Below are 55,332 nucleotides of genomic sequence, written 5' to 3'. Positions count from 1 at the left end.
CTTGACCGTCGCCGAGGTCGTGGTTGAGCAGCCGCCCGCCGACCCGGTCACGGGCCTCCAGGACGGCCACGGACCTGCCCGCGGCGACGAGTTCACGCGCCGCGGTGAGTCCGGCCAGTCCGGCGCCGATCACGACGACGTCGACTCGTGTGCTGTGCGTGCGGGGAATGGGCGCTCCTCGGTTCATGGCGCTGAAGGGGATGTCGGACAAGTTACATATGACATTGTCGGTCGACAAGGTCGAATGTTTTTGTCGTGTGAACATGGCTCGTGAGCTGGCCTTATGTCGGGCGGGGTGTGCGCCACGGTTGGACGACTCTGTCGAGCGACTTGAGCAGGTGATAAAGTCGGGCTCGTCGATCGACATCCCCCCTTCCTCCGCCCCCCTTCCAGGGAGTTAGTCATGGCTGTCCTGCTTCACCGGCTGGGCCACAGCGCCTACCGGCACCGCAAACTCGTCCTGGGTATATGGCTCTTCGTCCTGGCCGCGCTCATCACGTGCGTCGGCGTCTTCGACGGCAAGCTCGACGACCGCTTCTCGGTGCCGGGCACCGAGTCGCAGCGGGCGTTGGACAGCCTGAGCAAGACCCTTCCGGAGGCGGCGGGCGCGAGCGCGCAGATCGTCTTCACGGCGCCCGAGGGGCACCGGATCACCGAATCCCCGTACAGCGCGGTCATCGCCAAGGCCGTGGCGGAGACCCGACGGGCGCCCCAGGTCAGCGGGGTCGTCGATCCCGGTACCGCCGGTGCCGTCTCCGCCGACCGGACGACGGCGATCGTCCAGGTCCAGTACCGCGTGCAGACGGCGGAGGTCGGGACCTCGTCCGTGGACGCGATCAAGAGCGCGGCCCACGCGGCGGAGCGGGACGGGCTACGGGCCTCGGTGGGCGGATCCGTCTTCAACAGCAAGGGAGTTCACATCGGGCCGTCGGAGATCATCGGCGTGGCCGTGGCGCTGCTCGTGCTCGTCGTCACGTTCGGTTCGCTGCTCGCCGCCGGCATGGCGCTGCTGCCCGCGCTGATCGGGGTGGCGGCCGGGCTCACCGGACTGCTCGCTCTCGCGCCCGCCGTCAGCATCTCCTCCACGGCCGTCACGCTCGCCCTGATGCTGGGCCTGGCCGTCGGCATCGACTACGTCCTGTTCATCCTCTCCCGCCACCGACAGCAACTCGCCCGCGGCACCGACCCGAAGGAATCCGTCGCGATGGCCGTCGGCACGGCGGGCAGTGCCGTGGTCTTCGCCGGGGCCACCGTGATCATCGCGCTCGCCGCACTGAGCGTCATCGGCATCCCGTTCCTGACCACGATGGGTCTCGGCGCGGCCGGCGCCGTCCTCGTCGCGGTGCTGGCCGCGATCACTCTCGTCCCCGCGATCGCCGGTTTCGCCGGTACGCGGCTCGCCCCCGAGCCCGGAAGCCGTGCCGCCCGCCGGGCCGCCGACGCCGAAGGGGCCACGGGCCGCACCACACTGGGCACCCGGTGGACGAAGCGGGTCGTCGCGAAGCCGCTCCTGACCGTGCTCGCCGTCACGGGCATCCTGGTCACCCTCATGCTCCCCGCCGCCGACCTGCGCCTGGCGCTCCCCGACAACGGCTCCGCCCCGCACGCCTCCACCCAGCGCACGGCCTACGACACGATCGACGCGAAGTTCGGGCCCGGATTCAACGGCCCGCTGCTCGTCCTGGCCGAGACCAACGACCGTACGGCTGCGGCGAGTTCACAGGTCGGCGCCCAAGTGGCCGCGAAACTGCGGACCTTGGAGAACGTCAAGGCCGTGCTGCCGCCCGAGCCCACCAGCGACTCGACGCAGCGTGTGATCACCGTGCTGCCCGACTCCGGTCCCGACAGCGTCCGTACGGACCGGCTCGTCCGCGACATCCGCGCGGCCGCGTCCGACCTCCGGGCCACCACCGGCGCCTCGATCGCGGTCACCGGCACCACCGCGGTCAACATCGACGTCTCCAACCGCCTCAGCGATTCCCTGCTGCCCTTCGTCGCCATCGTCGTGGGCCTGAGCCTGCTCCTGCTGATGATGGTCTTCCGGTCGCTGGTCATACCCGTGAAGGCGGCCGTCGGCTTCCTGCTCTCGGTGGGCGCCTCGCTCGGCCTGGTCGTGGCCGTCTTCCAGTGGGGCTGGCTGGCCGACGTCCTCGACGTGCCGCACAGCGGCCCTGTCGTCAGCTTCCTGCCGATCATCCTGATCGGCGTGCTGTTCGGACTGGCCATGGACTACGAGGTGTTCCTCGTCTCCGGGATGCGCGAGGAGTGGGCCCGCGCCGGCCGGGCCCGCCAGGCGGTCGTCGACGGCGCCCGGCACAGCGTGCGGGTCGTCACCGCCGCCGCGCTGATCATGTTCACCGTCTTCGCCGGGTTCTTCCCGCTGGACGACTCCCTCATCAAGCCGATCGCGTTCGCGCTGGCGGTCGGCGTGGCGATCGACGCCTTCGCCGTCCGCATGACGCTCGTACCGGCGGTGCTCGCCCTCGCGGGGCGGGGCGCCTGGTGGCTGCCGGCCTGGCTGGACCGGCTCCTGCCCGACCTGGACGTCGAAGGGAGCAGCCTCCAGAAGGCCGTACCGGGGGAGCGTGAGGAGTCCGAGTTCGCGAGTGCGGGATCGGGATCGGGTGCGGGTGGTGCGCGTGGGAACTCCGGGGAGTGATGGGCCGTTACGTACATACCGGGCCTTGGGGTGGAGTTGAAGAAGATTTCACCCGAGCCCCGGGGTACACCAGAGTCACCGAGTTGTCCCAACCACCGTTCCACCAGCCCCCGTTCACCCCCACTCGTCCCCGGAGGCCCGAACGATGACCCGGATCCACCCCCACCCCACCACGCGGCGCGCCGTGCTCGGCGGCGCGGCCCTGACCGCCCTCGCCGCGACGGTCGGCACGAGCACGGCAAGCGCCAACACCTCCACCGGACAGGCGAGTTGGCCGACGGAGTTCGCCCTGCCCAACGGCTTCCTCCCCGAGGGCATAGCCATCGGCAGCAGGCCGTACGCCTACGTGGGCTCCCGTGCCGACGGCGCCGTCCACCGCTTCGACCTGCGCACCGGCGAGGGCGAGATCCTGTCCGAGGGCGCCACCGGCCTGGTGTCGGTCGGCCTGAAGCTGGACCACGACGGCCTGTTGTACGTCGCCGGCAGCAACGGGATCGCGCGAGTCGTCGACGCCCGCACCGGGGACGTACTGACGACCTATCAACTCACCCCCTCCACCGGCCACTTCATCAACGACGTCACGCTCCTCGCCGACCGCGCCTGGTTCACCGACTCGCTCGACGCCATGCTCTACGGCGTACCGCGCGGCCGTACGGGCCAGGTCACCGCCCTGCCGCTCACCGGCGACTGGGTACAGACGCCCGGCGTGAACAACGCGAACGGCATCGTCGGCACCCCGGACGGGCACGGCCTCATCGTGGTGAGCAGCACCCCCGGCAAGCTCTACAACGTGTCCCTCAAGTCCGGCCGCGCCACCGAGATCACCCTGAGCGGCGCGGCCGATGTGGCCAACGGGGACGGGCTGTTCAGGATCGGCCGGACGCTGTACGTCGTCCAGAACCGGCTGAACCGGATCAGCGTGTTCGACCTCGACGCCAAGGCCACCACCGCGACCCTGCGCCGCACGATCACCGACCCGCGCTTCGACGTCCCGACGACCGCCGCCCGCTTCGGCAACCGGCTCTATCTCGTCAACGCACGCTTCACCAGCCCCCAGACGCCGGACACGACGTTCACCGCTGTCGCCGTGTCGATCTGAGGTGACGGCGGGAGGGGCCCCGGAGTCGTGCAACCGGGGCCCCGCCCATGGGTACTTCGTGCGTCAGTGGTTCGGCGCCGGGTCAACTACCGCTGCCACGGCTGCCTTTGGCGTACCGGCGGAGGCGGTGTTGGCGCTCGCCACCGGAGCCGAAGGAGCCTGTCGCGGGCGGCGCAGCAACAGCACGCACACCAGGGCCGCGAGGAGGGTCAGCGACCCGGCGACCACCAGGCACAGCCGCATGCCGTCCAGGAAGGAGTCGCTCAGCGCGCCCAGGGCCCGGCCGGTGTCCGCGCCGAGGTTCAGGTGGGCGACGGCGCCGAGGCCGTCCGCGTCGGCGGTCGCGACGATGTTCCGCTGCGTCGCGCCCGTCACCCCGGCGTCGGTGAGGTGGCCGGGCAGGGTGTCGAGCGCCTTGGTGGAGAGCAGCGCGCCCAGGACGGCCGGGCCGAGCGCGCCGCCGACCTGGCGGAACGCGTTGTTGCCGGCCGCGGCCATCCCCGCCTGCTGATACGGCACGGAGGCCACGGCGGTCGCGGTCATCGGCGTCAGGACCGTGCCGATGCCCAGACCCAGCAGCGCCAGCCGCCAGGCGATCGACGCGAACGAGGTGCCGGAGTCGACGCCGGTCAGCGAGAACAGCGCGCCGGAGATCACGAGCAGACCCCCGGTGATCAGGACGCGCGGGGCGACCCGGTGCATCAGCCGCCCGACCGGCTGGCCGACCACGATCGCCGCCGCGGTGACCATGAGCAGCCGCAACGCCGCCTGGAGCGTGTCGAGTTGCTGCACCAGGCCGAAGTAGAGGCTGAGCAGGAAGAAGAAGCCGATCAGCGCCAGGAAGGTGATCATCGCGACCAGCGTGGTGGCGGTGAACGCCGGGCTGCGGAACAGCGTCAGGTCCAGCATCGGGCTGTCGCTGCGCCGCTCGGCGAGCACGAACGCGACCCCGCCGACCACCGCGGTGAACAGCGCCACCATGACCTTGACGTCCGTGAAGGAACCGGCGCCGCCCTCGATCACGCCGTAGACGAGTGCGGTGATGGAGAGGGCGGCGGTCAACTGACCGGGCCAGTCCAGCTTGCGGCCGTGCGGGGCCCGGGAGTCGGGCAGCAGACGGGCGGCGACGCCCAGCGCGATGAGCGGGACGGGGACGGAGATCAGGTAGATCCAGCGCCAGGCGGCGTGGTCGAGGATGACTCCGGCGATCAGCGGGCCGACGGCCAGCGCCGCCATCAACGCGGTCGCCCACAGGCCGATGAACTTGCCGCGTTCCCGGTGGTCGGGCACCGCGTGGCTGATCAGCGCCAGTGTGGTCGGCAGCAGGGTCGCCGCGCCGAGACCGGCGAACGCCTGGCCGATCCACAGCACGTGCACCGACTGCGCGGACAGGGCCACGGCGGCCCCGACGGCGGAGAACAACAGGCCCGCCAGGAACACCTTCTTGCGTCCGTGCACATCGCCGAAGACACCGGCGGTGAGGATGAACGCGGCCATGGGCAGGACGAACGCGTCCTGGACCCACGACAGTTGGGCGGTCGACGCGTTCAGCGCCGACTGGATGGCGGGCAGGCTCACGGCGACCGTGGTCACCGGCAAGTAGGCGACGAAGACGCCGAGGCAGGCCATGACGAGGGTGGCCGCCCGCCGCTCGGGCCGCCCGCTCGCCGGGGTTGTGACGTTCACGGGGAACTCTCCTTCTGGAACTTCCGGAATGCGCCGCCCTCGAACTCGAACAGGCACGCGCCTCAGGATCAGCTCCGCCATGGACAATCACCAACGTGCGACCGAGAAGCGAGCTGAAACCTCTAACCTGAGCCCCGGTGATGTCACACTTTCCTCATGATTGACGAAGTCGACGGGAAAATCCTCCGCGCGCTGCAGTGCGCGCCGCGCGCCTCGTTCCGGCTGATCGGCGAGGTGGCCGGGGTCTCGGAGCAGACCGCGGCCCGCCGCTTCCACGCCCTGCGCCGTTCCGGGGTGATGCGGGTGGTCGGCCTGGTCGACCCCGCCGTCCACGGTGACGCGCGCTGGGTGGCGCGGATCCGCTGCCGCCCCGACCGGGTCGGCCCGCTCGCCGACGCGCTCGCCCGCCGGCCCGACATCGCCTACGCGGGCCTCGCGTCCGGCGGTTCGGAGATCATCTGCGTCATGAGCGCGCCGGTGCACGTGTCGCGCGACGACGTCCTGCTGCGGCAACTGCCCCGGTCCGCATCGGTCCTCGACGTGAGCATCGACTTGCTCATCCACCCCTTCGGCACATCAGGACAGAGCGACTGGACGGGCTACGGCGGCTGGCTGACGCCTGATCAGATCCGTCAACTCGTGGGCGAACGGCCCGACTTCCCCGCCGGACCACCCGTACGCCTCACCGACGAGGACACCCCGCTGCTCGACGCCCTCGCGGAGGACGGCCGCGCCACCCACACCCAGCTCGCCGACGTCACCGGCTGGTCGACGGCCCGCGTGGCCCGCCGGCTGGACGCCCTGGAACACTCAGGAGCCCTCGCCTACGACGTCGAACTGCTCTCCGCGCGCCTCGGGTTCGCGCTCAACGCCACTCTGTGGCTGCGCGTCGCCCCGGCCCGCCTCGAACGCGTCGGCGAAGAACTCGCGGACCACGACGAGGTCGCCTTCGCCGCCGCCATCAGCGGCGACTCGAATGTCATGGTCGTCGTCATCTGCCGCGACACGGAGGACCTCTACCGGTATCTGACCACCAAGGTCGCCGCCGTCGCGGGCATCGACGGCTACGGCGTGAGCGTCCACGTCCACCGCCTGAAGCAGGCCACGTCGCTCATCTCACGCGGGCGGCTGGTGCCCCCGGCGTTCGCGTAGGCCGACCGGAACGCACCGAGCCGGACCACCCGCGACGACGGATGATCCGGCTCACAACTGCCCTGCGGTGCTTGCTACTTCATGACTACGGCTGCGGGTCAGCGCTTGGTGTAGATGAAGCCGACCTTGTCGACCTCGTCGCCGGAGCGCCCGTGGAAGCCGGCGATCTGCCAGCCGGACGGGGCGGTGCGGGTCACGCAGTCCGAGGTGGTGGTGCCACCGGCCAGGGTGTTGCCCAGGTTGGTGGTGAACTTGGCGTAGAAGATCCGCGTGGTGTCGTTGTACTTGCTCTCGCACAGGTACGCCGACGTCACGTACTCACCGCTGCCCAGCGTCAGCGAGGACGCGGTGCCGCCCGTGCCGCCGTGGGTGAGGGTGGTGCCGTTGGCGAGGGTGATGCCGACCTGGTCGACGCGGGAGCCGGAGCGCAGCGAGATCGTGGTGGCGCGGGCGGCGGCCGGGACGCTGTTGATGTCCTGGTAGTAGTCGCCGTGCGGGCCGCCGAACTGGTCGCTGAGCTGGTAGTCCGCGTTCTGCGACCAGGTGAAGCCGACCGTGATCGGGTCGTGGTCGGAGAGCATCAGCCCGTCCGAGGTCAGGAACTTGGCGTGCTCGTTGTTGTACGACGTCGCGTTCAGCGTGACCAGCTTGCTGCTGCGGTAGAGGACCTTGTCCACGACCTCGCAGGTGTTGGGGACGGTGGCCCCGGTCTGGTCGCACACCAGCGCGTCGCTGCCCTTGACCGGCGCGACGCCGCCGCGGATCAACTTGACCCAGGCGTCGGTGAGTCCGTTGGCCGCGCCGAACTCCGCGATGGTGTCGGCGGATCGGGTGTAACGGGTGTTGGTGTCACCCATGACGACGACCGCGTTGCCCGCGGAGTGGGTGCTGATGAACGAGGTCAGCTGGCTGAGGTTGTCCGCGCGGGAGGCCTCGTCGCCGTCGTTCGTACCGGCGTTGGTGTGCAGGTTGTAGAAGTCGACGTACACCCCCTCGGAGAGGCGCTCGCGCATGAACGAGAAGCCCTTGGGGGTGAGGCAGTCGCCCGAGTCGATCTGGCAGGAGTTCCAGTGGACGCGCTCGAAGTCGTCGCCGTCCCAGGCGTAGTTGGAGACGGTGTTGAGCCCGCTGCCGATACCGGCGCCGCCGCTGGTCGCGGTGCGGTAGGGGTGGGTGTCGGTGGAGTACAGGTAGGCGTGGTAGTTGAAGTCCTCCTGCACGTTCACGATGTCGTACGGGGCGATGCGCGTGCCAATCGCGGTGGTGCTCGTGTCCCGCGGCGTCGAGGCGCTGGACAACGACTCCGGGAGCCCGGCGACGTTGTAGGTGAGCACGCTGAAGCTGCCCGACGTTGCGGCGGCGGCCGGGGTCGCGGCGGCCACCGTGATCCCGCCCAGGGCCGCGGCTGCGGCCGCCAGACAGGCGAGAAGTCTGCGCATGGGGAAGTGCCTCCTGCGGAGTGACAGAGGGGGAGGGTGTTGCGGCGCTCATGTCAAAATGTAGCGACAAGCGCTTGCTATGACTCCCCTTCAGCGGCACCGAATCAGGAATTCCGGGTGGCGCGCAGATGGCCAAGTCCCGTTGCGTGCCCGTTTGTTGTCAGTGCGGGGGGATACGGTCCACAGGTATTGCATACGGCATTCACATCACCCGGTGCGGGGGTTGCGAGGTCTGCGGGGACGGGCAGGGACCGCGTTGCACTGGAGCGAGGGTGGGATCAGCGCCAGGAGTCCGAGCGGGCTTCTCATCGCCAAGATGTGCGAGGTGGCGCGAGTGCTCGGCGCGCGAGTTCGGGGTGACGACGGGGAGTTTTACGGCGGGGAGTTCTACGACGGGGACGGCGAGGTGGGGGAGGGCGGGACCTCGGCCCCCTCCGGCCGCCGCCGTCGCTGACCGCCGCTACGGTCGCGCCAAGTGCCGCATGGTCAGGGCGAGTTGGAGCCGTAGTCGCCCCTGCGGAGTTCGTACGGGCCAGCCCAGGAGGGACTCCGCGTGGGTCAACCGGTCCTGGAGTGTGGAGTGGTGGACGTTGATCTCGGTGGCCGCCGCGCGCAGGCTGGTCGTGGTGGCGATGGCGTTCAAAGTAGCTAGCAACCAGGGCGCGTTGATCGCCGCGGCTTCCACATCCCGGACGTCGGGCGGCGGTTCGGCACCCGGTGCGACCAGTTCGGCGAGGAGGGCGACACCGCCGAGCTCGTCGGCGTACACGATGCGCTGGCCCGGGTCCTGAGCGGTGCCGTCGGCGGTGAAGCGGAGGGCGGTGCGGGCGGCGGCCCAGGAGCGAGGGAGGTCCAGGACGGGGACGGCGGGGCCGATGCCGAGTCGGCCGACGGGCAACTCGGCGTCCGCGTGCGGTGATTGAGGGCCGAAGCCGTCCGGGGTCACGTGCGTGTCACTGTCCGAGGCGGTTCGCGGACCGGACGTACCTGTGGCCTCCCGGGGCGCGGCGACGACCCGGGGCGGTCCGTCGAGCGGGGCGACGACCCTGGCGCGGGTCGCGGGATCGGCGGGGTCGAGGCCAAGACGTCGGGCAGCGTGCAGCCGGGCCGCCTCGGGAGCGGTCGCGTCGAGAAGGGTCTCGATCAGCTCCGGGTCGTCGGCGGGAACCCGGCCCCGGGTGCGATCGAGGACGAGCCGTACGGCACCGGCGGCCCGCTCCAGGATCACCGCGTCGACGACACTGGGCGCCGCCTGGGCCGTACGCTCCAGCCAGAGCGCGGAGACCCCGCCCGGCGTCAGCGTGGCGGACGGCCAGGCGGGATCCGGCGCCGTCGCGCTGTCCCTGCGCGTACCGTCCGCCTCGACCCGCACCCGGACCCGCCGCTCGGCGTCGACCAGCCGCGCGGCACACCCGGCCAGCACCGCCGCGCCCCGCACCAGCGCCTCGAGCCCGGCCCGCGACTCGGCAAGCCGATCGAAGTACCCGATGACCCGCACGGCGGCACCGGCGTCCGGATCCAGCGCGGTCAGGCGCCCGGCCAGCTCTTTCATATACCCATGGTGCGGCATGCCTCCGGCGGAGAGGAGGGACGGGACGTGGGTATCGCGCCCGGGTTGTCCCTGGGGGTGGCGAGTGAGGTGCTTCCCTGGTGGGCCGCTTGTGCGCGGGGCGCCGGTGTCGCCGTGGTCGTGGAGTCAGACCGCCGGCGGTTCCTGCATCCGGTGCGCCATGCCTCCGGCGGAGGGACGCTCGGTCGAGTGGCGGCGACGCACCACCTCCGACGTCACCGCAGCCGCGCTCTCACCCCCCTTGAGCCGCTGCCACCATCCTCCGCGGCCCGAGTCGCCTGCGAGTCCGCCGCCCGCCGAGCGAACCCGTCGAACTCGTGGAAGCCCCCCTGCCCCCGGCCAAGACAGCGGCGCCACGTCACGCCGCTGTCACCGCACCCCCACCCCCCACCCCTCAACCCGCCCCCAACAACCTCCGCAGCCAACTGACATGCGCCGCCCGAGCCGCCTGCGACACCGCCGCCTGCGGAGCGAACCCGTCGAAGCCGTGGAAGCCGCCCGGCCAGACGTGGAGTTCGGCGGTGCCGCCCGACTGCCAGAGGCGGGACGCGTAGGTGACGACCTCGTCGCGGAAGGTCTCCGCGGAGCCGACGTCCAGGAAGGCCGGGGGGAGGCCCGTGAGGTCCGTCGCCCGGGCGGGGGCCGCGTACGGGGAGACGTCGGGGGTGCCGCGGCGGTCGCCGAGGAGGGCCGTCCAGCCGGTCTCGTTGGCCGTGCGGTCCCAGACGCCGAGGCCGGTCATCTGGTGCGCGGATGGGGTGTCGTTGCGGTCGTCGAGCATCGGGCACAGCAGGAGCTGGCCGATGGGGCGCGGGCCGCCGCGGTCGCGGGTGAGGAGGGCCAACGCCGCGGACAGGCCGCCGCCCGCGCTCGCGCCCATGATGACGATCCGCTCCGGATCGCCGCCGATCTCCTTCGCGTGCTCCGCCGTCCACAGCAGACCGGCGTACACGTCCTCGATCGGCGCGGGGTGCGGATGTTCGGGCGCGAGCCGGTACTCCACCGACACCACCACCGCGTCCAGCTCCCGCGCGTACTCCAGCGCCCCGGTCACCCCGACCCGCCTGTCGCCGAGCACCATCCCGCCACCGTGCACGTGATAGATGACGGGCAGCGCGCCCGCCGTCGCCGGAGCGGTCGGACGGCCGATCAGCAGCGTGATGCCGGGCTCGCCGACCGGGCCCGCCACCTCCCTGTCCTCGATGGCGAAGGCTCCGCCGAGCGTGAGGTCCATTTCCATCGACTGCATGATCGCCGGGCCCCGGCGGATCTCGTCGATGTCCGCCATCGTCATCCCGGGCGAGATGAACTCCTTGATCAGCTCCAGCGCCGCGGCGAGTTCGGGGTCGAACGGGGGCGGGGGCGGGGTGGACGTCATGGGCTTCTCCTGACGCTGGGTGCGGCGGCTCGTACGGCCATACTCCGCGCCCGTACCCCCGTCCGGCGCTCCGCCGTCCGGCGGAACCTTCCCGCCGGACGGCGGGTGTGCCTTGCCAGGACGTGATCTGTTGTTCACCTGCGGGACGTGGAAGCGATTCCTTACGCAGCCAACGATGTCAAAACCGCTGTGGCCCCCTGTATCCCCTCATCTGCTGATTCATGTACCAGGAGCACCACCCGTGAACATCTCCCTGACCGTCTGGCTGCTGACGATCGCCGCCCTGTGCGCCCTCGTCGGCGTCGACTTCCTCATCGGCCGCAAACCCCACGACGTCTCCGTCAAGGAAGCCGGAATCTGGACCGTGGTCTGGGTCGTCCTGGCCTGTCTGTTCGGACTCGGACTGCTGGTCTACGGCGGGAGCGGGCCGACCGGGGAGTTCTTCGCCGGGTACATCACCGAGAAGTCGCTGAGCGTCGACAACCTCTTCGTCTTCGTGCTGATCATGGGCAAGTTCGCGGTGCCGTCCCAGTACCAGCAACGGGTGTTGATGGTCGGGGTCCTCGTCGCCCTCGTGCTGCGCGCCGGCTTCATCGCGGCCGGTGCCGCGATCATCTCCACGTTCTCCTGGGTCTTCTACCTCTTCGGCGCGTTCCTGATCTGGACCGCCTGGAAGCTCGTCCAGGACGCCCGCAAGGGCCACGAGAACGAGGAGTACGAGGAGAACAAGCTGCTCAAGATCGCCGAACGCCGCTTCGGCGTGGCCGACCGCTACCACGGCACCAAGCTGTTCATCACGGAGAACGGCAGGCGAATCATGACCCCGATGCTGGTCGTGATGCTCGCCATCGGCTCCACCGACGTGCTCTTCGCGCTCGACTCCATCCCCGCGATCTACGGCCTCACCCAGGACCCGTACATCGTCTTCACCGCCAACGCCTTCGCCCTGATGGGTCTGCGCCAGCTGTACTTCCTCATCGGCGGCCTGCTGAAGAAGCTCGTCCACCTCAGCTACGGCCTGTCGATCATCCTCGGCTTCATCGGCGTCAAACTGGTGCTGCACGCCCTGCACGAGTCCGGCGTCCACGTCCCGGAGATCTCCATCCCCTTCTCCCTCGGCTTCATCGTGCTCGTGCTCGCGGTCACGACGTTCACCAGCCTGCGCGCCACGAGGACGCAAAGCGCTTGACTTCGAGAGCGCTCGAAGACCTACCGTCACGAAGGACGGCGAAGGTCTGAAGGTCCGGGTGGACTGTGAAAGGGAGTCGGGCATGCGCGTCGGCGTACACATCAACCGGTTCAACCATCCCGGAGGGCCGACGGCGGTCGGGCCCGAGCTGGCCGCCGCGGGCGCCGCGGCCGAGGCGGCGGGCGTCAGCTGGCTCTCGGTGATGGACCACTACTTCCAGATGGAATTCAACGGCGGTGCCGAGGACGCCATGCTGGAGGCCTACACCACGCTCGGCTTCCTGGCCGGCAACACCTCCACGGTCCAACTGGGCGCGCTGGTCACGGGAGTGACGTACCGTCAGCCGGGACTCCTCGCGAAGATCGCCACCACGCTCGACGTCCTGTCGGGCGGCCGGGCCACGCTCGGTATCGGGGCGGCCTGGTACGACCGCGAGCACCACGGTCTCGGCGTGCCCTACCCGCCGGTCGCGGAGCGGTTCGAGCGGCTGGAGGAGACCCTGCGGATCTGTCTGCAGATGTGGGACCCGGAGACGAACGGCCCCTTCGAGGGTCGGCACTACCAGCTCGCCGAGACCCTGTGCGTGCCCGCGCCGATCAGCAGCCCGCACCCCGAGATCATGATCGGTGGGGGAGGGGAGAAGAAGACCCTCCGGCTGGTCGCCCAGTACGCCGACGCCTGCAACCTGATCGTGTCGACCCCGGACGAGCTGCGCCACAAGCTCGACGTGCTGCGCGGTCACTGCGACAACCTGGGGCGCGACTACGACCGTATCCGCAAGACGATCGTCCACGGCGGCGAGTCGGTCACCGCGGGCGACGTCGAGGCGTTCCTCGGGGAGATCGACGGCTTCACGAAGCTCGGCGTCGACACGGTCATCCTGGGCCCGCGCACGGGCGAACCGGTCGAGTGGATCGAGCGGTTCGTGGCGCCGGTGGTGCCGCGGCTGGCCGAACTGGACTGACCGGAGCGGTTGTTGGGACACGAAGGGGCCGGAGTCCGTGTGGACTCCGGCCCCTTCGCGTGCGTGCCCGGATCAGGCGGCGACGGCCTCGCCCGCGTGACCCTTCAGCTGGGAGAGGACCTCGGTCAGCTGGGCCACGACCTCGGCGTCCTCGGACGGGTGGGTCTCGGCGAAGCGGACCACGGAGCTGGGGATCGAGAGCTTGATCTCCTCGATGACCTTGCCGCCGGCGATGCCCACGGCCTTGCGGGCCTCGTCCTGCGCCCACACGCCGCCGAACTGGCCGTACGCGGTGCCGACCACGACGACCGGCTTTCCGCCGAAGCCGCTGGCGCCGTAGGGGCGGGACAGCCAGTCGATGGCGTTCTTCAGGACGGCCGGGATGGTGCCGTTGTACTCGGGGGAGAAGAAGAGGAACGCGTCGGCGGAGCCGGCGGCCTCGCGGAGCTTGGCGGCGGCGGCCGGGACGTTGCCCTCGACGTCGATGTCCTCGTTGTAGAACGGGATCTCGGCGAGACCCTCGAAGATCTCGATGTCGGAGCCCTCGGGCGCGAACTTCACGGCGGCCTCGGCGAGCTGGCGGTTGTGCGAGCCGGCACGCAGGCTGCCGACGAGCGCGAGGATACGAACAGACATGGGGGACTCCAAGGGGGGCTGAAACACTGCCGTTACGATCCGGACCGAGGTCCGTTTAAAAGTTGTACCAGGCTAAGCGGACCGCGGTCCAGTTTTGTTCCCGGTGCTTTACGCTGTCTTCATGTCCAGCGCCCTGCCGCCCTTTCCGAAGCCCGAGGAGTCGATAGGCGAACCCCAGTTGCTGGAGGTCCGCTCCTACGCCGACGAGCCCTGCCTGCGCGCCGACGCGGCCCGCAACCGCGCCAAGCTGCTGGAGGCCGCCGCCCGGCTGATCGCCGAGCACGGGGTGGCCGGGGTCACCATGGAGGCCGTGGCCGCCGCCGCCCAGGTCGGCAAGGGAACCGTCTTCCGCCGCTTCGGCGACCGCACCGGCCTGCTGATGGCGCTGCTCGACCACTCCGCGCAGACGCTCCAGGCCGACTTCCTCGGCGGCCCGCCCCCGCTGGGCCCCGGCGCCCCGCCGGTCGAGCGGCTGCGGGCGTTCGGCGTGGCCGTGCTGTACCGCAGTGCCGAACAGCTGGACCTGCAACTGGCCGCGCAGCCGGAGCCCACCCGCCGGTTCGCCCACTCGGCACTCCGCGCACTGCGCACGCACGTCACGGTGCTGCTCCGGCAGATCGTGCCGGACGCCGACTGTGAGCTCCTGTCCCACACGCTCATGGCGTATCTGGACCCTGCCCTGATCAACCACCTGACGAGGCAGTGCGGGATGCCCATGGAGCGGCTGGAGATCGGCTGGATCGACCTTGTCGACCGTGTGACGGGGGCTCAGGCGGCCGGCTGAGGTGGCCAGTTGGGGCGGACCTGGCTCAACGGCCCGGCTAGGCGCGCCGGTTGGGCTGCGCCCGGCTCAACCAGCTCGTCCCGGGTCGGCTGGCTGGCCCGGCTCAAGCGCGGTGCCCGGCTCAATCACCCCTGTGGGTGCGCCTGTTGGTGTGCGTTCGGCTCAACGGTCGTGCTGGCGCAGCTGTCGTGCTCGGCTCCAGCGCGGTGCTCGGCCCAACCGTCCGCCTGGGTAGGTCCGTTGGGCTGTGCGCGCCACAGCCGCCGTGCCCGGGTCGGCTGGTGGGCCCGGCTCAATCACCTGTGTGGGTGCGCCAGCTGCGGTGCGCCCGGCTCAACGGCCGTGTCCGGGTCGGCTGGCGTGTTCGGCTCAGTCACCGTGCTTGCCTCAACCGCCCGGCTGAGTCGCCCAGTTGGGCCGCGCCCTGGTCAACCGCCGCGCCCAACCCGCCACGCCCGGTCCAACGGCCATGCCTGACTCAATCCGCCACGCCCGGCCCAGCCGCCACGCCCGTCTCAACCCGCCACACCCCGCTCAACCACCAACGCTCGCGAAGAAGTCGAGCATGCCCTGCGGAGCGTCCTCGCCGAACATCAGGATTCCGTTCGCCGCGGACTCCGCCGCCGACTCCTCGCTGCGCGGGAACAGCTTCGTCTCGTAGGCGGCCAGTGCGGCCTCGGGGTCGCCCGGGTGTGCGGCCAGGGCCTGGCCCAGTTCGGCGCCGTCGAGCATGGCGAGGTTGGCGCCGACGCCCGCGAACGGGGACATCACGTGGGCAGCGTCGCCCAGCAGCGTGACCCCGGGCACCCGCTCCCAGCGGTGTCCGATCGGCAGGGCGTGGATCTGGCGCGGGGTCAACGGCCCGTCGGCGTCGGCGAGCAGCGCCCGCAGGCTCTTGTCCCAGTCCGCGAAGTGCCCCAGCGTGTACGTCTTCCCCGCCTCGGTGTCCGTGAAGTCGACGCCGTCGAACGCGTCCTCGGGGACGGCGAGCGCGACGTAGATGTGCAGGCTGCCGTCGGTCTCGCGGTGGGCCAGGAAGCCCTTGCCCGCGCCGAGCGCCATCATCATGCCGCCGCCGACGACCTCGGCGCTCACGGGATGCCGTACGTCGGCGTCCGGGAGGTCCACCTCGACGAACGAGATGCCGACGTACGCGGGCTTCGCGTCCGAGAGCAGGGGCCGCACCCTGGACCAGGCGCCGTCCGCGCCGATCAGGAGATCGGTGGTGAAGGAGGTGCCGTCCGCGAGGGTCACCTCGTGCCGGCCGCCGTCGAGCGGGCGGGCGCCGGTGACCTTCGCGCCCCAGCGGACGGTGCCCTCGGGCAGCGAGCCGAGCAGCAGGTCGCGCAGCTGGCCGCGGTCGACCTCGGGGCGCCCGCCGGTGCCGTCGTCGGGGTCGTCGAGGAGGACCGCGCCGGTCTTGTCGAGGACACGGGTGCTCTCGCCGCCCGGGTGGACCAGCGCGCGGAACTCCTCGTACAGGCCCGCCGCACGCAGTGCCGGCTGGCCCGAGTCGTCGTGGATGTCGAGCATGCCGCCCTGGGTGCGCGCGGCGGGGGAGGCGTCCAGGTCGAAGACGGCGGCCTGGACGCCGTTGACGTGCAGGACGCGGGCGAGCGTGAGCCCGCCGAGTCCGCCGCCGACGATCGCGATGGGGTGATGGGGAGTGGTCATGACGGTCCTCCTTGAAGCTTGAAACTTGAAGCTGAAGTGGGCGGTTAACAAGGTCAGTTGGGTACGGCGGTCCGCTCGATCCCGTTGATCAGTGCCTGGAACCGCCATGAGAGGCGGGCCGGCGGCGCCCCGGCGAGCAGGTCGCCGGAGCGGGCCGCGATGTGCGGGTGGGTCCGGTCGGACGCGTTGCGCACGGCGTCGGTCAGGGTGTCCCAGTCGTCCCGGCTGGTGTCGTCGCCCGAGTGCTCGGCGGCCGTCGCCGTGGCCTGCTGGAGCAGCAGGTCAACGCCCCACGCGGCCTGCGCCGGCGGGACGCCGCCCTCGTCGAGCAGGGCCAGCAGGGTCTCGATCAGGTTCAGGTAGTGCGGGCCGCTGGGCCAGGCGGTCAGCGCCGAACGGGCGAGACTCGGGTGCTCGAAGAGCATCGCGGTGTACGCCGTGAGCACCTGCTCGATCCGCTCGCGCCAGGAACCCTCGGCGGGCGCCGGCCCGATCGTGCCGAGCAGCTCGTCCAGCACGGCCGCGTGCAGCTCCGCGGTGTTGCGGACGTACACGTACAACGAGGCCGGACCGGTGTCGAGGTCCTGGGCCAGGCGCCGCATGGTGACCTTCTTCAGACCCTCGGCACGCAGCACCGCGACGGCGGCGGCGACGATGCCCTCCCTGCTCAGGGCGGGTTTCGCCGGCCGGTCACGGCGGCTGCGCGGGGTGTCGGGGCGAGCTGTCATGCCCCTACGGTAACGAACATGTTCGCTCCGTACAAGTTCGTGACGAACATGTTCGTAAAATACCGGACCATGTTGCCCTCGTGACGACCGTTCCCCCGCCGCACTCCAAGGCCCCGGCTTCTGCCAAGATGCCGTACGTCATGGTGCAGATACCGAAAACGCCCGCAGCCCCGTCGCCCGCACCGCGCTCCGTGCCCACGAGCGCCGATGTGGCCCGCCTGGCCGGCGTCTCACGCGCGACCGTCTCCTACGTCCTCAACAACACCAGTGCCGTACGGATCAGCGAACCCACCCGGCGCCGCGTGCACGAGGCCGCCAAGGAACTCGGGTACGTCCCGCACGCGGCGGCCCGCAGTCTGCGCGCCGGGCACAGCCGCATGGTGCTGATGCCGGCGCCGACCGTGCCGGTGGGACTCCTCTACAGCCAGTTCATCAACGAACTCCAGTGGGCGCTCAGCCGTCTCGACTACACGGTCGTGCAGCACGGTTCCGTCGGTCTGCGCGGCGACGAGGCCGCCCGCGCCTGGGCCGAACTGCGCCCGGTCGCCGTCCTGGTGCCCGGCGCGGGGCTCGGCCCGCAGGGCGTCGAGGTCCTCAAGCGCTCCGGTGCGCGGGCCGTCCTCACGCTCGGCCCCGAGAAGGTCGAGGGCGCTCACGCCCTGCTCCTGGACCACGAGGGTGTCGGCCACTGCGCCGGCGCGCATCTGTACGCCCGCGGCCGGCGCCGGATCGGCGTGGTCGTGCCCGAGGAACCCGGCATGGGGGTCTTCTCCCGGCCCCGCCTCGACGGTGTGCGCCGCGCCCTGCTCGGCACGGACGCCACGGCGACCGAACTCCCGCTCGCCTACAGCGAGGAGAGCGCCGCTCGGACCGCCGCCCGCTGGCGCGACCTCGGCCTCGACGCGGTGTTCACGTACAACGACGAGTACGCGATGCTGCTGATGCGCGCCCTCCAGGACGAGGGCATCCGCATCCCCGAGGACACGGCCGTGATCGGCGCCGACGACCTCATGATCGGCCGCCTGCTCCGCCCGCGCCTGAGCACCGTCCACATCCAGCTGCCCTCAGGCCACGAGCTGGCCGAACTGGTCGACACCGCGGTCCGCGAACCGGGCGGGGTACCGGGCACACACGAACTCCTCGGCGCGTCGGTGGTACACCGAGACTCCAGCTGACCGGGGTCCGGTGACTGCGCCCAAGGGCGACCCTGCCGTAGGCGACGGGAGCCGGGGTCTGTCCGGCGGAGTGGGTCGGAAGAGAGCGGCGGTGTCTTGTCGGCGCGGGTGAGCGGGGTGTGGCGCGCGGCCGCGCGGCGGGGGAGCGAAGCCGGGGGCGGGGGAGTCGGTGGCCGCGCCCGGGGGCGAACCGGCCGTACCCGACTAGGATGTTGCACGCTCAACCAGACGGGGATGCGTGCGGACAGCGGACGCGGCTCGCGCGTCCGTGCCGGATCACCGCATCCCGTCCTGCGGCCGCTGAACTGGTCGTGAACGCACGGGACTTGCGCTGCCGGTGTGGGTCCCGCCGGTGACGGATCGGAGAATCGCCATGACTCTGCTCGACCCCAAGACCTGGCAGCCCCGCCCCCTCTCGGGCCCCGAGTACCCGGTCACCGAGCCCGCCACCGGCGACACGCTCGGTACCGTCACGCTCGCCGCCGCCGAGGACATACGGCCGGCCGTAGAGGCGTCCCGCACCGCACAAGCAGAGTGGGCGCGCGTCCCGCACTTCGTCCGCGCCGGTGTGCTGCGCAGGGCCGGTGACCTGTTCGCCGCGCACGCCGAGGAGTTGCGCGAGTGGATCGTGCGGGAGTCCGGGTCGATCCCGGGCAAGGCGGACTTCGAACTGCACGTCGCCGCCCAGGAGTGCTACGAGGCCGCCGCGCTCGCCTCCCGCCCCGCCGGGCAGGTTCTTCCCACGGAGGCACCCCGGCTGTCGTACACGCGGCGTATCCCGGTCGGGGTCGTCGGCGTGATCGCACCCTTCAACGCCCCGCTGATCCTCTCCATCCGCTCCGTCGCCCCGGTGCTCGCGCTCGGCAACGGGGTCGTCCTCAAGCCGGACCCGCGTACGGCCGTCTGCGGGGGACTGTCGCTCGCGGCGGTCTTCGCGGAGGCGGGCCTGCCCGAGGAGTTGTTCCAAGTCCTGCCCGGTGGTGCGGAGGTGGGCGCGGCCCTCGTCGCCGACCCGCAGGTACCCGTGATCTCTTTCACCGGCTCAACTGCCGCCGGGCGCGCGGTCGGTGAGGCGGCGGGGCGTCATCTCAAGCGCGCACACCTGGAGTTGGGCGGGAACTCGGCCCTGATCGTGCTGGCGGACGCGGACCTGGACGCGGTGATCTCCACGGCGGCCTGGGGTTCGTTCTTCCACCAGGGCCAGATCTGCATGACGACCGGCCGCCATCTCGTCCACGAGTCGCTCTACGAGGAGTACGTCGAACGCCTCGCCGCCAAGGCCGACCTGCTCGCCGTGGGCGACCCGCACCGCGCGCAGGTCCACCTCGGCCCGATCATCGACGCGGCCCAACTCGCCAAGATCCACGGCCTTGTCGAGGCCAGCACGGCAACTGGCGCCAGGCTGGCGGCCGGTGGCACCCACGAGGACCTCTTCTACCGGCCGACCGTCCTCGCCGGCGTGGACGACGACACCCCCGCCTACGCGGAGGAGGTCTTCGGCCCGGTCGCGCCGGTACGGTCCTTCGCCACCGCCGACGAGGCGGCCGCGCTGGCCGCGACGGGACCGTACGGACTGTCGCTCGGGATCGTCACGCGCGACAGCGCCCGCGGCCTGGACCTGGCTGAGCGCATCCCGACCGGGATCGTCCACATCAACGACCAGACCGTGAACGACGAGGCCGTGGCCCCCTTCGGCGGGGTCGCCGCGTCCGGCACCGGCGCCCGCTTCGGCGGCGAGGCCAACCTGGAGGCCTTCACCGACGTGCGCTGGACGACGGTGCGCGGGGACGTGGCGTCGTACCCGTTCTGAGAACGAGGGTCCGAAACCCCGGGGAGGAATCCCCCTGGGGCTTACTGACCGTTCTGCTCGGCCTGCTCCTGCTGCTCGGCGACGGACTTGCGGACCTCGTCCATGTCGAGCTTGCGGGCCTGGCCGATGACGTCCGTCAGGGCCGCCTCCGGCAGGGCGCCGGGCTGGGCGAACACGGCGACGCGGTCACGGACGATCATCAGCGTGGGGATCGACTGGATGCCGAAGGCCTGCGCCAGCTCGGGCTGGGCCTCGGTGTCGATCTTGCCGAAGACGAGGTCCGGGTTCTCGTCGGCCGCCTTCTCGTAGACCGGGGCGAACTGACGGCACGGCCCGCACCAGGACGCCCAGAAGTCGATCAGGACGAAGTCGTTGTCCGTGACCGTCTGGTCGAAGTTCTCCTTGGTGAGCTCCACGGTGCTGCTCATGACGTGATTCCCTCTTCCTCGATGTGGGGGCGAAGCCGTCCCGGACAACACGGTCGTCCGGTCCCGTATTCCGCGCCCCTACCCGTGTGGCCTCAGCGCACACCACCCAGCAGACTGGCCCCATGACGGAAACGGAATCCATCGCGTACGACGTCGTGGTGCTCGGGGCCGGGCCCGTGGGGGAGAACGTCGCCGACCGCACCCGTGCGGCCGGTCTCTCCACCGCGATCGTGGAGAGCGAACTGGTCGGCGGCGAGTGCTCGTACTGGGCGTGCATGCCCAGCAAGGCCCTGCTGCGCCCGGTCATCGCCCGCGCTGACGCCCGCCGCGTGCCCGGCCTCGGCCACCTCGTCCAAGGACCCCTCGACACGGCGGCGGTGCTCGCCCACCGCGACTACGAGGCCTCGGGCTGGAAGGACGACGGCCAGGTCCAATGGCTCGACGGCATCGGCGCCGACCTCTATCGCGGCCAGGGCCGCCTCGACGGCCCCCGCAAGGTGACGGTGACGGGCCCCGACGGCGTCCGGCACGTCCTCACCGCCCGGCACGCCGTCGCGGTCTGCACCGGCACCCGCGCTCTGCTGCCGGACATGCCCGGACTCGACGAGATCAAGCCGTGGACCAGCCGCGAGGCCACCAGCGCCAAGGCCGCGCCCGGCCGGCTGATCGTGGTCGGCGGCGGGGTCGTGGCCGTAGAGATGGCGACCGCCTGGCAGGCACTGGGCTCCCGTGTGACCCTCCTGGTCCGCGGCAAGGGCCTGCTGCCCCGTATGGAGCCCTTCGCCGGCGAACTGGTCGCCGACGCGCTCACCGAGGCCGGCGTCGACCTGCGCACCGGTACGTCCGTCGCGGCGGTTACCCGCGAGAACGGCACTGTCGCGGCCCTCCTCGAAGGCGGCGACCGCATCGAGGCCGACGAGATCCTCTTCGCCACCGGACGCGCCCCGCAGACCGACGACATCGGCCTCGACACGGTCGGCCTGGCACCCGGCTCCTGGCTGTCGGTGGACGACACCCTGCGCGTCCAGGGCAACGACTGGCTGTACGCGGTCGGCGACGTCAACCACCGCGCCCTCCTCACCCACCAGGGCAAGTACCAGGCCCGGATCGCGGGCGCCGCGATCGCCGCCCGTGCCGAGGGCGTCCCGCTCCTGGAGACCGACCCGTGGGGCGCCCACGCGGCCACCGCCGACCACGACGCGGTCCCCCAGGTCGTCTTCACCGACCCGGAGGCCGCGTCCGTCGGCCTCTCCCTCGCCGAGGCCGAAGCGGCCGGCCACCGCGTCCGCGCGGTCGACGTCGAGTTCTCCTCGGTGGCGGGCGCCGGCCTCTACGCCGACGGCTACCGAGGCCGCGCCCGCATGATCGTCGACCTCGACGACGAGATCCTGCGCGGAGTCACCTTCGTGGGCCCCGGCGTCGGCGAACTGATCCACTCCGCGACGATCGCGGTCGCCGGCCAGGTCCCGATCAACCGCCTGTGGCACGCGGTCCCGTCCTACCCCACGATCAGCGAGGTATGGCTGCGCCTGCTGGAGGCGTACCGAGGCTGAACACGCCTGATGCTTATGGGTAGTTGAGCCGATTCCCTACGGCAACTCGAAGCCCAGCGCAGCCGACGCCTCGCCCGGTGTCGGCTGCGCCCAGCGCTCCGCCATCGCCTCGTTCGAGGACAAGGAGCGCAGCTCGGCCCGGTCCAGGTAGAGCGTCCCGTCGAGATGGTCCGTCTCGTGCTGGACGATCCGCGCGGGCCACCCGGTGAAGACCTCGTCCACCGCCCGCCCGTGCTCGTCCTGCCCGGTCAGCCGCACCGAGGCGTGCCGCGCGACCACGGCCTGCCAGCCCGGCACGCTCAGGCACCCCTCGAAGAACGCGGCCCGGTCGGCACCGACGGCCTCGTACGCTGGATTGACCAGCACCCGGAACGGCTGCGGCACCCGCCCGCGAGCCACCCGCACCTCGTCCGGCACCGGCGCCGGATCCTCGATCACCGCGATCCGCAGCCCGACTCCGACCTGCGGCGCCGCGACACCTACGCCAGGCGCCTCGTGCATGGTCACGCGCAACGCCTCGATGAACCGGGCCAGCAGCGCCGGCTCCAACTGCCCGTCGAACGGCTCGATTCCGCGCCTGAGCACCGGGTCACCGGCCGAGACGATGGGCAACGGGCCGCCGACGGCGAGGAGTTCCTCGACGCGCTCGGCCAGGGGTACGCGATCATTGGGAAGTGCCATCGCGCCAGGATGCCATGGCCTCCGGCGCCACCCGATGTGACCCACGCCATACACGTCCACGGGAACTCGCGGCCTTCACGCCCCGACTACTGGACCACTACGGCCACGACACATCACCCGCTCGATTTTCGCGCCCCGTCCCCGCCTCCTCGCCCCCGGAGAAACCTGCCCATGTCCACCGCTCCCTCGACCACCACGGCCGAGGCCCCGCAAGAGCCCACCCCGGCACCGTCCCCCAGCCGCTGGGCCCCGCTGCGCCCCCTGGTCCTGCGTCTGCACTTCTACGCCGGAGTGCTCGTCGCCCCGTTCCTGCTCGTCGCCGCGACCACCGGCTTCCTGTACGCCGGTGCCTTCCAGGCCGAACGGATCGTGTACGCCCATGAGTTGACGGTCCCTGTCGGCGACCGCGAACTGCCGATCTCGCAGCAGGTGACCGCCGCCCGCAAGGTGCACCCCGAGGGCACGGTCTCCGCGGTCCGCCCCTCCCCGGAGGCCGGTGCCACCACGCGCGTGATGCTCTCCGGCGTCAAGGGCATAGCCGCCGACCACACCCTCGCGGTGTTCGTCGACCCGTACACCGGAAAGGTCCGCGGGGCGCTCGAACAGTACGGCTCGACCGGCGCGCTCCCGCTGCGCACCTGGATCGACGAACTCCACCGCGATCTCCAACTGGGCGAAACCGGCCGCCTGTACAGCGAGTTCGCCGCGAGCTGGCTGTGGGTGATCGCGGGCGGCGGCCTGGTGCTGTGGTTCTCCCGGCGCCGCGCCCTGCGCAAGGTGCGCGGCACGAGCGGCCGGCGCCGCACCCTCGGCCTGCACGGCACGGTGGGTGTCTGGACCGCCGTGGGCTTCATCTTCCTGTCGGCGACCGGGCTGACCTGGTCGACGTACGCCGGCGCCAACATCGACCAACTCCGCACCTCCCTGGGCCAGTCCACCCCCTCGGTGTCGGCCGCGGCGAGCGGCGAGCACGCGGGCCACGGCGGCTCCGCCGCGACCGGCGAGGCCCAGCACGGCGTGGGACTCGACAAGATCCTCGCCGCCGCGCGTGCCGAGGGGCTGGGCAACCCGGTCGAGATCGTGCCGCCAGCCGACGCGAAGTCCGCGTACGTCGTCCGGCAGGTGCAGCGCAGCTGGCCCGAGAAACAGGACGCGGTCGCCGTCGACCCGGCCACCGGCAAGGTCACCGACGAACTCCGGTTCGCGGACTACCCGTTGCTCGCCAAACTGACCCGCTGGGGCATCGACCTGCACACCGGAGTCCTCTTCGGTCTCGTCAACCAGATCGCCCTGATGCTGCTCGCCGGGTTCCTGGTCCTGCTGATCGTGTGGGGCTACCGCATGTGGTGGCAGCGCGGCCGGGGTTCGTCCTTCGGCCGCCCGATCCCGCGCGGCGCGTGGGCCCAGATGCCCCCGCTGCTCCTCGTCCCGTGCCTGGCCGTGATCGCCGTACTCGGCTATTTCGTACCGCTGTTGGGGATCCCGCTCGCCGCGTTCATCGCCGTGGACGTGGTGCTGGGCGAGATCGCGCACCGGCGCGGGCAGCGGACGTACGCGAAGTAGCGGCGCACGCGAAGGGGCCCGGTTCCTGACCGGAACCGGGCCCCTGGTGCTGCGTGTTGCCGTGTCTCAGACCTGCTCGAAGTCACCCGCGAGCGCCGAGGCGATCCGCAGATGCGAGCCGGCCTCCTCGTGCCGACCCTGGCGCTCCAGCGTGCGGCCCAGCATCAGCCGCGCGTAGTGCTCCACCGGGTCACGCTCCACGAGGACGCGCAACTCGGCCTCGGCGCGCCGCAGTTGGGCCGAGTGGTAGTAGGAGCGCGCCAGCAGCAGGCGCGGCCCGGTCTGCTCGGGCACCTCCTCGACCAGCCCGCCCAGCACCCGCGCCGCCGCGGCGTAGTCCTTGGCGTCGAAGAACATCTGCGCGCGCTCCCAGCGCTCCGCCGGTGTCCCGTGGTCGTAGTACGTCATGTCCACTTGACCTCCTTCGATCTGCCACAACGGCCGGTGTTGGTTGAATATTCCACTACCTTCCCGTGGTGGCCAGCTCCGCGTTCGCCCGCTCGGCGACCAGGGTCAGCACGCGCCCGGTGGCCAGCAGATCCTCCTCGGGAATGCCGCCCCAGATCCTGCCGGTCGCCGCGCTCGTCTCCTGCGTGATCCGCTCGTACAGGGCCCGGCCCGCGTCGGTGATCCGCACCTCGGACGCGTCCGTCGCGACGAGTCCGGCGGTGATCAGTCCGTCGATGGTGCCCTGGACGGAGTCCTCGTCGGTCTTCAGGGCCGCGACGGTGTCCGCGGCGAGCCGGGCGCGGTCGACGGGTCCCGCGGCGAGAACGACCGGCCGCAGGACGATCTGCTGCTGGAAGTCGAGGCCGTGGCGGCTGAGGACGCTCTCCAGGACGGCACGGGCGGCGTAGTGGGCCAGGCCGAGCATGCGGGCGTCCGCGGGGGGTGTGGTGGTTGTGGTCATGACTGCTCCTTGTCGTGCTCACTCGCGGGGACGGGTGCAAGGGGTGTGTCGAGCAGGGTCGCCAGATCCCGGCTGAACTCCCGGGCCCGCGCGCTGTCGAGCCCGCCGAGCGGCTCCAGCAGCTGCTCCAGAAGTCCGTGTACGACCTTGATCGCCCGCCGGGTCACCTCGCGGCCCTGTTCGGTGAGGGCCAGTTGGACCGCGCGGGGGTCGCGGGGGTCCCGGGTGCGCTCGACGAGGCCGGCCGTTTCCAGGGCGCGGGCCAGCTTCGAGACGTAGAGCGCTTCGAGGCCGGTGTGGTCGGCGAGGTGCCGCTGGCTGGGGCGCAGCCCGGAACGCTGCATGCCGTACAGGGACGCCACCAGGGAGTACTGCGCATGGGTCAGTCCCAGGGGTGCCACCGCGCGGTCGACCGCCACGCGCCACTTCATCGACAGTCGCCAGACCAGGAAACCGGGCGTCCCGCCCTCGGATGCCGTACTCATGGCCGATACGGTACATGGCTACTATGTCCGTGGCTACTATTTTCCGACGGGAGAACGGCGCCCGAGAGCACGGGGCATGGGAACCGGCGAGGGGCTCACGGACTGACGGAACGGCCTCGGCGGGACTAGGTTGTCGCCATGAGCAATCTTGATCGCGAAGCGGTTCCGGCCCTGTGCGGCGGCCGCGGTTTCGTGGTGGCGGAGCCCGTCCGTGAACTCCTCAGCCCGCGCCGGGTGCAGCTCGGCGAGTCCACCGAGGTCCGCCGACTCCTGCCCAACCTGGGCCGCCGCATGGTCGGCGCGTGGTGCTTCGTGGATCACTACGGCCCCGACGACATCGCCGACGAGCCCGGCATGCAGGTGCCCCCGCACCCCCACATGGGCCTGCAGACGGTGAGCTGGCTGCACGAGGGCGAGGTGCTGCACCGCGACTCGACCGGCAGCGTCGCGACGATCCGCCCGCGCGAGCTGGGCCTCATGACCTCCGGCCGCGCGATCAGCCACGCCGAGCAGAGCCCCAAGACGCACGCCCGCTTCCTGCACGGCGCGCAGCTCTGGGTCGCCCTCCCCGACAGCGACCGCCATGTCGAGCCGCACTTCGAGCACCACGCCGAACTGCCCGTCGTCACGGCGCCGGGCCTGCGCGCCACGATCGTCCTCGGCGACGTCGACGGCGCGGCCTCGCCCGGCACGACGTACACCCCGATCGTCGGCGCGGACCTGGCCCTCGCCGCCGGAGCGGACGTACGCCTGCCGCTGGAACCGGACTTCGAGTACGCCGTCCTCGCCATGTCCGGCGAGGCCCACGTCGACGGCGTCCCGGTCCTCCCCGGCTCGATGCTCTACCTCGGCTGCGGCCGCACCGAACTCCCGCTGCGCGCCGCGTCGGACGCGGGGTTGATGCTGCTGGGAGGCGAGCCGTTCGACGAGGAATTGATCATGTTCTGGAACTGGATCGGCCGCACCCAGGAGGAGATCCAGCAGGCCCGCACGGACTGGATGACCGGCACCCGCTTCGGCGAGGTGAAGGGCTACGACGGCGATCCGCTGCCGGCTCCCGAACTGCCGCCGGTGGCGTTGAAGCCGCGGGGGAGGGTGCGCTGACCCGCTGGGGGCCGGGCGAGGACGCTCACCCGTTGCCGCTCCGCCTCCGCTGACGGTGTACCGCGGTACCACTGACCAGCGCTCATTGTGACCTCCGGGTCCACGGGTCGCGCCGTAGCCGCTCCTAGCCTCGAAGCAGTGACCCGGCCGGATGCCGGGCCGGGCGGAAGCGGGGAGCGGCACAGTGATCGAAGTTCGTGGGCTGACGAAGCGGTACGGGGACAGGACGGCGGTGGACGGCCTGAGTTTCACCGCCCCGCCCGGACGGGTCACCGGGTTCCTGGGGCCCAACGGGGCGGGCAAGTCCACCACCATGCGGATGATCGTGGGCCTGGACGCGCCGACCAGCGGCACGGCCCTGGTCAACGGCAAGCCCTACGCCCAACACCGCGCCCCCTTGCAGGAGTTGGGGGTACTGCTGGAGGCGAAGGCGGTGCATCCGGGTCGCTCCGCTTTCAACCACCTCATGGCGTTGGCGTACACCCATGGTGTGCCGCGTCGACGGGTGGAGGAGGTCATCGACCTGGCGGGTCTGCACGACGTGGCGCACAAGAGGGTCGGGGCGTTCTCGCTGGGGATGGGGCAGCGGCTGGGCATCGCCGCCGCGCTTCTCGGGGATCCGGCGGCCGTCATGCTGGACGAGCCGGTCAACGGGCTCGACCCCGAAGGCGTGCGCTGGGTACGGGAGTTGCTGCGCGGACTGGCCGCCGAGGGCCGCACGGTGATGCTGTCCTCGCACCTGATGAGCGAGATGGCGCAGACCGCCGACCGCCTGGTGGTCGTCGGCCGGGGGCGGCTGCTGGCCGAGACGACCGTCGACGCGCTGGTGGAGCGGTCGGAGGACAAGGGGGTGCGGGTGGCCACCGGCGAGCCCGCGCGGCTGCGCTCGCTGCTGGCCGCACCTGGCGTCACCGTCACCTCGACGGGCGCCGAGCGGCTGGTCGTCTCCGGCCTGGACACGCGGCGGATCGGGCAGGTGGCCGCCGAGCACCAGGTGCCGCTGTACGAACTGGTCACCGAGTCGGTGTCGTTGGAGGAGGCGTTCATGAATCTGACGCAGGACGCGGTGGAGTACCAGAGCCTCGACGCCGGGAGGGCCGCCTGATGACCGCGAGCACCCTCACCGCCACCCCATCGGCGTACCGCGTGATGGGCCGACGGGTGGTCCGCTCCGAGTGGGCCAAGTTCTGGTCCCTGCGCTCCAGTTGGATCACGCTGGGCGTGGCCGTGCTGTTCCTGGTGGCCATCGGGGCGATCGCCGCCGGCCTCTACAGCCCGAGCGGCCCGCTGGGCGGCAAGGACGCGGCATCCGGTGCCGCGCTGACCCTGGCACTGGCCGGCACCAACCTCGCGGCCCTGGCCGTCGGTGCGCTCGGTGTCCTGCTGTCGGCGGGGGAGTACAGCACAGGGATGGTCCGCTCGACGTTCGCCGCGGTGCCGGGCCGGCTGCCCGTGCTGTGGGCGAAGTGCGCGGTCTACGGCCCGATCGCGTTCGTCACGTCGACCGTGGGCGCCCTGGTCTCGTTCCTGCTGGGGAGCGCCGCCCTGCACGGCGAGCGGATCGCGCTGTCCCTCGGGGACGCCGGGGTCTTCCGGTGCCTGCTGGGCGCGGGCGTGTACCTGGGCCTGGTCGGTGTGTACGGCGTGACGGTCGGCCTGCTGGTGCGCAACAACGCCGGGGGCATCGCGATCCTGGCCGGCGTGGTGCTCGTCCTGCCCGGCCTGACCGGGTTGCTGCCCAGTTCCCTGGGTGACACCGTCAGCCGGTATCTGCCCAGCAACGCCGGCCAGTCGGTGATGACCCTGCACGAGTCCGGCGACTCCCTGGTCAGTCCCGAAGCAGGGGTGACGGCACTGCTGGTGTGGGCCGTACTGCTGCTGGCCGGTGCCGCCTGCCGGCTGCGCCGCAGTGACGTCTGAGGCCGCGTCCGCGAGGATGGAGCCGATGAACGACAGGACGGCGGCACGGTCGGCCCGGGCGGGGGCGACCGCGCCCTCGCCCGGGCCGCGGGTCGTCGGCGCGGGCCCGGAGACTTTCGGTGCCAGGTCGGACGCCGTATGGGCGCACCCCGCGATGCGGCTGCTGCTGCGGGTGCTGAGCCGGCTGCGGGCGGCGGACCGGCGACGTCCTTGGCTCCTCGACACCGCCGTGGTGGTCCTGCTCGCCGCCGCCGCGCCACCGGACCTGCTCGCGCACAGCCCGGGGCATCCGGTGTCGCGCCCGGTGGGGGCCGGCCTGCCCGTCGGTGTGGTGCTGGCCATCGCGGCCGTGCTCGTCGTCCCCCTGTGGTGGCGGCGCCGGGCTCCCGCCGCGGTCTTCGGTGTCTGCCTCGTGGTGTGCCCGGTCATGTGGTCGCTGGGCCTGGGGCCCGCGGCCGCCGCCGTGCTGCTGATCGCCCTGTTCGACCTGGCCCTGCACGCCGCGCCGCGAGCGATCTGCTGGGCGCTGCCGGCGACCGTCGCGGGCTGGGTGCTGATCGTGGTGACGGTGATCCCGGCGGCCAGTCCGGCGGCGTTCCTGATCCTGTCCACCGGTACCGGCATCGGGGCAGTAGCCCTGGGCCTGACCCTCCGGATCAGCCGGCTCTACCTGTCCGCGCTGCGGGACCGCGCGGCACGGCTGGAGGTCGAGCGCGACCAGCGTGTCCGGCTGACGGCGGCGGCCGAGCGCTCGCGGATCGCCCGCGAGATGCACGACATCGTCGGCCACAACCTGTCGGTCATGGTCAACCTCGCCGACGGCGCCGCCGTCCTCACCACCCGCGACCCCGCGCGGACCGAGCAGGCACTCCATCTCATCGGCGACACCGGCCGGCAGGCGATGGACGAACTCCGGCGCGTGCTGGGGGTGTTGCGCGCGTCCCATGAATCCGAGGACGACAGCTCGCCCCGGTCCCCGCAGCCGGGTGTCCGTGACCTGGACACCCTGCTCGACCGGGTGCGCGCGGCCGGGCTGCCCGTGGCCTACCGCACCGTCGGCCCGGTCGACGCGCTGGGCCGGGGCGTGCAGCTCACGGTGTTCCGCGTGGTGCAGGAGGCGCTGACCAACACCCTCAAACACGTCGGCCCCGGTGCCACGGCCGACGTCACGGTCACGGCCGAGGACGATCGGCTCCGCGTGCGGGTCACCGACACCGGTTCACCGGCGCGCGAACGGTCCCCGTCTTCCCGCAAGGACACCGGGCACGGACTGGTCGGCATCCGCCAGCGGGCCGCGCTCTACGACGGCACCGCAACCATCGGACCACGCGACGACGGCCAGGGATGGATCGTGGACGTCCTGATGGATCCGTCCGCCTCGGCCACATCAGGAGAGCCCTCACCATGACCACCGTCCTGATCGCCGACGACCAGCCGTTGCCCCGCATGGGCTTCCGGATGCTGCTCGACGGCTCGCCCGGCGTGAGCGTCGTCGGCGAGGCGGACAACGGCGCGCAGGCCGTCCGAATGGCGGCCGAACTGAGCCCCGACGTGGTCCTGATGGACGTGCGGATGCCGGGTCTCGACGGCATCGAGGCGACCCGCCGCATCGTGGCGGCGGGCGGCCGCACCCGCGTGCTCATCCTGACCACCTTCGACCTCGACGAGTACGCCTACGCCGGCCTGCGCGCCGGGGCCAGCGGCTTTCTGCTCAAGGACGTCCGCCCGACCGAACTCCTCGCCGGGATCGAGGCGGTCGCGACCGGCGACGCCGTGGTGTCACCCCGGCTCACCCGCCGGCTGCTCGACGCCCACGCCCATGACGTCCTCGCGCCCGACGCCGGACCTCGTACGGACCCGCGACTGGCGGCGCTCACCGAACGCGAGCACGAGGTGCTCGTGGCCATCGGTTCGGGCTGGACGAACGCGGAGATCGCCGATCGTCTGGTCCTGACCGAGTCCACGGTGAAGAAGCACGTGGGCCGGGTACTGGCCAAGGTCGGTGCCCGGGACCGTATCCAGGCGGTCATCCTCGCCTACGACGCGGGACTGGTCGCTCCCCGGCAGTGAGCGCCGCACCCTTCGCGCCGGAGACATGACAGTGTGCCGCCGAGGTGACCCGGCGGCACACTGCCGTGCGTCAGGCTTCTGGTCTCAGTCGGTCGTCGTCGAGGTGGTGTGCTTCTTGTACAGCTTCAGCGGCACGCGGCTGATGATCGAGTCGAGGGAGGAGTCGTTCCGCCCGTCGGCCCAGGTGACGTAGGCGTACTTGTCGGTGAGCGTGATGCCCGACCAGCGGTCACCGGGAGGGCCCATCTCGCCGACCGGCTCGGTCACGTGGTTGACCTGCACCGGGTCGCTGAACGAGCGTCCGTGGTCGAACGAGACGGCCGAGAAGGCGTCGCCCGTGGTGGTCCGCCACATGACACCCAGGTCGCCGTCCGGGCCGAAGTCGATCGCCGGCCGCTGGGCGTTAGGGGTGGCGATCGTCGCCGGGCCGGTCCAGGTCCTGCCGGCGTCCGGGGTGACGTAGACGTCGAGGGTGTTGGAGTCCCGGGGCACCATGACGGCGAACCGGCCGCGGTGGGAGGTGTCCGCGGCGACCCACGGGACGGGATCGGCGGCCGCGCCCAGGCCCGGCGTCGGCACCAGGGAACCGGTGCCCGCCGCGACGGGGGCTCCCTGGCCGTCCTTGACGGTGGTGTTCGTCCACGTCTTGCCGTCGTCGTGGCTGACGTGGAAGTTCACCGGCGCTCCGGCTTCCTGGGAGGCGGACACGAGGATCCCGCCGTACACGGCGATCTCCCGTCCGGGATAGCCGCACACCAGCGGGATGCCCGGCGCCACCTCGATGCACGGCATCGGCCCGGGGATCACCCGAGAGTCACTGCTGAAGGTTCTGCCGCCGTCCGCGCTGACGGAGACCGCGCTCGGGTACTCCCACGCCGCTCCGGCGACCGCGTAGACCTTGCCGGTCGCGGCGTCCACCCGCATCTTCGGGGCGCCGCCGAGGAGAAGCGGTGTGGACACCGGGTCGGTCCAACTCCGGCCGCCGTCCGTCGACTTCGCGACCTGGTTGTGGTTCACCAGGTTCGCGTCCAGGCCGGAGCTGACCTGGTTGTTGTCCACGTACACGGTGCCCTTCGCGTCGAACTGCACGCTCGGCTCACCGCACTTGGGCGCCGCGGTACCGAGCGGCCAGGCGACCTGGGTCCAGGTGTCGCCCCTGTCGTTCGAGTAGGCGAGGAAACACCCGCCGTCGACCGGCTCCAGTCCCGGCGACGGCGGGAAGATCGTCGAGACGAACACCAGGTTCTTCGGGTTTCTCGGATTGACGGCGACCGTCGGCTGGCCTTCTTTGGTGGCCGGCATGTTGGTGACGTCGACTTCGTGAATTGCCGCGTTGCCCGCACCGATCGGCGAGGCAACGGCGGCAGGTGTTCCATACACCAGGAAAAGTGCGGAGAATGCCGCCGCGCTTAACGTCGCGGAAGAACTTCTGAACAGCACCATGTGATCCTCGATTTCCACGTCCGGTAGAACGGAATTCTTTCGCCGACCCCGTGGCCGCAGGCTCGGCCAGCTCCCGCGAACGTCGCTCATGAGCGCTTCTTTTCGCTTCGTTGTGATTCGGCCCGCTCAGGCTAGAGAGAATCGCTTCCGTATTCGTGGGACCACGGGAGACAATGGACCCGACGGAGTGGTACCGCAGTACCATTCCGTTTCCGACTTTCCTTTCGGGCGACGGACCGAGAAGGTCTGTTTCAGGATGTTTTCTGGTCGGCGGGCTTTTCGATTCCGGTCGTCACCTGTGCCCCTCGGAAGAGCACCGGGAGCCACAGGAGACATGCCAGGAGGGGGACCGCGGCGTAGGCGGCCATGCCCGCACTGGAGCCCAGCCCGTCCATGAGCGTGCCGACGACGAGATAGCCGATGCCGATGAGCGCCGACTCCACGAAGGCGATCATCGACAGCAGGCTCGCCCGATGGCGCGAGGGCACGGCCTCGTTGAACACGTTGTCCACGAGCACGGCGGTGATCTCGGGAATTCCGACCAGGAGCAGGAACGCGGCGATGGTGACCCAGGCAAGGCCGAGGCCGCTGAGGGCGAGCGCCGCGGCGAGCGTCAGGAGGGACACCGGGACGATGACCCGATACCCGACGCGCCGGTTCGCGCGGTCCGACAGCAGGGGAGTGAGCCCGCCGACGAAGAATCCCGCCGATATGACCACGCTGACCAACGCGGTGCCCGCGCCCTGATCCGAGAGGGTCTTCTGCGTGAAAATGATGTACGGCGTCAACGTCGCGTGCATCAGTCCGGACACCACGACAAGCGTCACGAGCGCCGGCGTGGCGACCCGAAGCATCGCCCGCCACGCGGTGGCGTCGCCGTGCCCCTCGGCTCCGTCCTGCTCGTCCACCGCGTCCGCGCCGCGGATCTCGGGCACCCGTGACATCAGCACCACCACGGACAGGACGAGGCACGCCGCCGAACCGACGTAGACAACTCCCCAGGAGATCCGCAGGAGTTGGCCGCCGACGACGATGGCGACTCCCGAGGTGACCGTCCCGAGCATGGTGAACCGGGACTTGATCCTGACGTAGCCGGCCGTTGCGCCACGACGCACGAGCAGGTCGTACAGCAGGGCGGTGTCCGAGCCGGACACGCATGCCATGCCCACGCCCTGGGTGATGAACAGGGCCAGGAACACCCAGTAGTTGGTGAACGTCCCCTGGCCGAGCAGGCATCCGGCTACGACCAGCTGGCCGATCACGATGCTGGCCCGCCTGCCGATGCGGTCGGCGATGACTCCCGTCGGCAACTCCGCGAGTCCGCTCACCAGGTACAGCAGGGTCTGAAGGAGCGCCACTTGCCCGGCGGAGAAGCCCCGCTGCTGAAGGAAGAGGACGAACACACCGCGCTGGAACAGTGAGTTGGCGAGCACGGCGTATACGTAGAACGGGCGCGCGACGCTTCGTGCGGCATCGTCGACTGCGGCCGACCCGCCAAGGGCCTCCGTGGTGCCGGTCATGCTGCGAGCTCCCCCTGGTGACTCCGGTGACCATCGGCGTTGTGCCTCCGCCGCCGACCGGAACCTCCAGTCCGTACTTCACGCGGGAGATCGGGCCGGCCGTCCGGGAACCGTTGCCAGCGCCGCGGGTCATCTTCACAGCCCGCGAGCACGGCCTCAACCCGATAACCGCCCTGCGCGACCTCTTCACTCGAAGCGCCTGGCCGCCGCCCGCTCGCGTCCGCGCCCCCGCCGTCACCGGGATGGGGACGAGCGCTGCGGCTTGCCGGTCAGTCGGCCGTTTCCGCCGTCTCGGGATCGTCGGCCGGCGCGGACTCGTCGGTGTCGTCGTTGGTCGCGGCCCAGCTGGCCAGCAGGTTGAGGGCGTCCTGTGATCGGGACGCGGGCTCGGCGGTGTACGTGAGGAGGAACTGGCTGGGGTCGCTGCCGAGCGGGAAGGTCTCGAACGGCAGGTCCAGGTCACCGACGACCGGATGGTGGAGGCGCTTCGCGCCGGTGGTGTGGATCCGGACGTTGTGGGCGGCCCAGCGGCGGCGGAATTCCTCGCTGCGGGTGGACAACTCCCCGATCAGGTCCGTCAGTCGGCGGTCGTAGGCGTCGCGGCCGGCCTCGGCGCGCAGCATGGCGACCGTGTCGTTGGCGACCTCGTCCCAGTCACGGAAGAACTCGGTCGCGTGCGGGTCGAGGAAGACGAACCGGGCGTTGTTCGGCGGCCGTACCGGGTCGGCGTAGACCGGGGAGAACAGCGCGCGCCCGAGGAGGTTGGCGGCCAGGACGTCCAGGCGCCCGCTCATGACGAACGCGGGTGTGCCGGTCATCGAGTCGAGGACGCGTCGCACCGCGGGCCTGACGCGTTGCTGGGCCGGACGGCGGCGCGGTGGACGGGCCGGGCCGGCGCCGCGCAGGAGGTCCAGGAGGTGGAGGCGCTCGGCCTCGTCGAGCTTGAGCGCCTGCGCGATGCCGTCGATGACGCTGTCGGAGACGCCGGTGGCGTTGCCGCGTTCCAGCCGGGTGTAGTACTCGCTGGAGATTCCCGCGAGCAGGGCCACCTCCTCCCGGCGCAGCCCGCTGACCCGCCGGCGGTCGCCGCCGTACGAGGGCAGTCCGGCCTGCTCGGGGGTGACCCTGGCCCGTCGCGTGCCCAGGAATTCCCTGATCTCCGCACGGAAATCACCCCGGATGTCGCGGTTGGTGCCGTAAGGGTCGTTTCTTCCTGCCATGGGCTCCACTCTACGAACGCCTCCCGCTGTCTGGGAGTCCCTCTCGGTGACCCCCTCATCAGGGACTCCCACCCACGCGTGTCAACCGGTTCTGTTGATGGTGCACCGCCCACGAAAGAACAGGACACGCTCATGGCAACCAAGCTGACCGGTACCGTCGCGCTCGTCACCGGCGCGAGCAGCGGCATCGGCGCCGCCACCGCCCGCCGGCTCGCCGAGGACGGCGCCTCCGTCGCCCTGGTGGCCCGCCGCAAGGACCGGCTGAACGACCTCGCCGCCGAGATCGAGAAGGCGGGCGGCACCGCTCTGGCGGTGGAGGCGGACATCACCGACCGCACCCGGGCCGAGGCCGCCGTACAGCGGACCGTCGAGCACTTCGGACGCCTGGACACCCTGGTCAACAACGCGGGCGTGATGCTCCTGGGCCCGGTCGTCGGCGCGGACGCCGAGGAGTGGGACCGGATGATCGCCGTCAACGTCCAGGGCCTCCTCCACACCACCCGCGCCGCCCTCCCGCACCTGCTGAAGGCCGCCGAGGACGGACCGCGCCGGGTCGCCGACATCGTCAACATCAGCTCGATCGCGGGCCGGGTCGCCTGGAACGGCTACGGCGTCTACAACCTCACCAAGTTCGGCGTGAACGGCTTCACCGAGTCCCTGCGCCAGGAGGTCACCCGGCGACACGTCCGCGTCGGTGTCCTCGAACCGGGCGGTGTGGACACCGAGTTGGGCTCGCACAACGACCACAAGCCCGAGGTCCGCGACGCGATCGGCACCTTCTACGAGCAGACCGAGGTCCTCGCCCCCGAGGACATCGCCGACGGCGTCGCCTACATGGTCACCCGGCCCCGCCACGCCTCCGTCGGCGAACTGTGGATCATGCCCACCGACCAGGCCTGACCTCCCGCCCACCGAAATTCGCCAAGCATCGCAAACACGCACAAAGGAACCCATCATGAGCAAGGTCATTCTCGTCACCGGTGCCGGACGTGGTCTGGGCACGGACATCGTCCGCGAGGCCCTCGCCGCAGGCCACCAGGTCGTCGCCACCGGCCGCCGCCCCGAAGAGGTCGAGAAGACCCTGGGCGGTCCGCAGGACAACCTGCTGGTCACCAAGCTGGACGTCACCAGCCTGGAGGACGCCGAGGCAGCCGCGCAGGCGACCGTCGACCGCTTCGGACGCATCGACGTCCTGATCAACAACGCCGGCAATTTCTTCGCGGGCTACTTCGAGGAGATCACGCCCGCGCAGATGCGCCAGCAGATCGAGACCAACCTCTTCGGCCCCATGAACGTCACCCGCGCCGTCCTGCCCGTCCTGCGCGAGCAGCGCGCCGGCCACGTCATCACCCTCTCCTCCTCCGCCGGCATCATCGGCCAGGAGTTCTGCGTCGCCTACGCCGCCTCCAAGTTCGGCGTCGAGGGCTGGATGGAATCCCTGCGCTACGACGTCGAGCCCTACGGCATCCACACCACGGTCGTGGAACCCGGCTTCTTCCGCACCGAGTTGCTCGTCGACGGCTCCACCATCTGGCCCGAGCCGACCATCGACGACTACGCCGAGCGCACCACCGCCACCGTCGCCGCCTGGAAAAGCATGAACGGCCGGCAGACCGGCGACCCCGCCAAGCTCGCCCGCGCGCTGCTCGCCATCGCCGACCAGGACAAGCCCCTGCAGCGCTTCGTCGCCGGCGCCGACGCCATCGAAGGCGTCCAGGCCAAGGCCCAGGAACTCCTCGCCCAGGCCGAGGCCTCCCGCGAACTCGGCGGCGACCTGGGCTACGACGACACCGGCGCCTGACACACATACGGGAGACCTGCCGGGGTGTGCCAACGGCGGGTTCCCCGGTTCGGGTGCGCCTGGTGCGGGCTGAAAGGCCGTGTCGGGGGCACTCGGTTCTTTGAGACGCCGATGTGTGCCGCTTCCCGGAGAGAAGCAGAATGCCTGTACCTGGCCGTCCGAAGGTGGTGTGCCGTGATGGTTCTCTTCCTGTTGCTCGTCCTGATCGCCCTTGTGTTGGGGATCGTCGGAGTGGCCGCGAACGGCTTGGGCTACCTGCTGGTGGTCGGCGTCGCGGTTCTCGTGGCGGCTCTGGCCCTGGTCGCCGTGCGCTGGTCCCGACGCTCCGGCAGCCGCCCTGTTCGATGACGGCGACCATGCGGTAGCCGCCGCCTACGGCAAGCAGGCGCTCGGGTCGTGGCGGTCGGCCCGCCGGAGTGTCTCTCCGATGTGGTGGGCCAGCGAGTGCGGGTCCTGCGCGTGTGCGAGATGGCCCTGGCCCGGCATGGTGACGACGCGGGCGTCGGGCAGGGCCGTCGTGAACCGGGCGAATGCCTCACCGTAGGGCGCGGCGCCTTCGTTCAGGGCGCCGAGCAGCAGGGTGACCGGCAGGTCGAGGGCGGCGAAGGCCCGCAGGTCGGTGACGTGGTCGTCGAGTGCCGTCAGTTCCCGGGCCAGCGGTGCGGCCAGAGGGCGGAGGGTCTCCCAGGCGGGGCTTCGGCGCAGTTGCGCCACGTGTTCCGCGGAGAAGCCGGACACGTCCAGGTTCACGATCTCCACGGCGCGGTCCAGGTCGTCGGCCTCGGCGGCTTCCCGGAGGGCGTCGAGTGCTCCGCGGCCGAAGGGGCGTACGACAGGTTCGTAGAGGGTGAGGGAGCGGACTGTGTCGATGTGCCGTGCCGTCGCCTCCAGTGCGACGAGGCCGCCGAAGCTCCAGCCGAACAGGTCCACCCCCTGCTCCGCGCCCTCGGCGGTGACGATCTCGGTGAGGACGTGGTCCAGATCGTCGATCTCGGTGCGCATCGAGTAGTCCGGACCGAGCGCGCCGCTGGGCTCGCGTCCGCGCCGGTTCAGGACGTAGACCGGTCCGGGAACGTCCAGCGCGGCCACCACGGGCTGCCAGCCAGCGGCGTTCGCCATGACCCCCGGCACGATCAGCAACGGCCTGCCCGAACCGTCGCGCCGGGTGAGAGCGAGCCGGACGCCCTCGCGTTCCACGTTCCTCAGCATGTGTGCGGTACCTCCTGAACGGGTTCCCTGTCGGAGCGTCACCGTACGACAACTCCACTTTGGACTGTGGGTATAGTTATTGGACGTACAGTCTTAAGCGAGGGTGAGGGGTGGGAATGGCGGACGGCAAGCCGGTCCCGGACGCCGAACGCGACGCGATCATCGCCGCGTTGGTGCCCGTGGTCGACGGGATCGCGGCGACGTTCGGTCCGGTGTGCGAGGTGGTGCTGCACGACTACCGGCGCCCGGAGAAGTCGGTGGTCGCCGTCGCCGGAGCACTGACCGGGCGCTCGGTGGGCGGGGCGATGAGCGAGATCGGGCTGCGGATGCTGGCACGCGGCGACGAGGCCGACGACGAGCTGAACTACCTCACCCGGACCAGGGGCGGGCAGCAGCTGAAGTCGTCCACGATGGTGCTGCGGGACTCCACGGGCGCGGTGTTCGGCGCGCTCTGCGTCAACGTCGACGTCACCGCCGTACAGCAGGCGCAGGCCCTGTTGGCCGGGATCGGTGGGGGCGGGGCGGCCGAAGCGTCGGCCACCACCACCTTCGGCAACGACATCGACTCCGTCGTCGAGGCCATCGTCGACGCCCATCAGCTACGGCGCGGCAGGACCTGGGTCCAACTCGACCGCGCGCAACGGCTGGAGCTGTTCCGTGGCCTCGACGAGCACGGGGTGTTCGCCGTGCGCCGGGCCATCGAGCAGGTCGCCGCCCGGCTCGGCATCTCCCGGGCCTCCGCCTACAGCTACCTCGCCCAGGCGCGAGCCGCGACCGGCACCGCCGCCACTTCCGATACCGCTTCCGATGGAGGAGCCGCGTGACCACCACCCCGCCCATCACCCTCGACGATGTCCTCGGTGCCGCCGCGCAGATCAAGGGCGTCGCGCACCGCACACCGGTGCTGCGTTCCCGCACCCTCGATCAACTCGTCGGCGCCGAGGTGCACTTGAAGTGCGAGAACTTCCAGCGGATCGGTGCCTTCAAGTTCCGCGGCGCCTACAACGCGGCCTCCCGGCTGACGTCCGAGCAGCTCGCGTGCGGCATCGCCGCCTACTCCTCCGGCAACCACGCCCAGGCCGTCGCCCTCGCCGCCCGCGAACTCGGCACCACCGCGGTGATCCTCATGCCCGAGGACGTCCCGGCCTCCAAGCGGGCCGCCACCGAGGGATACGGCGCCGAGGTCGTCACGTACGACCGCTACAGCGGCGACCGGGTCGCCATCGGCGAGGCCCTGGCCGCCGAGCGGGGGCTCGCCCTCATCCCGCCCTACGAACACCCGCACGTCATGGCGGGGCAGGGCACGGCGGCACTCGAACTGGTCGAGGAAGTGGGGGAGTTGGACGCCGTGGTGGTGCCCGTGGGCGGCGGCGGGCTGATCGCCGGGACGGCCACCGCCGTCAAGGGGCTGCACCCGCGCACCCGCGTGATCGGCGTCGAACCGGAGGCCGGGGACGACACCAAGCGGTCCCTGGAGGCAGGCCATCGCGTCTCCATCCCGGTGCCGCGCACCATCGCCGACGGTCAAGCGGCCGACATCCCGGGGGAGTTGACCTTCTCCGTCAACCAACGGCTGGTCGACGAGATCGCGTTGGTCAGCGACGAGGAGATCAAGGACGCGATGCGCTTCGCCTTCGAGCGGCTGAAGATCGTCATCGAGCCCAGCGGCGCCACCCCGCTGGCCGCGCTCCTCGCCGGGCGCGCGGGCCAACTCCCGGGCCGGGTGGGCATGATCGTCTCCGGCGGCAACATCGACAGCGGGCGGTTCGCCGCGCTGTGCGCGAGCGGCGGCCCCTCCTGAACGTGCCCGAGTGGGCCTGACGGTTCCCCCGAATGGCGCTCCCGGGTGGACAGGAAGACGATGGAGTGGTGGGGCACGGCCCCCGCCGGAGCATCGGTGCCGTTCGTGGTCGCCGGGAGACGGAGACCGGCCCCGGCCGTGCTGTGCGCGGCCGGAACGGAGGCAGCCGTCATGCTGGAAGTGAAGACGGTCGAGAAGCCGGACGAGCGACGGGACTTCCCCCGCGGCCACCTCGAAGCGGTCCACCTCAGCGGACTCGACTTCGCCGTGGGCACCTTCGAACCGGGCTGGCGCTGGTCCGAGTCGGTGGCTCCGATCGCGGGCACCGAGAGTTGCCAGATCCATCACAACGGTTACGTGGTGCAGGGGCGCATGCATCTCCGCATGGACGACGGCGGCGAGGGCGAGGTCGGCCCCGGCGACGTCTTCGTGTGCCCGCCCGGACACGACGCGTGGGTGGTCGGCGACGAGCAGGTGATCGTGTACGACTTCGCCGGTGCCATGGCCACGGACTACGCGAAGGCCAAGTGACCGACCCGTAGGTGCCCGGCGGCACCGCACCCGCCGGACGCCTACGTCATGCCTCGTACGGGACGACCTGCCCCTCGGCGAACGCGACCCCTTCGGCGTGCCCGAACAGCCCGGGCAGCCCGCCCGTGTGCACGAACACCGTCCGCTCGCCCGGCCTGATGTCGCCGTCCCGGACGGCCGCGATCAGGCCGGCCATCGCGCGTCCCGTGTACGTCGGGTCGAGGACGAGCCCGGCGGTGCGGGCGGCGAGGGTGAGGGCCTCGGCGGTGGCGGCGGTGAGGGTGCCGTAGCCGCCGCCGATCTGGTCGTGTCGTACCCGTAGTCCCTCCGGTGAGGGCAGTCCCGCGAACTCGCTCACGGCGGCGGCCGGTTCGGGCAGCGCGCCCACGTCGACCCCGAGGACAGTCTCCTGCCCGAGCGAGGTGACCAGCCCGGCCATCGTGCCGCCCGAGCCGAGCGCGACGACGGCGGTACGGAGATCGGGGAGCTGCTGTCGCAACTCCTCGCCGCAGCGCGCGTATCCGCGAGCGCCGAGCGCGCTGGAACCGCCGAACGGGATCAGTGCGGGCCTCGCGCCCGCCGTGCGGAGCTGCTCGCACACCTCGGCCGCCGTCCCGTCCAGTCCGGCCTGGTCCACATCGCCCGCCCAGGCGATCCGCGCGCCGAACAGCCCGTCGAGGGCGAGGTTCCCCGAGTGCGACGCGCCCGGCGAGCCGCGCAGCACCAGCACCACGTCCAGGCCCAGCCGGGCTCCGGCGGCCGCGGTCAGGCGGGCGTGGTTGCTCTGCGGGGCGCCGGTCGTGACCAGGGTGTCCGCGCCCTCGGCGAGCGCCGCGCCCACGGTCCACTCCAGCTTGCGGATCTTGTTGCCGCCGCCTCCGAGTCCGGTCAGGTCGTCGCGCTTGATCCACAGATCGTCCGGGCCGAGCCCGATCGCGGTGGCGAGTCTCGGGGCCGGTTCGACGGGGGTGGGGAAGGTGGCCAGTTCCACGTGCGGGTCGCTGTGCGGGTCGCTCATGGCATACATCATCGCGCGTTTCGGCGACCGGTCCGCTGGTGGGCTTGCCCATGGAAACCGATCGGTTTACTGTGGCTCACGCGAGAGGAAACCGATCGGTTTCCACCTCTCTTCGTCTCAGCTCAGGAGATCCCCATGACGAACATCGAAGGTTCCGTCGTCCTCGTCACCGGCGGCAGCCGCGGCATCGGCCGGGCGCTGGTCGAGGCGCTGTACGAGCGCGGCGCGAAGAAGGTCTACGCGACCGCCCGCGACCCGAAGACCGTCACGCACCCGGACGCCGTACCGCTGGCACTGGAGGTCAGCGACCCCGCCTCCGTCGCGGCGGCCGCCGAACAGGCGCAGGACGTCACGATCGTGATCAACAACGCCGGCGCGTCCGTCAACGCGAACTTCCTGGACTCGCCCGTCGAGGACGTCCGCCGCGAGTTCGAGACCAACTTCTATGGACCCCTGCTCGTCACCCGCGCCTTCGTGCCGATCATCGAGCGCAACGGCGGCGGCCACCTCCTCAACGTCCACTCGGTGCTGTCGTGGGTCGGTGTCCTGGGCTCCTACAGCGCGTCCAAGGCGGCCCTCTGGTCGCAGACCAACTCCCTGCGCCTGGACCTGAAGCCGCGCGGGATCGACGTCACCGGACTGCATGTCGGCTACGTCGACACGGACATGGCCGCACATGTCGACGGGCCGAAGTCCACTCCCGAGAGCGTGGCGGCGCAGGCCCTCGACGGCATCGAGGCCGGCGCCTTCGAGGTACTGGCCGACGACCTGACCCGCCAGGTCAAGGCCGGGCTCTCCGCCGAAGGCGGCGCGCTGTACCCGCAGTTGGCGTCCTAGTCCGACCGGCGGTGCTCAGATCGGCAGCAACCGGCCCACCAGCGCGCTGAGTTGCTGCGCGTTCCGGCACTCGTGCATCTCGACCAGCTCCGCGTATTCGGGCGCGGCCGAGTCGCCGGTGCCCCACTGGGTGCGCTGCTCGGGGTTCAACCAGTAGACCCGGCGGGCCCGTTGGGTGATCTGCCGGACGGCGGGCAGATTCGGGTCGCTCATGTTGGTGCGGGCGTCACCGAGCACGAACACGGTCGTACGCGGGCCGACCGCGTCGCCGTACCGCTCGGCGAACTCGCCCAGGGCGACGCCGTAGTCGCTGCTCCCGTGCCAGCCGGTGAGGGTGGCCTCGTCGCGGATGCGGGTGCCGAGGCCCTCGGGGTCGGCGGTGCCGTGCACGAGCAGCGGTGTCACCTCGTCGAGGCGGTTGACGAAGGCGAACACGCGCACCTTGCTGAACTGGTCGTGCAGCGCCTGCACCAGCAGCATCGTGAAGTCGGAGAAGCCCGACACCGAGCCCGACACATCGCACAGCAGCACCAGTTCGGGGCGGACAGGACGGCGCCTGCGCAGCACCGGCCGCATCGGCACCCCGCCCGTGGACAGTGAGCCGCGCAGCGTGCGGCGGAGGTCGATCGTGCCCCGGGATGCACGACGGCGGCGCGCGGCGAGCCGGGTGGCCAGCTTGCGAGCCAGGGGCTGAACAGCCCTGCGCAGTTCGGCCAGTTGGGCCCGCCCGGCGAACAGGAAGTCGACGCGGTCGGCCGTCGGCGCGATCGCCCGCCGCGCGATCTCGTCCCGGCCGCGCCGCTCGGCGACCCGCCGCCGCGCCTCCAGGGCGACCTGCCGCCGGAAGCCCTCGATGCGCTGCCGGATCTCGTCGTCGAGCAGCCGGTCGGTGAACCCGGACTGTCCGCCCTCCGCCCGGATGCTCGTCCGCACCCGGGCCAGCAGCGTCTGCGGACGCAGCCACTCCAGGGTCTGGTGCGACGACCAGCCGTCCGACGTCGGGGAGTTGCCGTAGCCGCCGAAACCGTCGACGGCCTCGGCGGCCAACTGCCCCATCAGCGCTTGGTCGTTGGCGGCGAGCGCTGCCGCGAGCCGGTCGCGGAGATCCTCGCGGTCGGCGGCGGGCTCACCCTGGGGCGCTCCGACGCCGCGCGGGAAGTAGAGGTCGAAGACCGGGTCGAACACCGGGCGTTGGCCCGTGCCGTGCAGCAGGGTCGCGGCCAGTCCCTCGCGCAGCAGCTCACGGTCGCCGAACCCGAGCGCCTCCATGGCCATCGCCGCGTCCACGGTCTCGCCGGTACCGATGCGCAGACCGTGTGCGCGCAGCGCCCCGACGAGGCCCGTCAGCCGCTCGGTGACACCGGCGGCGGTCACACGGCGTCCAGGTCGAGCTTCGCGGCGGCCCGCAGGATGTCGTCCTGATGCTTGAGGAGGACGCCGAGGGTGTCCCGTACGACCGTCTCGTCGAGGGTGTCGGCGCCGAGCGCCAGGAGGGTGCGGGCCCAGTCGATGGTCTCGGCCACCGACGGCACCTTCCGCAGCTCCATCTCGCGCAGCGCCCCGACCACCCGGACCACCGACTCGGCCAGCGCCGCACCGAGGCCCGGCACCTTCAGCCGTACGATGCGACGCTCCAACTCCTCGTCGGGGAAGCCGATATGGAGGAACAGGCAGCGGCGGCGCAGAGCCTCGGAGAGTTCGCGGCTGGCGTTCGAGGTGAGGACCACGAAGGGGCGGCGGGTCGCGGTGATCGTGCCCAACTCCGGGACGGTGACCTGGAAGTCGCTGAGGACCTCCAGCAGCAGGCCCTCCACCTCGACGTCGGCCTTGTCGGTCTCGTCGATCAGCAGGACCTTCGGGCCGTCGCCGCGGATCGCCGTGAGCAGCGGGCGGGGGAGGAGGAACTCCTCGCTGAAGATGTCGGTCCGGGTCTCGTCCCAGCTCTCGTCGCGGCCCGCGCTGATACGCAGCAGCTGCTTGGCGTGGTTCCACTCGTACAGCGCCCGTGACTCGTCGACGCCCTCGTAGCACTGGAGCCGGACCAGCTCGGCGCCGGCGACCTCGGCGACCGCCTTGGCGAGTTCGGTCTTGCCGACACCGGCCGGGCCCTCGACGAGGAGCGGCTTGCCCAGGCGGTCGGCGAGGAAGACGGTCGTGGCGACCGCGGGCGAGGCCAGATAGCCGGTCTCGGCGAGGCGAGCGGCGACTTCGTCGACGGAACGGAACACGGGGCCTCCGGCGGATCGCGGTGGTGCGGCGGCGGCCGGCTGAACATCTGCGGCCGACTCACTATCTAAGCGCTTGTTCACCCCCACTGTCACCCGGGATCAGCTGCCCGCGCAAGCTCGTACACCGATCGGTTTCCTCCTGGCTTGTGGCGCGGTAACCTCGCAGTATGGCCACGACAGACAAGGCGTCACCCCGGGACCGGCTGCTCGACGCGGCGGCCGAGCTGTTCTACCGCGACGGCGTTTCCATCGGCGTGGAGGCGCTGTGCAAGTCCGCCGGGGTCTCGAAGCGGTCGATGTACCAGCTCTTCGACAGCAAGGACGAGGTGCTCGCCGCGAGCCTGGAGCGGCGGGCTCCTGGGTACGCGGCGCGGCTCACGGCCGGTCCGGATGACGCCGATACGCCGCGCGAGCGCATCCTGTACGTCTTCGAGCAGGCGGAGAGGTCGTCGACGGAGGCCGGGTATCTGGGCTGTCCCTTCCTTGCCGCGATGGTCGAGCTAAAGGATCCCGGGCATCCGGCGAGCGTGGTGGCCCGGGCTGCCAAGGAGAAGCTGAAGGACGCGTTTCGGGAGCAGGCCGAGTTGGGGGGCGCGCGTGATCCGGGGTTGTTGGCACGGCAGTTGATGCTGGTCTTCGACGGGGCGAGCGCCCGCGCGGGTGCGAAGCTGGAGTCCCTGGACGGGTTGACCGTGGAGACCGTGCGAACTCTGCTGGATGCGGCGGGAGTTGCCTGAACGGCGATCACCGACAGCGGGTCCGCGGGCGCGGGTCTTGGGCCGCCGACGTCGCCGCTGATCCCGGCTTCGTTCGAAGCCGCCGTCCAGACCTGTTCCTCAGTCCGCCTGCCCGCCGACCGGGATGCCGAGCCGGTCGGCGACGGTCGTCAGGGCAGTGCCCAACGGCAGCGCGACCCGGGTACGGGCGTGCGGGTCGCCCCGGGTGGGGTCCCGGTTGACGATGAGGACCGGCTTGCCCTCCTGTGACGCCTGACGGACGAACCGCAGCCCGGACATCACCGTCAGCGACGAGCCGAGGACCAGCAGCGCGGCCGACTCGCGGACCAGCCGACGGCAGTGCTCGACGCGCTGCGGCGGAACCGACTCGCCGAAGAACACCACGTCCGGTTTGAGGACGCCCCCGCAGCCGGCGCACGGCACGACGCGGAAGCCCCCGACCTGCGCGTCGGTGAGGTCCGCGTCGCCGTCCGGGTTGATCCCGGCGGCGATCGGGTCGTAGCCCGGGTTCTCGGCCTCCAGGCGCCGGGCGAGTTCGCGGCGCGGGCTGATGGCGCGGCAGGAGAGGCACACGACCCGGTCCAGGCTGCCGTGGAGCTCCACGACCTCCTCGCTGCCGGCGGCCTGGTGCAGGCCGTCGACGTTCTGGGTGATCACGCCCGAGACGCGGGTGCTCCGGGCGAAGGCGGCCACCGCCAGGTGTCCCGCGTTGGGGCGGGCCCGGCCGAAGGTGCGCCAGCCGAGGTGGCTGCGTGCCCAGTACCGGCGCCGGGCGTGCGCGCTCGCGGTGAAGTCCTGGTAGGTCATAGGGGTGTGCCGGCTCAGGCTCCCGCCCTCGCCCCGGTAGTCGGGGATGCCCGACTCCGTGGAGAGGCCCGCCCCGCTGAGCACCAGCACACCGCCGGCGCTCAGCGCGTCGACGACCGGCTCCAGGTCGGTGGTGCCGGGCAGCAGGTCCGCCGCCGAGGGGGTCCAGCTCAGGGTGGGGCGCATGCGCATGCCGCCAAGGGTACGGAATCGGCGGCGGCTCTCGGCGGGCGTGGACGGTTGCAGGGGTACGGTCTTCCGTCCACCGCCACCAAACCGGCGCCCGGCGCATCGGGCGGGCGCGTGGGCGCGCGGGCACCCGCCGGGGTGAGCCCGAGCGCCGTTGCGGGGCGGTCGGCCGCGGAAAGCATGTCCTCGGTACTGAAGTACTGCGAGCGAGGAGACATGTGATGTCCAGCGAGTTCCAGCGGACCAAGCTCCGGGCCATGTTCGAGGCGTTCGACGCGGACGGCAACGGCTATCTGGAGGAGGCGGACTTCGTGGCCCTGGCGGACCGCTGGGGCCGGCTGCCGCGCGTGCGAGAGGGATCGGAACTGGCGGCGCGCGTGGACGGGGTACTGAAGGGCTGGTGGCAGCATCTCGCGGAGACCGTGGACACGGACCGGGACGGCCGGATCGACATGGACGACATCCTCGCGATGGTGGACCACCTGCCGACCATCCCCGAGGCCGTCACCGCCACCGCCGACACCATCTTCGACGCGGTCGACGAGAACGCCGACGGGCGCATCTCGCGCGGCGAGCACCAGCGTCTCGTCGACACCTGGCACGGGCGGCCCGTGGAGACCGGCGGTGTCTTCGACCGGCTCGACCAGGACGCCGACGGCTACCTCAGCCGCCCCGAATTCGCCCTGCTGTGGACCCAGTTCTGGATCAGCGACGACCCCGCCGAACCCGGCAACCTGATGTGCGGCCCGATCGGCGCGGGGTGAGACACCGGCGGCGGTCGTTCAGGGCCGGCCGAGGAACGACGTCATAGGGGGACGCCGGACCGCGGGTACGGGGCAGCCGTTACGACGGCTGCCCCGTACCCGCGGTCCGGTCGTCCTCACGCGGCCAGTGCCACCGCCTCCACCGCCGGTGTACGCAGCACACGCCGTGCCGTCAGCAGGCTCGTCCCCAGCGTCACCGTCGCCGCCACCGCGACGACCGCCAGCCAGATTCCGAGCCCCTGGTGCGGGAGCACCGAGTCCGTGCGGACCACGGTGAACGGGATGATCCCCGCCAGCGCGGCCGCCGTGCCGGACAGGACGCCGGTGACCGTGAGGATCGCCGTCTCCGTGCCGACCGTGCGCAGCACCTGCCCCGGAGTCGCTCCCGCCAGCCGCTGCCCGCCGAACTCACGGGCGCGGTAAGTCGTCGCCGCGTACAGGGAGTTGACCAGCATCACGCAGACGAAGACCACGATGATGCCGACGACCGTGAAGTTGAGGGTCTCCAGGTTCTTCGCGTCCACCGACTTCGTCAGGCCCGAGGCTTTCACCGCGTCGCTCTCCACCGCCTGCATGTACAGCGTGGCCGTGGACACCGCGGTGAACAGGATCAGCGACATCAGCATCCCGGCGAGCTGGTCGGCCCGCTCGCGCAGATTGCGGACCGCCAACCACCCGCTCGCGCCCGCCAGTTGGAGCCGGTCCAGCAGGCCCTTCAGCAGCCGCGGCGCCAGCAGCGCCAGGCCGACCGAGAGCAGGATCGCGCCGTACGCCGGCGCCGCCATCAACGCCGCGTCCGTGGCGGAGAAGGCGAAGGTCGCCGTCACCGACACCACGCCGGCGACGAGCGCGGCGTAGGCGAGGAACGTCCGCGCCCGGCCCTGCCGCCGCTGCCCGCGTGTCGCCCGCCGTACGGCCAGGAACGCGGCGCCCGCAGCGGCCAACAGCGTGATGCCCAGGCCGGATTGGAGGGCGAAGGGGCCGAAGGAGTAGTCGACGGACCGGGCCACCTGACCGCTGTCCTTGAACGCCCCGAGCAGTGCCCGGCCGCCGAGCATCGCGGGGCCCACGGCGAGGACCGTGCCCAGCAGGGCGACGGCCACCGCCTCACCCACGACCATCCGCTTCAGCTGCGCCGGGGTCGCCCCCGAACAGCGCAGGGTCTCCAACTCCCTTGAGCGCTGGCGGACGTTGACGGTCAGCGTCGACGCGACGGCGAAGAAGACGAGCAGGGTGCCGTAGCCGCCGACCACACTCGCCGACGTGGACAGCGTGTCGGCGCTGACCGAGTCGACGCCATGCCGATTCGCCGTGTCCTGAAGGGAGTTGAACGTCATGATGATCGCCGCGCCCAGGAACGCGGCCAGCAGGGTCGCCAGGAACCGGCCCGGCCGCTGCCGGATCGAACGCATCGCCAGGATGAACATCGCTCACACCCCCGCCGGCACGTCGTCGCCCAGGTGCGCCAGCCGTTCGGCGACCGCGTCGACGGTCGGCGCGTGCATCCGGCCGGCGAGCCTGCCGTCCGCGAGGAACACCACCGAGTCGGCGTACGAGGCGGCGACCGGGTCGTGCGTCACCATCACCACGGTCCGCCCGTGCACCCGCACCGCCTCCTGCAACAGCAGCAGCACACCCCGCGCGCTGCGCGTGTCCAGGGCGCCGGTCGGCTCGTCCGCGAAGATCACCCGGGGTTCGGTGACCAGCGCGCGGGCGATGGCGACCCGCTGCCGCTGACCGCCGGAGAGCTGGTCGGGGCGGTGGCCGAGCCGGTCGCCGAGACCGACCGCGGTCAGGACCTGCTGGGCCCGCCGCCGGTCGACGCGCCGCCCGGCGAGCTTCAGCGGCAGCACGGTGTTCTGCGCGACGGTGAGCGTGTCGAGCAGGTTGTACTGCTGGAACACGAACCCGATCCGACTCCGCCGGAACCGCGTCAGCTCGGCCTCGCTCCCGCCCGTCATCTCCGCGCCGTCGACCATCACGATCCCGCTGTCCGGCCGGTCGAGCCCCGCCGCGCACTGCAACAGCGTCGACTTGCCGGACCCCGAAGGCCCCATCACCGCCGTGAACGTCCCGCGCTCCAGGCTCAGCGTGACCCCGTCCAGCGCGGTCACCGCGCTGTCGTCACGGCCGTAGGTCCTGCTCACCTTGACCAGCCGCAGCGCCTCGGCGGCGGGTCCCTTGTCGTGCGTGCGTCGTGCGGTGCGAAACATCGCCCTCACCCTCCGTGCGGCACGCCCTGTGCCTCGCCAACGACGTTACGGAGAGCGCCGGTTACGCACATTGGGCGCAGAACCCGTATCGCGGGGTGTACTCAGCGACACCCCCCGGGGTCGGGTCCGCAGCACCAGCTGTGACAGGGCTGTGACCGGAGGTATGGCTTCCGCCACAGCGGTCCCGGCCCCCGTCTTGATCGACTCTGCGGATGCCGAGAAGGATGCCGAGAAACGTGTACGACACCGTGCTGATCGCGGCGGTGGGGCTCCTCGCCGGGAGCGCCATCTGGACGGTCGCGGACGTGGCCTACGACGATCCCGCCGCCGGACTGTCGAAGCCGGGCCCCGTCTGCCCGCAGGAGGGCATCCGGGTCACGGCCGGACCGGTGAACCCCGCGCTGGGCCTGCGCGCCATGGACCTCACTCTGGAGAACTGCGGCACCCGCGCCTACCGCGTCCAGGGCTACCCCGAGATCCGGCTCCTCGACCAGGACCAGCAGATCCTGTCCGGCGTGTCGGTGATCCACGGCAGCGGCGGAATCGCCAAGGTGACCGGGTTCGACGACCCGCCGGGCGCGGTGACGCTGGCACCCGGCGAACGAGCCTTTGCCGGCCTGCTGTGGCGCAACACCACCACCGGCTCCGCCGACGCGGCCCACGTTCCGTATCTGACGGTCGCGGCGCGGTCCGGATCGGCTCCGGCCCTCCTGACACCGCACAGCGGAATCGACCTCGGGACCACAGGCAGACTCGGCGTCGGACCGTGGCGCACCACCGGAGGCACCCGATGACGGACCAGGACACCCCCGCGGCCGGCTTCTCGCAGCGTGTCCTGCGCCGCTCTCCCGGACACCGGCGAACCGACGGAGTCCTCTGCGCGCTGCTCGTCGGCCTGGACGTCCTCCTCGTCGCGGCGATCCTCGCGCTGGGCGGTGACGGCGTCTTCACGGAGGACTGGATGGGCTACCCCGGCCCGGCGGACTCCACCGCCCTCTCCTACCAGTACGACTGCGTCCTGTTCCTCTGCCGGGTCGAGGCCGTGACCGTGGCCCTGGCCATCGCCTGCCGCCTCTGGACCACGGCCGTCACCCAACTCGTCGTCCTCACCTCCGCCGCGGCCTTCATCGCCTCCCTCTCCACCTACTGGAACCCCTGAGCCACCGCCCGTACGGGTCACCAGAACGCGCCACCCCCGGCCCCGCCCGATGCAATGGACCTGTGACCGCGCCCCCGGACGACTGCCTCGCCCGCAACGAGTGGATCTGCGGCGAGTACCTCAGCACCCGCCGCCACATCCTCGTCGACGCGGTCGTCCAGCATCTGCAACTGACCGCGATCTCGGTGCTCATCGGCCTGGCGATCGCCCTCCCGCTCGCGGTGGTGGCCCGCCGCTGGGGCTGGGCCGCGGGACCGGTGCTCGCGGTGACGACGATCCTCTACACGATCCCGTCCCTCGCGATGTTCTCCCTGCTCCTGCCGGTCTACGGCCTCTCGGCCACCCTCGTCGTCGCCGGACTCGTCCTCTACTCGCTCACCCTGCTCGTCCGCAACATCCTCGCGGGCCTGCGCGCCGTACCCGAGGAGACCCGACAGGCCGCACGCGGCATGGGCTACGGCCCGATCCGCCTCCTTCTCACCGTGGAACTGCCCCTCGCGCTGCCCGCCGCGATGGCAGGCCTCCGCATCGCCACCGTCTCGGCGGTCTCGCTGGTCACGGTCGGTGCGATCGTCGGCTTCGGGGGACTCGGCAACCTCATCTACGCGGGCATGAACACCTACTTCAAGGCACAGGTGCTCACCGCGTCCGTGCTGTGCGTGGTGATCGCGATCGCCGCCGACCTGCTTCTCCTGCTCGTGCAACGGCTCATCACCCCCTGGACGAGGGCGGTCCGCGGATGAACACCCTTACCGACGCCTGGCATTGGCTCACCGACTCCGCCCACTGGTCCGGCGACGACGGCATCTGGCACCGGCTCGCGCAGCACCTCGTGCTCACGGTCGTCTGCCTGGTCATCAGCTGTCTGATCGCGCTGCCGATCGCCCTCGTCCTCGGCCACCTCGGCAAGGGCGGCGCACTCGCCGTGAACATCTCCAACATCGGCCGCGCGGTGCCCACCTTCGCCGTCCTGGTCCTGCTGCTCCTCACCCCGATCGGCAAGTGGGGCGAGGGACCCACGGTCGTAGCCCTCGTCCTGTTCGCCGTACCGCCCCTGCTCACCAACGCCTACGTCGGCATGCGCGAGGTCGACCGCGATGTGGTGCGGGCCGCACGCGGCATGGGGATGACGGGCCGTCAGATGTTGTTCCGGGTCGAACTGCCGCTCTCCCTCCCGTTGTTGATGAACGGCGTCCGGATCGCGGCCGTCCAACTCGTCGCCACCGCCACCATCGCCGCACTGGCGGGCGGCGGCGGACTCGGCCGCATCATCACCGCCGGCTTTAACCTCGCCAACACCGCACAGGTGGTGGCCGGAGCCGTGCTCGTCGCCGTCTTCGCGCTGCTCGTCGAGGGCGTCTTCGAGGTCGCCGAACGGCTGGCGCCGCGATGGGCGGGGAGAGCGCGATGAAGCGACTACGACTACGACTGCGACGCACGGCTGCGGTCGGTCTCCTCCTCCTGGTCACCGGCTGCTCGACCGGCCCGTCCCTGGAGAACAAGGGCGCCGTCACCGCGCCACCCGGCGACAGCCACCACCTCACCATCGGCTCGGCCGGATTCACGGAGAGCGACCTGCTGGCCCAGATGTACGCGCTCCTGCTGAAGCAAGCCGGATACAAGACGTCCCTGCTGACCGTCGCCAACCGCGAACTCTACGAACCCGCCCTGGAATCAGGGCAGATCGACGTCGTCCCCGAGTACGCGGCCACCTTCGCCGACTGGCTCAACGCCAAGACCAACGGCCCGAATGCCCCGGCCGTCGGTTCCCCCGACCTCGCCACCACGATGAAGGCACTCCGCCGACTGGCCACGCCCCGCGGCCTCACGGTCCTCGACCCCGGCAGGGCCGTCGACCAGAACGCCTTCGCGGTGGCCCGCTCGTACGCCAGGCAACACCACCTCAAGACCCTCAGCGACCTCGGCGCCTCGGGACTGAAGGTTCGACTCGCGGCGGGCGACGAGTGTGTCCAACGGCCGTACTGCGAACCAGGGTTGAAGAAGGTCTACGGCATCGACATCACCGCCGTCGACCCGAAGGGCGTCGGCACGACCCAGGCGAAGAGCGCGGTCCAGAACGGCCAGGACCAAATGGTGCTGACCACGACCACCGACGCCACCCTCGACCAGTTCGGCCTGGTCCTCCTGACCGACGACAAGCACCTCCAGAACGCCGACTACGTCGTCCCGGTCGTCAACCGGTCCCGGGCGGGCAGCACCGGTGTGACCAAGGCGCTGGGGAAACTCAACGACGTTCTCACTACGGCCGACCTCGCCTCCATGAACCAACAGGTGGACAGCTGGCGGCGGTTGGCGCAGGACGTGGCGCGGGCGTATCTGAAGGACAAGGGCCTGTTGAAGTGAGGCCGGGGCATTGTCAGTGGCGGCTTGTACGGTGCGGGCATGGGTGTCTATCTCGTCGATGTCGACGCGCAGGAGTGGTTCGGTGAGGACACGGGGGAAGGGGGCATGGGGGCGATCGCGAAGGGGCTCGACGCGGAGCTGGCACGGCGCGGGCTGCCGCCGTACACGTCCGTGCCCGAGCGGGACACGGCCCCGGGCTTCGAGGAGAAGCTGAGCCCCTCCATGCGGGGATTCGACGCGCTGTGCCGCGCCGAACTGACCCCTGCGGAAAGGGCGTTGCTCGGCGACTGGTCGGTGCTGGTACCGGTCTCGCTCGACGAGGAGATACGGCTGCCCATCGGCTCCGCGTACACGGACGAGACGGTGATCGTCGGCGCACCTCAGGTGCTCGCCCTCGCCGAGCGGCTGGCCGCGGTGCTCGAACTGCCCGTCGGGATACCGGAGGTGACGGGAAACCTGGACCTCACCTTCTGGTTCCTGGAGGGAGAGGCAGAGGAGTTGGCGGCCGCCCGTCCCGGTCCCTGGAGCCAGGACCTCGACACGGCCTTCTACGTGGCCCTGTACCTGCGCGCGGCCCAGCACGCGCTACGACGGGGCTGCCCCCTCACCTACTCCTGAGCCGGAGCGCGCCCCTCACGCATCCGCCACCGAGTCGAAGTCCACCTGCCCCCGGGGCACTCCGAGCGCGTCCGCGTCCACGGACCGCCGGAGCGCCTCGTGCAGTTTCGCCGGGGTCAGCACACCGAGGAAGCGCGCTCCGTCCAGCACGGCGACCCACCCGGCGTCGTGCTGGAGCATCACGCCGAACGCCTGCTTCAAGGGGGCGCCCACCGGCACCCACGCGTTCATCCGGTGGGCGAGTTCACCGACGGTGCCGCCAGCGCTGAGTTCGTCGGCCTTGACCCACCCCTGCAACTCGCCCTGCTCGTCGAGGACCACCGCCCATCGCGCGCCCTCCGCCCGCAGCCGCTCGGCGGCCCGCTGCGCCTGCTCGTCGGCCCGGGCGACGGGCGGCTGTTCCAGGTCGTCGGGCTCGATCGCGGTGACCGACAGGCGCTTCAGACCCCGGTCCGCGCCCACGAACGACGCGACATACGGCGTCGTCGGCGTCCCGAGCACCGCGCCGGGGGTGTCGTACTGCTCGATCCGCCCCTGCCCGTACACGGCGATCCGGTCGCCGAGCCGTACCGCCTCCTCGATGTCGTGCGTGACCAGCAGCACGGTCTTGCGCACGGCGGCCTGCATCCGCAGGAACTCGTCCTGCAACTGCTCCCGCACCACCGGGTCGACCGCGCCGAAGGGTTCGTCCATCAGCAGCACCGGCGGATCGGCGGCCAGCGCCCGGGCCACCCCGACGCGCTGCCGCTGCCCTCCCGACAACTGCTCCGGGTAGCGCGGTCCGTACGTCTTCGGGTCGAGGCCCACCAGATCGAGCAGCTCGGCGGCCCGCTCCCGCGCCTTCGCCCGCTTCCAGCCGACCAGGGACGGCACGGTCGCCGTGTTGTCGAGGACCGTGCGGTGCGGGAAGAGGCCCACCTGCTGGATGACGTAACCGATACGGCGGCGAAGCTGAACCGGGTCGACGCCGGCGATGTCCTCGCCGTTCACGAAGATCCGGCCGGAGGTGGGCTCGATGAGGCGGTTGACCATCATCATGGTCGTCGTCTTGCCGCAGCCGGACGGGCCCACCAGCGTGACGAGTTCGCCCTCGTCCACCTCGAAGGACAGGCCGTCCACGGCTGTCGTACCGTCCGGGTACCGCTTGCTGACCTGCTCGAACCGGATCATGTCCTCACGCTAACGGCGCCGGTCCGCCGCCGCCCTTCAACAGCGTCCCACCGGCTGGTGACGTGGGCACGCGGACCCTGGAATGATCCGTAGCACCTCCATCTCCCGGCGGGCCGAAGGGACAGCGGCATGAACGACGGAGTCGACGGAGTCGACGCGACGGCCCGCTACGGAAGGCTGCGCCGCCGTACGTTGCTCACCACGGCGGCTGCCCTCAGCGTCGTCCCCGCGGCGATGGCGGGAGGCAGCGGCGGCGGAACCCGCTCCACCGGCACCACGGTGTCCGGCCTGACCGTGGAACACCGCACCGACCCGCTCGGCGTCGACGCGGCACACCCGAGATTCGGCTGGCGCATGGCGTCAAGCGCGCGGGGACGGCACCAGACGGCGTACCGGATCAAGGTCGCCACCTCACCCCGGCACCTGACCCACGGCAGCGCCGACGTCTGGGACAGCGGCCGCGTCGACTCGGCGGACTCGGTCGCCGTCCGCTACTCCGGCCCCGAACTGCGCGCCTCGACCCGCTACCACTGGACGGTCACGGTCTGGGACGAGCACGGCCGCGCCGTCACCGCCGCACCCACCGCCCACTTCGAGACCGGCCTGCTCAGCACGGACGGCGTCACCGGCTGGGACGGCGCGCGGTGGATCGCCATGGCGGGCAAGCGCCCGAACACTCCCGGCGCACCTCTCCTGCGCAGCCAGACACCACTGACGGGCGGACAGGTCGCCGAGGCCCGGCTGTACGTCTCCGCGCTCGGCGTCTACGACGCGTACGTCAACGGCCGCCGCGTCTCCGTGCCCCAGGGCGACGGCACCACGTACGAGTTCCTGCCCCCGGGCTGGACCAACTACGACACCACCGTCAACTACTTCGCCTACGACGTCACGGACCTGCTCGCCGACCCGGCCCAGGTCACCCTCGCCGCCGTGCTCGGCAACGGCTGGTACAACGGCCGCATCGCCGAGGACAGCACCCACTACTCGGCCGACGGCAACCCCCTGGCCCTCAAGGCGAAACTCCTCGTCCGGTACGCCGACGGCTC

Annotated in this window: 55 protein-coding genes (2 of these 55 only partly in view); 31 read left to right on the top strand and 24 right to left on the bottom strand. The window is 71.2% G+C overall.

All coding sequences use genetic code 11. The features are described 5' to 3' along the window. Positions 1–211, bottom strand: partial view of a flavin monoamine oxidase family protein gene (locus OO69_RS49920; protein ID WP_234444328.1) — the 5' end (the start) only. The gene continues 1,265 nt to the left of window position 1, outside the view; the window shows 211 of its 1,476 coding nt (coding positions 1–211); its start codon is at positions 209–211; the stop codon falls past the left edge of the window. A gap of 192 nt (positions 212–403) precedes the next feature. Between OO69_RS49920 and OO69_RS04130 the strand changes: the two genes are divergently transcribed. Both OO69_RS04130 and OO69_RS04125 read left to right on the top strand, forming a co-directional pair. Beyond that, complete coding sequence (locus tag OO69_RS04130; RefSeq protein WP_033278998.1) at positions 404–2,659, top strand: MMPL family transporter; 2,256 nt, start codon at positions 404–406, stop codon at positions 2,657–2,659. A 145-nt stretch (positions 2,660–2,804) separates the two neighbouring features. Further along, complete coding sequence (locus OO69_RS04125) at positions 2,805–3,758, top strand: SMP-30/gluconolactonase/LRE family protein (protein WP_199810875.1); 954 nt, start codon at positions 2,805–2,807, stop codon at positions 3,756–3,758. 63 nt (positions 3,759–3,821) lie between these two features. Here OO69_RS04125 and OO69_RS04120 read toward each other — a convergent pair whose 3' ends face one another. Next, entirely contained in the window at positions 3,822–5,444 is a 1,623-nt protein-coding gene (locus OO69_RS04120; protein ID WP_051800758.1) for an MFS transporter, read from the bottom strand. 156 nt (positions 5,445–5,600) lie between these two features. Between OO69_RS04120 and OO69_RS04115 the strand changes: the two genes are divergently transcribed. After that, positions 5,601–6,596: an Lrp/AsnC family transcriptional regulator gene (locus OO69_RS04115; protein ID WP_033278997.1), complete on the top strand. Its 996-nt coding sequence runs from the start codon at positions 5,601–5,603 to the stop codon at positions 6,594–6,596. Between the two features lie 98 nt (positions 6,597–6,694). Here OO69_RS04115 and OO69_RS04110 read toward each other — a convergent pair whose 3' ends face one another. The 3 genes from OO69_RS04110 to OO69_RS04100 all read right to left on the bottom strand — a co-directional run bounded on the left by OO69_RS04110 (position 6,695) and on the right by OO69_RS04100 (position 10,983). Further along, complete coding sequence (locus OO69_RS04110) at positions 6,695–8,035, bottom strand: jacalin-like lectin (protein ID WP_033278996.1); 1,341 nt, start codon at positions 8,033–8,035, stop codon at positions 6,695–6,697. Positions 8,036–8,495: 460 nt separating this feature from the next. Beyond that, positions 8,496–9,587: a helix-turn-helix domain-containing protein gene (locus tag OO69_RS04105; RefSeq protein ID WP_033278995.1), complete on the bottom strand. Its 1,092-nt coding sequence runs from the start codon at positions 9,585–9,587 to the stop codon at positions 8,496–8,498. Positions 9,588–9,999: 412 nt separating this feature from the next. Further along, positions 10,000–10,983 carry an alpha/beta hydrolase gene (locus tag OO69_RS04100; RefSeq protein WP_033278994.1) on the bottom strand — a complete coding sequence of 328 codons (984 nt, stop codon included), beginning with the start codon at positions 10,981–10,983 and terminating at the stop codon, positions 10,000–10,002. Between the two features lie 241 nt (positions 10,984–11,224). Here OO69_RS04100 and OO69_RS04095 point away from each other — a divergent pair, with 241 nt between their 5' ends. Together OO69_RS04095 and OO69_RS04090 are read left to right on the top strand one after the other, a co-directional pair. Continuing rightward, positions 11,225–12,172 (top strand): TerC family protein, encoded by a 948-nt coding sequence (locus OO69_RS04095; protein WP_033278993.1) that lies wholly within the window; start codon positions 11,225–11,227, stop codon positions 12,170–12,172. Positions 12,173–12,254: 82 nt separating this feature from the next. Next, entirely contained in the window at positions 12,255–13,136 is an 882-nt protein-coding gene (locus tag OO69_RS04090) for an LLM class F420-dependent oxidoreductase (protein ID WP_033278992.1), read from the top strand. A gap of 72 nt (positions 13,137–13,208) precedes the next feature. Here OO69_RS04090 and OO69_RS04085 read toward each other — a convergent pair whose 3' ends face one another. Next, positions 13,209–13,772 carry an NAD(P)H-dependent oxidoreductase gene (locus OO69_RS04085; protein WP_019057642.1) on the bottom strand — a complete coding sequence of 188 codons (564 nt, stop codon included), beginning with the start codon at positions 13,770–13,772 and terminating at the stop codon, positions 13,209–13,211. 103 nt (positions 13,773–13,875) lie between these two features. On the opposite strand from OO69_RS04085, the gene OO69_RS04080 reads away from it, so the two are divergent. Then, positions 13,876–14,556: a TetR/AcrR family transcriptional regulator gene (locus OO69_RS04080; RefSeq protein ID WP_199810874.1), complete on the top strand. Its 681-nt coding sequence runs from the start codon at positions 13,876–13,878 to the stop codon at positions 14,554–14,556. Between the two features lie 534 nt (positions 14,557–15,090). Here OO69_RS04080 and OO69_RS04075 read toward each other — a convergent pair. Then, positions 15,091–16,230, bottom strand: a complete 1,140-nt coding sequence (locus OO69_RS04075; protein WP_033278991.1) for an FAD-dependent oxidoreductase — start codon at positions 16,228–16,230, stop codon at positions 15,091–15,093. 53 nt (positions 16,231–16,283) lie between these two features. Then, positions 16,284–16,958: a TetR/AcrR family transcriptional regulator gene (locus OO69_RS04070; protein WP_033278990.1), complete on the bottom strand. Its 675-nt coding sequence runs from the start codon at positions 16,956–16,958 to the stop codon at positions 16,284–16,286. A gap of 140 nt (positions 16,959–17,098) precedes the next feature. Between OO69_RS04070 and OO69_RS04065 the strand changes: the two genes are divergently transcribed. Next, complete coding sequence (locus OO69_RS04065) at positions 17,099–18,133, top strand: LacI family DNA-binding transcriptional regulator (RefSeq protein ID WP_033278989.1); 1,035 nt, start codon at positions 17,099–17,101, stop codon at positions 18,131–18,133. A gap of 373 nt (positions 18,134–18,506) precedes the next feature. Beyond that, positions 18,507–19,943, top strand: a complete 1,437-nt coding sequence (locus OO69_RS04060; protein WP_033278988.1) for a benzaldehyde dehydrogenase — start codon at positions 18,507–18,509, stop codon at positions 19,941–19,943. 41 nt (positions 19,944–19,984) lie between these two features. On the opposite strand, the gene trxA is transcribed toward OO69_RS04060, so the two are convergent. Further along, positions 19,985–20,371, bottom strand: coding sequence for a thioredoxin (trxA, locus tag OO69_RS04055; RefSeq protein ID WP_033278987.1), 387 nt, complete (start codon positions 20,369–20,371; stop codon positions 19,985–19,987). Positions 20,372–20,493: 122 nt separating this feature from the next. On the opposite strand from trxA, the gene OO69_RS04050 reads away from it, so the two are divergent. Then, positions 20,494–21,924: a dihydrolipoyl dehydrogenase family protein gene (locus OO69_RS04050; protein WP_033278986.1), complete on the top strand. Its 1,431-nt coding sequence runs from the start codon at positions 20,494–20,496 to the stop codon at positions 21,922–21,924. Positions 21,925–21,960: 36 nt separating this feature from the next. Here the strand turns inward: OO69_RS04050 and OO69_RS04045 are convergent, their stop codons facing one another. Further along, the gene (locus OO69_RS04045) at positions 21,961–22,605 is read right to left on the bottom strand and encodes a peptide deformylase (RefSeq protein WP_033278985.1); all 645 of its coding nucleotides are present in this window, start codon (positions 22,603–22,605) and stop codon (positions 21,961–21,963) included. Positions 22,606–22,776: 171 nt separating this feature from the next. Here OO69_RS04045 and OO69_RS04040 point away from each other — a divergent pair, with 171 nt between their 5' ends. Beyond that, positions 22,777–24,168 (top strand): PepSY-associated TM helix domain-containing protein, encoded by a 1,392-nt coding sequence (locus OO69_RS04040; protein ID WP_033278984.1) that lies wholly within the window; start codon positions 22,777–22,779, stop codon positions 24,166–24,168. A 66-nt stretch (positions 24,169–24,234) separates the two neighbouring features. Here the strand turns inward: OO69_RS04040 and OO69_RS04035 are convergent, their stop codons facing one another. Genes OO69_RS04035 through OO69_RS04025 form a run of 3 tightly spaced genes read right to left on the bottom strand, consistent with a single transcriptional unit; the run spans position 24,235 to position 25,563 of the window. Next, on the bottom strand, positions 24,235–24,582 hold the full coding sequence (locus tag OO69_RS04035; protein ID WP_033278983.1) for a tetratricopeptide repeat protein: 348 nt from the start codon (positions 24,580–24,582) through the stop codon (positions 24,235–24,237). A 49-nt stretch (positions 24,583–24,631) separates the two neighbouring features. Further along, on the bottom strand, positions 24,632–25,078 hold the full coding sequence (locus OO69_RS04030) for a MarR family winged helix-turn-helix transcriptional regulator (RefSeq protein WP_033278982.1): 447 nt from the start codon (positions 25,076–25,078) through the stop codon (positions 24,632–24,634). Beyond that, positions 25,075–25,563: a MarR family winged helix-turn-helix transcriptional regulator gene (locus OO69_RS04025; RefSeq protein WP_033278981.1), complete on the bottom strand. Its 489-nt coding sequence runs from the start codon at positions 25,561–25,563 to the stop codon at positions 25,075–25,077. Before OO69_RS04025 ends, OO69_RS04030 begins: the two co-directional genes overlap by 4 nt. A gap of 138 nt (positions 25,564–25,701) precedes the next feature. Here OO69_RS04025 and OO69_RS04020 point away from each other — a divergent pair, with 138 nt between their 5' ends. From OO69_RS04020 to OO69_RS04000, 5 genes are all read left to right on the top strand, one after another. Then, the gene (locus tag OO69_RS04020; protein ID WP_033278980.1) at positions 25,702–26,667 is read left to right on the top strand and encodes a pirin family protein; all 966 of its coding nucleotides are present in this window, start codon (positions 25,702–25,704) and stop codon (positions 26,665–26,667) included. Positions 26,668–26,851: 184 nt separating this feature from the next. Then, on the top strand, positions 26,852–27,772 hold the full coding sequence (locus OO69_RS04015) for an ABC transporter ATP-binding protein (RefSeq protein WP_033278979.1): 921 nt from the start codon (positions 26,852–26,854) through the stop codon (positions 27,770–27,772). After that, entirely contained in the window at positions 27,772–28,587 is an 816-nt protein-coding gene (locus tag OO69_RS04010) for an ABC transporter permease (RefSeq protein WP_033278978.1), read from the top strand. Before OO69_RS04015 ends, OO69_RS04010 begins: the two co-directional genes overlap by 1 nt. A 25-nt stretch (positions 28,588–28,612) precedes the next feature. Then, positions 28,613–29,995 (top strand): sensor histidine kinase, encoded by a 1,383-nt coding sequence (locus OO69_RS04005; RefSeq protein ID WP_234444327.1) that lies wholly within the window; start codon positions 28,613–28,615, stop codon positions 29,993–29,995. Continuing rightward, complete coding sequence (locus OO69_RS04000; RefSeq protein ID WP_033278976.1) at positions 29,992–30,657, top strand: response regulator; 666 nt, start codon at positions 29,992–29,994, stop codon at positions 30,655–30,657. The genes OO69_RS04005 and OO69_RS04000 overlap by 4 nt, the downstream gene beginning before the upstream one ends. 84 nt (positions 30,658–30,741) lie before the next feature. Here the strand turns inward: OO69_RS04000 and OO69_RS03995 are convergent, their stop codons facing one another. The 3 genes from OO69_RS03995 to OO69_RS03985 form a co-directional block, all read right to left on the bottom strand. Further along, positions 30,742–31,959 carry a sialidase family protein gene (locus tag OO69_RS03995; RefSeq protein WP_234444326.1) on the bottom strand — a complete coding sequence of 406 codons (1,218 nt, stop codon included), beginning with the start codon at positions 31,957–31,959 and terminating at the stop codon, positions 30,742–30,744. Positions 31,960–32,351: 392 nt separating this feature from the next. Next, positions 32,352–33,620, bottom strand: a complete 1,269-nt coding sequence (locus OO69_RS03990) for an MFS transporter (RefSeq protein WP_199810873.1) — start codon at positions 33,618–33,620, stop codon at positions 32,352–32,354. A gap of 269 nt (positions 33,621–33,889) precedes the next feature. Then, positions 33,890–34,840: a helix-turn-helix transcriptional regulator gene (locus OO69_RS03985; protein WP_051800757.1), complete on the bottom strand. Its 951-nt coding sequence runs from the start codon at positions 34,838–34,840 to the stop codon at positions 33,890–33,892. A gap of 132 nt (positions 34,841–34,972) precedes the next feature. Here OO69_RS03985 and OO69_RS03980 point away from each other — a divergent pair, with 132 nt between their 5' ends. From OO69_RS03980 to OO69_RS51860, 3 genes are all read left to right on the top strand, one after another. Then, the gene (locus OO69_RS03980; RefSeq protein ID WP_033278974.1) at positions 34,973–35,740 is read left to right on the top strand and encodes an SDR family NAD(P)-dependent oxidoreductase; all 768 of its coding nucleotides are present in this window, start codon (positions 34,973–34,975) and stop codon (positions 35,738–35,740) included. Positions 35,741–35,795: 55 nt separating this feature from the next. Further along, positions 35,796–36,641 (top strand): SDR family oxidoreductase, encoded by an 846-nt coding sequence (locus tag OO69_RS03975; RefSeq protein WP_033278973.1) that lies wholly within the window; start codon positions 35,796–35,798, stop codon positions 36,639–36,641. Between the two features lie 174 nt (positions 36,642–36,815). Further along, positions 36,816–36,989 carry a hypothetical protein gene (locus OO69_RS51860; RefSeq protein WP_158713350.1) on the top strand — a complete coding sequence of 58 codons (174 nt, stop codon included), beginning with the start codon at positions 36,816–36,818 and terminating at the stop codon, positions 36,987–36,989. A gap of 24 nt (positions 36,990–37,013) precedes the next feature. On the opposite strand, the gene OO69_RS03970 is transcribed toward OO69_RS51860, so the two are convergent. Then, positions 37,014–37,850, bottom strand: a complete 837-nt coding sequence (locus OO69_RS03970; protein WP_033278972.1) for an alpha/beta fold hydrolase — start codon at positions 37,848–37,850, stop codon at positions 37,014–37,016. Between the two features lie 116 nt (positions 37,851–37,966). On the opposite strand from OO69_RS03970, the gene OO69_RS03965 reads away from it, so the two are divergent. The 3 genes from OO69_RS03965 (at position 37,967) to OO69_RS03955 (ending at position 40,182) form a co-directional block, all read left to right on the top strand. Beyond that, positions 37,967–38,674, top strand: a complete 708-nt coding sequence (locus OO69_RS03965) for a helix-turn-helix transcriptional regulator (RefSeq protein ID WP_033278971.1) — start codon at positions 37,967–37,969, stop codon at positions 38,672–38,674. After that, positions 38,671–39,651: a pyridoxal-phosphate dependent enzyme gene (locus OO69_RS03960; RefSeq protein WP_033278970.1), complete on the top strand. Its 981-nt coding sequence runs from the start codon at positions 38,671–38,673 to the stop codon at positions 39,649–39,651. Before OO69_RS03965 ends, OO69_RS03960 begins: the two co-directional genes overlap by 4 nt. A 171-nt stretch (positions 39,652–39,822) precedes the next feature. Continuing rightward, complete coding sequence (locus OO69_RS03955; RefSeq protein ID WP_033279214.1) at positions 39,823–40,182, top strand: cupin domain-containing protein; 360 nt, start codon at positions 39,823–39,825, stop codon at positions 40,180–40,182. Positions 40,183–40,228: 46 nt separating this feature from the next. Here the strand turns inward: OO69_RS03955 and OO69_RS03950 are convergent, their stop codons facing one another. Then, a complete protein-coding gene (locus OO69_RS03950; RefSeq protein WP_033278969.1) occupies positions 40,229–41,200 on the bottom strand; it encodes a D-cysteine desulfhydrase family protein in 972 nt (323 codons plus the stop codon). 135 nt (positions 41,201–41,335) lie between these two features. On the opposite strand from OO69_RS03950, the gene OO69_RS03945 reads away from it, so the two are divergent. Next, complete coding sequence (locus OO69_RS03945) at positions 41,336–42,037, top strand: SDR family oxidoreductase (RefSeq protein WP_033278968.1); 702 nt, start codon at positions 41,336–41,338, stop codon at positions 42,035–42,037. A gap of 15 nt (positions 42,038–42,052) precedes the next feature. Here the strand turns inward: OO69_RS03945 and OO69_RS03940 are convergent, their stop codons facing one another. Together OO69_RS03940 and OO69_RS03935 are read right to left on the bottom strand one after the other, a co-directional pair. Next, entirely contained in the window at positions 42,053–43,411 is a 1,359-nt protein-coding gene (locus tag OO69_RS03940; protein WP_033278967.1) for a vWA domain-containing protein, read from the bottom strand. Then, the gene (locus OO69_RS03935; protein ID WP_033278966.1) at positions 43,408–44,265 is read right to left on the bottom strand and encodes an AAA family ATPase; all 858 of its coding nucleotides are present in this window, start codon (positions 44,263–44,265) and stop codon (positions 43,408–43,410) included. The genes OO69_RS03940 and OO69_RS03935 overlap by 4 nt, the downstream gene beginning before the upstream one ends. 167 nt (positions 44,266–44,432) lie before the next feature. Here OO69_RS03935 and OO69_RS03930 point away from each other — a divergent pair, with 167 nt between their 5' ends. Next, a complete protein-coding gene (locus OO69_RS03930) occupies positions 44,433–45,002 on the top strand; it encodes a TetR/AcrR family transcriptional regulator (protein ID WP_033278965.1) in 570 nt (189 codons plus the stop codon). 99 nt (positions 45,003–45,101) lie between these two features. Here OO69_RS03930 and OO69_RS03925 read toward each other — a convergent pair whose 3' ends face one another. Further along, positions 45,102–46,001, bottom strand: coding sequence for an NAD-dependent protein deacetylase (locus OO69_RS03925; RefSeq protein ID WP_033278964.1), 900 nt, complete (start codon positions 45,999–46,001; stop codon positions 45,102–45,104). A 218-nt stretch (positions 46,002–46,219) separates the two neighbouring features. On the opposite strand from OO69_RS03925, the gene OO69_RS03920 reads away from it, so the two are divergent. Beyond that, positions 46,220–46,762: an EF-hand domain-containing protein gene (locus tag OO69_RS03920; protein WP_033278963.1), complete on the top strand. Its 543-nt coding sequence runs from the start codon at positions 46,220–46,222 to the stop codon at positions 46,760–46,762. A gap of 116 nt (positions 46,763–46,878) precedes the next feature. Here OO69_RS03920 and OO69_RS03915 read toward each other — a convergent pair whose 3' ends face one another. After that, positions 46,879–48,189: an FtsX-like permease family protein gene (locus tag OO69_RS03915; protein ID WP_033278962.1), complete on the bottom strand. Its 1,311-nt coding sequence runs from the start codon at positions 48,187–48,189 to the stop codon at positions 46,879–46,881. A gap of 3 nt (positions 48,190–48,192) precedes the next feature. Beyond that, complete coding sequence (locus tag OO69_RS03910) at positions 48,193–48,975, bottom strand: ABC transporter ATP-binding protein (protein WP_033278961.1); 783 nt, start codon at positions 48,973–48,975, stop codon at positions 48,193–48,195. Positions 48,976–49,211: 236 nt separating this feature from the next. Between OO69_RS03910 and OO69_RS03905 the strand changes: the two genes are divergently transcribed. The 6 genes from OO69_RS03905 to OO69_RS03880 all read left to right on the top strand — a co-directional run bounded on the left by OO69_RS03905 (position 49,212) and on the right by OO69_RS03880 (position 53,116). Beyond that, positions 49,212–49,769 (top strand): DUF4232 domain-containing protein, encoded by a 558-nt coding sequence (locus OO69_RS03905; RefSeq protein WP_234444325.1) that lies wholly within the window; start codon positions 49,212–49,214, stop codon positions 49,767–49,769. Beyond that, positions 49,766–50,134 (top strand): hypothetical protein, encoded by a 369-nt coding sequence (locus OO69_RS03900; RefSeq protein ID WP_033278959.1) that lies wholly within the window; start codon positions 49,766–49,768, stop codon positions 50,132–50,134. Before OO69_RS03905 ends, OO69_RS03900 begins: the two co-directional genes overlap by 4 nt. Before the next feature lie 62 nt (positions 50,135–50,196). After that, positions 50,197–50,877: an ABC transporter permease gene (locus OO69_RS03895; RefSeq protein WP_033278958.1), complete on the top strand. Its 681-nt coding sequence runs from the start codon at positions 50,197–50,199 to the stop codon at positions 50,875–50,877. Next, the gene (locus OO69_RS03890) at positions 50,874–51,545 is read left to right on the top strand and encodes an ABC transporter permease (protein WP_019057688.1); all 672 of its coding nucleotides are present in this window, start codon (positions 50,874–50,876) and stop codon (positions 51,543–51,545) included. Before OO69_RS03895 ends, OO69_RS03890 begins: the two co-directional genes overlap by 4 nt. Then, entirely contained in the window at positions 51,542–52,498 is a 957-nt protein-coding gene (locus tag OO69_RS03885) for an ABC transporter substrate-binding protein (protein WP_051800756.1), read from the top strand. The genes OO69_RS03890 and OO69_RS03885 overlap by 4 nt, the downstream gene beginning before the upstream one ends. Before the next feature lie 39 nt (positions 52,499–52,537). Further along, positions 52,538–53,116: a hypothetical protein gene (locus tag OO69_RS03880; RefSeq protein WP_033278957.1), complete on the top strand. Its 579-nt coding sequence runs from the start codon at positions 52,538–52,540 to the stop codon at positions 53,114–53,116. Positions 53,117–53,131: 15 nt separating this feature from the next. Here the strand turns inward: OO69_RS03880 and OO69_RS03875 are convergent, their stop codons facing one another. Next, entirely contained in the window at positions 53,132–54,286 is a 1,155-nt protein-coding gene (locus OO69_RS03875; protein ID WP_033278956.1) for a betaine/proline/choline family ABC transporter ATP-binding protein, read from the bottom strand. A gap of 129 nt (positions 54,287–54,415) precedes the next feature. Between OO69_RS03875 and OO69_RS03870 the strand changes: the two genes are divergently transcribed. Next, positions 54,416–55,332, top strand: partial view of an alpha-L-rhamnosidase gene (locus OO69_RS03870; protein WP_033278955.1) — the beginning only. It continues 2,221 nt past the right edge of the window; the window shows 917 of its 3,138 coding nt (coding positions 1–917); its start codon is at positions 54,416–54,418; the stop codon falls past the right edge of the window.

The organism is Streptomyces sp. NRRL F-525, from assembly GCF_000716605.1.
Taxonomy (GTDB): Bacteria; Actinomycetota; Actinomycetes; order Streptomycetales; family Streptomycetaceae; genus Streptomyces.
Note: the sequence above shows the minus strand (reverse complement) of the source record. Positions and strands in the feature narration are given on the sequence as shown.

What these genes read in the sequence shown, in the direction of transcription:
- OO69_RS04130 (WP_033278998.1), top strand. Translation starts at nt 404, where the DNA reads ATGGCTGTCCTGCTTCACCGGCTGGGCCACAGCGCCTACCGGCACCGC.
- OO69_RS04125 (WP_199810875.1), top strand. Translation starts at nt 2,805, where the DNA reads ATGACCCGGATCCACCCCCACCCCACCACGCGGCGCGCCGTGCTCGGC.
- OO69_RS04115 (WP_033278997.1), top strand. Translation starts at nt 5,601, where the DNA reads ATGATTGACGAAGTCGACGGGAAAATCCTCCGCGCGCTGCAGTGCGCG.
- OO69_RS04110 (WP_033278996.1), bottom strand. Translation starts at nt 8,035, where the DNA reads ATGCGCAGACTTCTCGCCTGTCTGGCGGCCGCAGCCGCGGCCCTGGGC.
- OO69_RS04105 (WP_033278995.1), bottom strand. Translation starts at nt 9,587, where the DNA reads ATGAAAGAGCTGGCCGGGCGCCTGACCGCGCTGGATCCGGACGCCGGT.
- OO69_RS04100 (WP_033278994.1), bottom strand. Translation starts at nt 10,983, where the DNA reads ATGACGTCCACCCCGCCCCCGCCCCCGTTCGACCCCGAACTCGCCGCG.
- OO69_RS04090 (WP_033278992.1), top strand. Translation starts at nt 12,255, where the DNA reads ATGCGCGTCGGCGTACACATCAACCGGTTCAACCATCCCGGAGGGCCG.
- OO69_RS04085 (WP_019057642.1), bottom strand. Translation starts at nt 13,772, where the DNA reads ATGTCTGTTCGTATCCTCGCGCTCGTCGGCAGCCTGCGTGCCGGCTCG.
- OO69_RS04075 (WP_033278991.1), bottom strand. Translation starts at nt 16,230, where the DNA reads ATGACCACTCCCCATCACCCCATCGCGATCGTCGGCGGCGGACTCGGC.
- OO69_RS04070 (WP_033278990.1), bottom strand. Translation starts at nt 16,958, where the DNA reads ATGACAGCTCGCCCCGACACCCCGCGCAGCCGCCGTGACCGGCCGGCG.
- OO69_RS04065 (WP_033278989.1), top strand. Translation starts at nt 17,099, where the DNA reads ATGGTGCAGATACCGAAAACGCCCGCAGCCCCGTCGCCCGCACCGCGC.
- OO69_RS04060 (WP_033278988.1), top strand. Translation starts at nt 18,507, where the DNA reads ATGACTCTGCTCGACCCCAAGACCTGGCAGCCCCGCCCCCTCTCGGGC.
- trxA (WP_033278987.1), bottom strand. Translation starts at nt 20,371, where the DNA reads ATGAGCAGCACCGTGGAGCTCACCAAGGAGAACTTCGACCAGACGGTC.
- OO69_RS04050 (WP_033278986.1), top strand. Translation starts at nt 20,494, where the DNA reads ATGACGGAAACGGAATCCATCGCGTACGACGTCGTGGTGCTCGGGGCC.
- OO69_RS04045 (WP_033278985.1), bottom strand. Translation starts at nt 22,605, where the DNA reads ATGGCACTTCCCAATGATCGCGTACCCCTGGCCGAGCGCGTCGAGGAA.
- OO69_RS04040 (WP_033278984.1), top strand. Translation starts at nt 22,777, where the DNA reads ATGTCCACCGCTCCCTCGACCACCACGGCCGAGGCCCCGCAAGAGCCC.
- OO69_RS04030 (WP_033278982.1), bottom strand. Translation starts at nt 25,078, where the DNA reads ATGACCACAACCACCACACCCCCCGCGGACGCCCGCATGCTCGGCCTG.
- OO69_RS04025 (WP_033278981.1), bottom strand. Translation starts at nt 25,563, where the DNA reads ATGAGTACGGCATCCGAGGGCGGGACGCCCGGTTTCCTGGTCTGGCGA.
- OO69_RS04020 (WP_033278980.1), top strand. Translation starts at nt 25,702, where the DNA reads ATGAGCAATCTTGATCGCGAAGCGGTTCCGGCCCTGTGCGGCGGCCGC.
- OO69_RS04010 (WP_033278978.1), top strand. Translation starts at nt 27,772, where the DNA reads ATGACCGCGAGCACCCTCACCGCCACCCCATCGGCGTACCGCGTGATG.
- OO69_RS04005 (WP_234444327.1), top strand. Translation starts at nt 28,613, where the DNA reads ATGAACGACAGGACGGCGGCACGGTCGGCCCGGGCGGGGGCGACCGCG.
- OO69_RS04000 (WP_033278976.1), top strand. Translation starts at nt 29,992, where the DNA reads ATGACCACCGTCCTGATCGCCGACGACCAGCCGTTGCCCCGCATGGGC.
- OO69_RS03995 (WP_234444326.1), bottom strand. Translation starts at nt 31,959, where the DNA reads ATGCCGGCCACCAAAGAAGGCCAGCCGACGGTCGCCGTCAATCCGAGA.
- OO69_RS03990 (WP_199810873.1), bottom strand. Translation starts at nt 33,620, where the DNA reads ATGACCGGCACCACGGAGGCCCTTGGCGGGTCGGCCGCAGTCGACGAT.
- OO69_RS03985 (WP_051800757.1), bottom strand. Translation starts at nt 34,840, where the DNA reads ATGGCAGGAAGAAACGACCCTTACGGCACCAACCGCGACATCCGGGGT.
- OO69_RS03980 (WP_033278974.1), top strand. Translation starts at nt 34,973, where the DNA reads ATGGCAACCAAGCTGACCGGTACCGTCGCGCTCGTCACCGGCGCGAGC.
- OO69_RS03975 (WP_033278973.1), top strand. Translation starts at nt 35,796, where the DNA reads ATGAGCAAGGTCATTCTCGTCACCGGTGCCGGACGTGGTCTGGGCACG.
- OO69_RS03970 (WP_033278972.1), bottom strand. Translation starts at nt 37,850, where the DNA reads ATGCTGAGGAACGTGGAACGCGAGGGCGTCCGGCTCGCTCTCACCCGG.
- OO69_RS03965 (WP_033278971.1), top strand. Translation starts at nt 37,967, where the DNA reads ATGGCGGACGGCAAGCCGGTCCCGGACGCCGAACGCGACGCGATCATC.
- OO69_RS03955 (WP_033279214.1), top strand. Translation starts at nt 39,823, where the DNA reads ATGCTGGAAGTGAAGACGGTCGAGAAGCCGGACGAGCGACGGGACTTC.
- OO69_RS03950 (WP_033278969.1), bottom strand. Translation starts at nt 41,200, where the DNA reads ATGAGCGACCCGCACAGCGACCCGCACGTGGAACTGGCCACCTTCCCC.
- OO69_RS03945 (WP_033278968.1), top strand. Translation starts at nt 41,336, where the DNA reads ATGACGAACATCGAAGGTTCCGTCGTCCTCGTCACCGGCGGCAGCCGC.
- OO69_RS03930 (WP_033278965.1), top strand. Translation starts at nt 44,433, where the DNA reads ATGGCCACGACAGACAAGGCGTCACCCCGGGACCGGCTGCTCGACGCG.
- OO69_RS03925 (WP_033278964.1), bottom strand. Translation starts at nt 46,001, where the DNA reads ATGCGCATGCGCCCCACCCTGAGCTGGACCCCCTCGGCGGCGGACCTG.
- OO69_RS03920 (WP_033278963.1), top strand. Translation starts at nt 46,220, where the DNA reads ATGTCCAGCGAGTTCCAGCGGACCAAGCTCCGGGCCATGTTCGAGGCG.
- OO69_RS03915 (WP_033278962.1), bottom strand. Translation starts at nt 48,189, where the DNA reads ATGTTCATCCTGGCGATGCGTTCGATCCGGCAGCGGCCGGGCCGGTTC.
- OO69_RS03910 (WP_033278961.1), bottom strand. Translation starts at nt 48,975, where the DNA reads ATGTTTCGCACCGCACGACGCACGCACGACAAGGGACCCGCCGCCGAG.
- OO69_RS03900 (WP_033278959.1), top strand. Translation starts at nt 49,766, where the DNA reads ATGACGGACCAGGACACCCCCGCGGCCGGCTTCTCGCAGCGTGTCCTG.
- OO69_RS03890 (WP_019057688.1), top strand. Translation starts at nt 50,874, where the DNA reads ATGAACACCCTTACCGACGCCTGGCATTGGCTCACCGACTCCGCCCAC.
- OO69_RS03885 (WP_051800756.1), top strand. Translation starts at nt 51,542, where the DNA reads ATGAAGCGACTACGACTACGACTGCGACGCACGGCTGCGGTCGGTCTC.
- OO69_RS03880 (WP_033278957.1), top strand. Translation starts at nt 52,538, where the DNA reads ATGGGTGTCTATCTCGTCGATGTCGACGCGCAGGAGTGGTTCGGTGAG.
- OO69_RS03875 (WP_033278956.1), bottom strand. Translation starts at nt 54,286, where the DNA reads ATGATCCGGTTCGAGCAGGTCAGCAAGCGGTACCCGGACGGTACGACA.